This is a genomic window from Salipaludibacillus sp. CF4.18 (assembly GCF_051262595.1).
Classification (GTDB): domain Bacteria; phylum Bacillota; class Bacilli; order Bacillales; family Salisediminibacteriaceae; genus Salipaludibacillus; species Salipaludibacillus neizhouensis.
Genome location: NZ_JBIMEV010000007.1, coordinates 1 through 57,671 on the forward strand (window position 1 = coordinate 1; position 57,671 = coordinate 57,671).

Annotated in this window: 54 protein-coding genes and 3 pseudogenes (1 of these 57 running past the window's edge); 24 read left to right on the top strand and 33 right to left on the bottom strand. The window is 38.9% G+C overall.

Translation table 11 applies throughout. From position 1 onward, the window contains the following. Window positions 1-189 precede the first annotated feature (189 nt). Complete coding sequence (gene metA / locus ACHABW_RS06725) at window positions 190-1,104, top strand: homoserine O-acetyltransferase MetA (RefSeq protein WP_435754613.1); 915 nt, start codon at window positions 190-192, stop codon at window positions 1,102-1,104. Window positions 1,105-1,516: 412 nt separating this feature from the next. Continuing rightward, complete coding sequence (locus ACHABW_RS06730; RefSeq protein WP_435754614.1) at window positions 1,517-3,550, top strand: methyl-accepting chemotaxis protein; 2,034 nt, start codon at window positions 1,517-1,519, stop codon at window positions 3,548-3,550. Between the two features lie 76 nt (window positions 3,551-3,626). On the opposite strand, the gene ACHABW_RS06735 is transcribed toward ACHABW_RS06730, so the two are convergent. The 14 genes and pseudogenes from ACHABW_RS06735 to adh form a co-directional block, all read right to left on the bottom strand. Then, window positions 3,627-5,000 (bottom strand): aspartate kinase, encoded by a 1,374-nt coding sequence (locus tag ACHABW_RS06735; protein ID WP_110938240.1) that lies wholly within the window; start codon window positions 4,998-5,000, stop codon window positions 3,627-3,629. Window positions 5,001-5,184: 184 nt separating this feature from the next. Continuing rightward, a pseudogene (locus tag ACHABW_RS06740) lies at window positions 5,185-6,154 on the bottom strand (sugar phosphate isomerase/epimerase family protein). Between the two features lie 16 nt (window positions 6,155-6,170). Beyond that, entirely contained in the window at window positions 6,171-7,211 is a 1,041-nt protein-coding gene (locus ACHABW_RS06745; protein WP_435754615.1) for a Gfo/Idh/MocA family protein, read from the bottom strand. A gap of 12 nt (window positions 7,212-7,223) precedes the next feature. Next, window positions 7,224-8,249, bottom strand: coding sequence for a Gfo/Idh/MocA family protein (locus ACHABW_RS06750; RefSeq protein ID WP_435754616.1), 1,026 nt, complete (start codon window positions 8,247-8,249; stop codon window positions 7,224-7,226). Between the two features lie 21 nt (window positions 8,250-8,270). Next, window positions 8,271-8,996: a ThuA domain-containing protein gene (locus ACHABW_RS06755; protein ID WP_435754617.1), complete on the bottom strand. Its 726-nt coding sequence runs from the start codon at window positions 8,994-8,996 to the stop codon at window positions 8,271-8,273. A gap of 65 nt (window positions 8,997-9,061) precedes the next feature. Continuing rightward, window positions 9,062-10,732, bottom strand: coding sequence for a glycoside hydrolase family 13 protein (locus ACHABW_RS06760; RefSeq protein WP_435754618.1), 1,671 nt, complete (start codon window positions 10,730-10,732; stop codon window positions 9,062-9,064). Window positions 10,733-10,783: 51 nt separating this feature from the next. Next, window positions 10,784-11,455 (bottom strand): YesL family protein, encoded by a 672-nt coding sequence (locus ACHABW_RS06765; protein WP_435754619.1) that lies wholly within the window; start codon window positions 11,453-11,455, stop codon window positions 10,784-10,786. A gap of 79 nt (window positions 11,456-11,534) precedes the next feature. Beyond that, the gene (locus ACHABW_RS06770) at window positions 11,535-12,353 is read right to left on the bottom strand and encodes a carbohydrate ABC transporter permease (RefSeq protein ID WP_435754620.1); all 819 of its coding nucleotides are present in this window, start codon (window positions 12,351-12,353) and stop codon (window positions 11,535-11,537) included. Further along, window positions 12,353-13,213 carry a carbohydrate ABC transporter permease gene (locus tag ACHABW_RS06775; RefSeq protein WP_435754621.1) on the bottom strand — a complete coding sequence of 287 codons (861 nt, stop codon included), beginning with the start codon at window positions 13,211-13,213 and terminating at the stop codon, window positions 12,353-12,355. Before ACHABW_RS06775 ends, ACHABW_RS06770 begins: the two co-directional genes overlap by 1 nt. 85 nt (window positions 13,214-13,298) lie before the next feature. After that, window positions 13,299-14,591, bottom strand: coding sequence for an ABC transporter substrate-binding protein (locus ACHABW_RS06780; protein ID WP_435754622.1), 1,293 nt, complete (start codon window positions 14,589-14,591; stop codon window positions 13,299-13,301). A 342-nt stretch (window positions 14,592-14,933) separates the two neighbouring features. Next, entirely contained in the window at window positions 14,934-15,929 is a 996-nt protein-coding gene (locus tag ACHABW_RS06785) for a LacI family DNA-binding transcriptional regulator (protein ID WP_435754623.1), read from the bottom strand. Window positions 15,930-16,025: 96 nt separating this feature from the next. Further along, window positions 16,026-16,640, bottom strand: coding sequence for an FMN-dependent NADH-azoreductase (locus tag ACHABW_RS06790; protein ID WP_435754624.1), 615 nt, complete (start codon window positions 16,638-16,640; stop codon window positions 16,026-16,028). Window positions 16,641-17,075: 435 nt separating this feature from the next. Next, on the bottom strand, window positions 17,076-17,441 hold the full coding sequence (locus ACHABW_RS06795; protein WP_110938232.1) for a DUF779 domain-containing protein: 366 nt from the start codon (window positions 17,439-17,441) through the stop codon (window positions 17,076-17,078). Window positions 17,442-17,443: 2 nt separating this feature from the next. Continuing rightward, a complete protein-coding gene (gene adh / locus ACHABW_RS06800; RefSeq protein ID WP_435754625.1) occupies window positions 17,444-18,964 on the bottom strand; it encodes an aldehyde dehydrogenase in 1,521 nt (506 codons plus the stop codon). A 443-nt stretch (window positions 18,965-19,407) separates the two neighbouring features. Between adh and ACHABW_RS06805 the strand changes: the two genes are divergently transcribed. Further along, the gene (locus ACHABW_RS06805; RefSeq protein WP_110938230.1) at window positions 19,408-20,484 is read left to right on the top strand and encodes an ABC transporter substrate-binding protein; all 1,077 of its coding nucleotides are present in this window, start codon (window positions 19,408-19,410) and stop codon (window positions 20,482-20,484) included. Window positions 20,485-20,489: 5 nt separating this feature from the next. Continuing rightward, window positions 20,490-22,511 (top strand): iron ABC transporter permease, encoded by a 2,022-nt coding sequence (locus tag ACHABW_RS06810; RefSeq protein WP_435754626.1) that lies wholly within the window; start codon window positions 20,490-20,492, stop codon window positions 22,509-22,511. Window positions 22,512-22,695: 184 nt separating this feature from the next. Here the strand turns inward: ACHABW_RS06810 and ACHABW_RS06815 are convergent, their stop codons facing one another. The 3 genes from ACHABW_RS06815 to ACHABW_RS06825 form a co-directional block, all read right to left on the bottom strand. Continuing rightward, the gene (locus ACHABW_RS06815) at window positions 22,696-23,481 is read right to left on the bottom strand and encodes a (2Fe-2S)-binding protein (protein ID WP_435754627.1); all 786 of its coding nucleotides are present in this window, start codon (window positions 23,479-23,481) and stop codon (window positions 22,696-22,698) included. Window positions 23,482-23,484: 3 nt separating this feature from the next. Then, the gene (locus ACHABW_RS06820; protein ID WP_110938227.1) at window positions 23,485-24,315 is read right to left on the bottom strand and encodes an ABC transporter ATP-binding protein; all 831 of its coding nucleotides are present in this window, start codon (window positions 24,313-24,315) and stop codon (window positions 23,485-23,487) included. Window positions 24,316-24,517: 202 nt separating this feature from the next. Beyond that, complete coding sequence (locus ACHABW_RS06825) at window positions 24,518-24,859, bottom strand: CHY zinc finger protein (protein WP_435754628.1); 342 nt, start codon at window positions 24,857-24,859, stop codon at window positions 24,518-24,520. A 169-nt stretch (window positions 24,860-25,028) separates the two neighbouring features. On the opposite strand from ACHABW_RS06825, the gene ACHABW_RS06830 reads away from it, so the two are divergent. Then, window positions 25,029-25,547, top strand: coding sequence for an acyl-CoA thioesterase (locus ACHABW_RS06830; RefSeq protein ID WP_110938225.1), 519 nt, complete (start codon window positions 25,029-25,031; stop codon window positions 25,545-25,547). 21 nt (window positions 25,548-25,568) lie between these two features. On the opposite strand, the gene rbsK is transcribed toward ACHABW_RS06830, so the two are convergent. The 9 genes and pseudogenes from rbsK to ACHABW_RS06875 all read right to left on the bottom strand — a co-directional run bounded on the left by rbsK (window position 25,569) and on the right by ACHABW_RS06875 (window position 33,337). Continuing rightward, on the bottom strand, window positions 25,569-26,453 hold the full coding sequence (gene rbsK / locus ACHABW_RS06835; protein ID WP_435754629.1) for a ribokinase: 885 nt from the start codon (window positions 26,451-26,453) through the stop codon (window positions 25,569-25,571). 218 nt (window positions 26,454-26,671) lie between these two features. After that, window positions 26,672-26,899 carry a hypothetical protein gene (locus ACHABW_RS06840; protein ID WP_435754630.1) on the bottom strand — a complete coding sequence of 76 codons (228 nt, stop codon included), beginning with the start codon at window positions 26,897-26,899 and terminating at the stop codon, window positions 26,672-26,674. 161 nt (window positions 26,900-27,060) lie between these two features. Further along, the gene (locus tag ACHABW_RS06845; RefSeq protein WP_435754631.1) at window positions 27,061-28,779 is read right to left on the bottom strand and encodes a transglutaminase domain-containing protein; all 1,719 of its coding nucleotides are present in this window, start codon (window positions 28,777-28,779) and stop codon (window positions 27,061-27,063) included. A 154-nt stretch (window positions 28,780-28,933) separates the two neighbouring features. Beyond that, window positions 28,934-29,428, bottom strand: coding sequence for a DoxX family protein (locus ACHABW_RS06850; RefSeq protein WP_435754632.1), 495 nt, complete (start codon window positions 29,426-29,428; stop codon window positions 28,934-28,936). A 313-nt stretch (window positions 29,429-29,741) separates the two neighbouring features. Continuing rightward, window positions 29,742-30,392, bottom strand: coding sequence for an ATP-binding protein (locus ACHABW_RS06855; RefSeq protein ID WP_435754633.1), 651 nt, complete (start codon window positions 30,390-30,392; stop codon window positions 29,742-29,744). A 33-nt stretch (window positions 30,393-30,425) separates the two neighbouring features. Continuing rightward, the gene (locus ACHABW_RS06860; RefSeq protein ID WP_435754634.1) at window positions 30,426-31,118 is read right to left on the bottom strand and encodes a PAS domain-containing protein; all 693 of its coding nucleotides are present in this window, start codon (window positions 31,116-31,118) and stop codon (window positions 30,426-30,428) included. A 121-nt stretch (window positions 31,119-31,239) separates the two neighbouring features. After that, a pseudogene (locus ACHABW_RS06865) lies at window positions 31,240-31,629 on the bottom strand (AhpC/TSA family protein); the annotation flags it as partial. A 353-nt stretch (window positions 31,630-31,982) separates the two neighbouring features. Beyond that, window positions 31,983-32,354, bottom strand: a complete 372-nt coding sequence (locus tag ACHABW_RS06870) for a YisL family protein (protein ID WP_435754635.1) — start codon at window positions 32,352-32,354, stop codon at window positions 31,983-31,985. 92 nt (window positions 32,355-32,446) lie between these two features. Next, window positions 32,447-33,337: a DMT family transporter gene (locus tag ACHABW_RS06875; RefSeq protein ID WP_435754636.1), complete on the bottom strand. Its 891-nt coding sequence runs from the start codon at window positions 33,335-33,337 to the stop codon at window positions 32,447-32,449. A gap of 217 nt (window positions 33,338-33,554) precedes the next feature. Between ACHABW_RS06875 and ACHABW_RS06880 the strand changes: the two genes are divergently transcribed. Both ACHABW_RS06880 and ACHABW_RS06885 read left to right on the top strand, forming a co-directional pair. Beyond that, window positions 33,555-34,037: a glutathione peroxidase gene (locus ACHABW_RS06880; RefSeq protein ID WP_435754637.1), complete on the top strand. Its 483-nt coding sequence runs from the start codon at window positions 33,555-33,557 to the stop codon at window positions 34,035-34,037. Window positions 34,038-34,439: 402 nt separating this feature from the next. Then, window positions 34,440-35,162 (top strand): DUF421 domain-containing protein, encoded by a 723-nt coding sequence (locus tag ACHABW_RS06885; protein WP_435754717.1) that lies wholly within the window; start codon window positions 34,440-34,442, stop codon window positions 35,160-35,162. 136 nt (window positions 35,163-35,298) lie between these two features. Here the strand turns inward: ACHABW_RS06885 and ACHABW_RS06890 are convergent, their stop codons facing one another. Continuing rightward, on the bottom strand, window positions 35,299-36,216 hold the full coding sequence (locus ACHABW_RS06890) for an aldo/keto reductase (protein WP_435754638.1): 918 nt from the start codon (window positions 36,214-36,216) through the stop codon (window positions 35,299-35,301). A gap of 178 nt (window positions 36,217-36,394) precedes the next feature. Here ACHABW_RS06890 and rnz point away from each other — a divergent pair, with 178 nt between their 5' ends. Together rnz and ACHABW_RS06900 are read left to right on the top strand one after the other, a co-directional pair. Next, entirely contained in the window at window positions 36,395-37,318 is a 924-nt protein-coding gene (gene rnz / locus ACHABW_RS06895; protein ID WP_435754639.1) for a ribonuclease Z, read from the top strand. 212 nt (window positions 37,319-37,530) lie between these two features. Continuing rightward, complete coding sequence (locus ACHABW_RS06900) at window positions 37,531-37,806, top strand: hypothetical protein (RefSeq protein WP_435754640.1); 276 nt, start codon at window positions 37,531-37,533, stop codon at window positions 37,804-37,806. A 133-nt stretch (window positions 37,807-37,939) separates the two neighbouring features. On the opposite strand, the gene ACHABW_RS06905 is transcribed toward ACHABW_RS06900, so the two are convergent. After that, window positions 37,940-38,365, bottom strand: a complete 426-nt coding sequence (locus tag ACHABW_RS06905) for a hypothetical protein (protein ID WP_435754641.1) — start codon at window positions 38,363-38,365, stop codon at window positions 37,940-37,942. A gap of 284 nt (window positions 38,366-38,649) precedes the next feature. Here ACHABW_RS06905 and ACHABW_RS06910 point away from each other — a divergent pair, with 284 nt between their 5' ends. From ACHABW_RS06910 to ACHABW_RS06920, 3 genes are read left to right on the top strand one after another with little or no spacing between them, the layout of a single operon-like run. After that, window positions 38,650-40,305: a spore germination protein gene (locus ACHABW_RS06910; RefSeq protein WP_435754718.1), complete on the top strand. Its 1,656-nt coding sequence runs from the start codon at window positions 38,650-38,652 to the stop codon at window positions 40,303-40,305. Next, window positions 40,305-41,504, top strand: a complete 1,200-nt coding sequence (locus tag ACHABW_RS06915; protein ID WP_435754642.1) for a Ger(x)C family spore germination protein — start codon at window positions 40,305-40,307, stop codon at window positions 41,502-41,504. Before ACHABW_RS06910 ends, ACHABW_RS06915 begins: the two co-directional genes overlap by 1 nt. 24 nt (window positions 41,505-41,528) lie before the next feature. Continuing rightward, window positions 41,529-42,647 (top strand): GerAB/ArcD/ProY family transporter, encoded by a 1,119-nt coding sequence (locus tag ACHABW_RS06920; protein WP_435754643.1) that lies wholly within the window; start codon window positions 41,529-41,531, stop codon window positions 42,645-42,647. 15 nt (window positions 42,648-42,662) lie between these two features. Here the strand turns inward: ACHABW_RS06920 and ACHABW_RS06925 are convergent, their stop codons facing one another. Beyond that, window positions 42,663-42,911: a hypothetical protein gene (locus ACHABW_RS06925; protein WP_435754644.1), complete on the bottom strand. Its 249-nt coding sequence runs from the start codon at window positions 42,909-42,911 to the stop codon at window positions 42,663-42,665. Between the two features lie 92 nt (window positions 42,912-43,003). Further along, entirely contained in the window at window positions 43,004-43,729 is a 726-nt protein-coding gene (locus ACHABW_RS06930; RefSeq protein WP_435754645.1) for a Crp/Fnr family transcriptional regulator, read from the bottom strand. A gap of 201 nt (window positions 43,730-43,930) precedes the next feature. Between ACHABW_RS06930 and ACHABW_RS06935 the strand changes: the two genes are divergently transcribed. From ACHABW_RS06935 to ACHABW_RS06980, 10 genes are all read left to right on the top strand, one after another. Beyond that, window positions 43,931-45,016 (top strand): TIGR04053 family radical SAM/SPASM domain-containing protein, encoded by a 1,086-nt coding sequence (locus ACHABW_RS06935; RefSeq protein WP_435754646.1) that lies wholly within the window; start codon window positions 43,931-43,933, stop codon window positions 45,014-45,016. A gap of 171 nt (window positions 45,017-45,187) precedes the next feature. Next, entirely contained in the window at window positions 45,188-46,255 is a 1,068-nt protein-coding gene (locus tag ACHABW_RS06940) for an MFS transporter (RefSeq protein ID WP_435754647.1), read from the top strand. Next, entirely contained in the window at window positions 46,248-48,383 is a 2,136-nt protein-coding gene (fdhF, locus tag ACHABW_RS06945; protein WP_435754648.1) for a formate dehydrogenase subunit alpha, read from the top strand. The genes ACHABW_RS06940 and fdhF overlap by 8 nt, the downstream gene beginning before the upstream one ends. Before the next feature lie 165 nt (window positions 48,384-48,548). Further along, window positions 48,549-49,091: a 4Fe-4S dicluster domain-containing protein gene (locus ACHABW_RS06950; RefSeq protein ID WP_435754649.1), complete on the top strand. Its 543-nt coding sequence runs from the start codon at window positions 48,549-48,551 to the stop codon at window positions 49,089-49,091. A gap of 17 nt (window positions 49,092-49,108) precedes the next feature. Next, on the top strand, window positions 49,109-49,645 hold the full coding sequence (locus ACHABW_RS06955; protein ID WP_435754650.1) for a Rieske 2Fe-2S domain-containing protein: 537 nt from the start codon (window positions 49,109-49,111) through the stop codon (window positions 49,643-49,645). Beyond that, window positions 49,638-49,832 (top strand): hypothetical protein, encoded by a 195-nt coding sequence (locus tag ACHABW_RS06960; RefSeq protein ID WP_435754651.1) that lies wholly within the window; start codon window positions 49,638-49,640, stop codon window positions 49,830-49,832. The genes ACHABW_RS06955 and ACHABW_RS06960 overlap by 8 nt, the downstream gene beginning before the upstream one ends. 28 nt (window positions 49,833-49,860) lie before the next feature. Continuing rightward, window positions 49,861-51,045: an MFS transporter gene (locus ACHABW_RS06965; RefSeq protein ID WP_435754719.1), complete on the top strand. Its 1,185-nt coding sequence runs from the start codon at window positions 49,861-49,863 to the stop codon at window positions 51,043-51,045. Between the two features lie 234 nt (window positions 51,046-51,279). Continuing rightward, on the top strand, window positions 51,280-52,413 hold the full coding sequence (locus ACHABW_RS06970; protein ID WP_435754720.1) for an MFS transporter: 1,134 nt from the start codon (window positions 51,280-51,282) through the stop codon (window positions 52,411-52,413). Between the two features lie 147 nt (window positions 52,414-52,560). After that, the gene (locus ACHABW_RS06975; protein WP_435754652.1) at window positions 52,561-52,896 is read left to right on the top strand and encodes a Crp/Fnr family transcriptional regulator; all 336 of its coding nucleotides are present in this window, start codon (window positions 52,561-52,563) and stop codon (window positions 52,894-52,896) included. A gap of 172 nt (window positions 52,897-53,068) precedes the next feature. After that, window positions 53,069-53,266 (top strand): Crp/Fnr family transcriptional regulator, encoded by a 198-nt coding sequence (locus tag ACHABW_RS06980; RefSeq protein WP_435754721.1) that lies wholly within the window; start codon window positions 53,069-53,071, stop codon window positions 53,264-53,266. Between the two features lie 97 nt (window positions 53,267-53,363). Here the strand turns inward: ACHABW_RS06980 and ACHABW_RS06985 are convergent, their stop codons facing one another. Continuing rightward, on the bottom strand, window positions 53,364-53,657 hold the full coding sequence (locus ACHABW_RS06985) for a putative quinol monooxygenase (protein WP_435754653.1): 294 nt from the start codon (window positions 53,655-53,657) through the stop codon (window positions 53,364-53,366). A 78-nt stretch (window positions 53,658-53,735) separates the two neighbouring features. Beyond that, the gene (locus ACHABW_RS06990) at window positions 53,736-54,284 is read right to left on the bottom strand and encodes a hypothetical protein (protein WP_435754654.1); all 549 of its coding nucleotides are present in this window, start codon (window positions 54,282-54,284) and stop codon (window positions 53,736-53,738) included. 215 nt (window positions 54,285-54,499) lie between these two features. Between ACHABW_RS06990 and ACHABW_RS06995 the strand changes: the two are divergent. Next, window positions 54,500-55,182: pseudogene (locus ACHABW_RS06995) on the top strand (YwiC-like family protein). 121 nt (window positions 55,183-55,303) lie between these two features. Here ACHABW_RS06995 and ACHABW_RS07000 read toward each other — a convergent pair. Beyond that, the gene (locus ACHABW_RS07000) at window positions 55,304-56,428 is read right to left on the bottom strand and encodes an NAD(P)/FAD-dependent oxidoreductase (protein WP_435754655.1); all 1,125 of its coding nucleotides are present in this window, start codon (window positions 56,426-56,428) and stop codon (window positions 55,304-55,306) included. A 268-nt stretch (window positions 56,429-56,696) separates the two neighbouring features. On the opposite strand from ACHABW_RS07000, the gene ACHABW_RS07005 reads away from it, so the two are divergent. Further along, window positions 56,697-57,671, top strand: partial view of a glycerophosphodiester phosphodiesterase gene (locus ACHABW_RS07005; RefSeq protein ID WP_435754656.1) — the 5' portion only. It continues 48 nt past the right edge of the window; 975 of the gene's 1,023 nt are visible here — the first part of the coding sequence; it begins with the start codon at window positions 56,697-56,699; the stop codon falls past the right edge of the window.

A 57,671-nucleotide genomic window follows, 5' to 3' on the forward strand; every position in this document is an offset into this window, starting at 1 on the left:
TTCATCCTGTACTATTTGTTCGCGAAATTAATAAATTATATGTAAAAACTTTGTAGATTTCCTTGCACCTGTTATAATATTGATTATTGAAAATTCTTTCGTATGCTAATTGTAAGTATATTTTAAATACGAGTAGCTGATAGACAGAAATAGAGATTACATACCAATCTAACCAGGAGGTGGATTCCCTTGCCGATTAAAATACCAGCACGCCTGCCAGCAAGAGAAATACTAGAAAAAGAGAATATTTTCATGATGGATAATGAACAGGCGAGCTTGCAAGAGATTCGTCCTCTTAATATCGTTATATTAAATCTCATGCCAGAAAAACAAAAAACAGAAGGTCACTTACTTAGACTTCTAGGAAATTCGCCGTTGCAAGTAGATATTACATTTCTCAAGACAGTCACATATGAACCGAAAAATGAGAGTAAATCCCATATGGAGGATTTTTATACGTCGTTTTCTGAAATAAAACACCGCAAATTTGATGGAATGATTATTACAGGTGCCCCTATTGAACACTTCCAATTTGAAGAAGTTCAATATTGGAAAGAAATGACCGAAATTATGGACTGGGCAAAAGATCATGTGACATCCAGCCTGCACATTTGCTGGGGTGCACAGGCAGCCCTTTACCACCACTACGGTATTGATAAGCTCCCGCTGGAAGAGAAATGCTCTGGAATTTTCGAACATCAAATTTTTAACGGTCATGGAGATATTAAATTGTTGCGTGGTTTTGATGATGAATTTATTGCTCCGCACTCCAGACATACAAATGTTTCGATAGATGAGATAAAGGCTGCTCCTGATCTTGAAGTTTTAGCTACTTCCAAGGAAGCCGGTCCTTTCCTGATGATGTCCAAGGATGGGAAACACATCATGGCTACAGGACACTTGGAATATGATACGGTAACTCTCAAGGAAGAGTATGAGCGTGATTTAGAACGAGGATTGAGTGTAAAATTACCAGTTCATTATTTTCCCAATAATAACCCTCATGAGAAACCGCTGAACCGCTGGCGCTCTCACGCCCATTTGTTATTTTCTAATTGGCTCAACTATTATGTGTATCAGGAAACACCTTACGAGTGGAAATGAGATTCTAATAAGTTGGCGAATTTATCACTTTAAAGGATCAATCATGGCCTTATGTGGAGAACCTTACATTCTCTTCATAAGGCCTTTATTATGTTTTTATTGGCGCCCCAAATAGGATCAAAGCCTTCAGAGATCAAACGGCCACGCCTCTCATTAACACCAAAAAAGTAAGCGCTTTAAACTTTTGTCATTATTTTTCAAATATAATAGACTGATTACTTTGTTTTCGCTAAGATAAAAAGGACTATATACTTAGATCTATCGTCATTAATCAATTTGATAACGTTAACAATTGGAAATCCGTGAGATGAAAGGACTATTTTAAGCTCTATTGAGGTGGGGGGGATGGAACGTACAATAGTATTTTTACATGGGACTGAAAGTAAAACTCTATTTAAAGGGAGAGAGACGATTGGATTTTAAAAAACTTAAACCCAGAGTACCAAAATTAAGGATCCCTAAAAAAAAGAATGAAAAGGTATTTAAAAGATCCAAGAAGGTTAGACCAAAAAAACAAATATCACTGAAGTATAAGCTGTTGCTCTCATTTATTTTACTGAGTATTATTCCTAGTATTGTTATAGCTACTTTGGTTTTTAATGTTTCGAAAAATACATTAGAAGACAAAGTTTCAGCAATGAGTGGTGATATAGGGTTTCAAATTTCAGAAAACGTTAATGATACGATAGAACAAATGGAGGAATTAACAACAAGACCGATTACCGATCCAGATATTTATTCCCAATTAGCTATAAACTTTAATGACCTTGATGATAGAGAAGCATTCTCTCTGAGAAGAGATATGTCCGATTACTTTTCTAACATTCTCAACAATACCTCTCATCTTTCTGAATTCTTTTTCGTTAGAAATGATGGTGAACTCCTTGGGAAACCGACTCAATTAGAAATTGATGAATTTATTCAACAAGATGCTAACGGACAGTTTGATGGTGAAAATGTTGTATGGTTACCTTTAGAAAATGCTGAAAATACTGTCAGTGATTTGGTGGTTCTAAGAGCTTCGAGGGATGGCATTATTGTTTCAAGCTTTGCTCCCAGCATTTTTGATGACGTATTTAGTTCTGAAGTAGAAGAGGTTGAAAACGAAAAACAGCTGTTAATTATCGATGAAGAAAACCGCATTATATCAAATAGTCAGTCAGATGATGTCAGTAGTCATTATGTGGTAGACGAAGGTAATGAAGATGCAATATCATCCACCCACCTCTTATCTAATGGATGGCAAGTGGTTGTATCTACTCCTAGGGCCGCATTAATGCAAGAAATGAATGATGTGATTCCATATGTTATTATCTTTGTTATTATTTTCGCCATCATTGCCAGCCTAATTGGTGTATTTCTTACTTTTTCTATCACAAAACCTATTGACCGTATCGTCCGCTTAATGAAAAAAGCAGAACAAGGTGATCTAACTGTTCGCACAGATGAAGTCGGAAAGCATGAAATAGGCCAGTTAGGTGCCAGCTTTAATCACATGGTAGCAAATATAAAAGACATTATATTAGAAAATAAAAAAATGTCTGCTTACGCTGTAGAAAGTGCAGAAAAACTAAAAATAATTTCAAATCAATCATCTAATACTGCTGATCAAATCGCGTCATCCATCGAAGAAGTGGCAAATGGGGCAATGGAGCAAGTAGATTACTCTGAAAAAACAAACCGAGAAATGAAAGGGTTGTCGGAAGAAGTTCAAGGTGTCTCCAAAAATGTTCATGAAGTATCACAAGCAGCTACAAACACAAAAAAATCAAGTCAAGGTTCGATTAATCATATGAATGATCTTACGAAAAAAAATCAAAGTGTAGGAACTAATATTACAGAAATAAAGGATACGATTGAAAAACTAAATATTGAAGTTAACGGAATTCAAGATGTAGTATCTATGATTAATGGCATCAGTGATCAGACCAACCTACTTGCTTTAAACGCAAGTATCGAGGCGGCACGCGCCGGAGAATCCGGAAAAGGGTTTGCTGTGGTTGCGGATGAAGTAAGAAAGTTAGCTGAGCAATCGAAACAATCCACGAAAAAGATTGAGGAGATTATTCAAAGTATATTAGGACAAACGAATAACTCCGTTAGATTAGTTCAAACTTCAGTTGCCTTATTTGATGAGCAAACAGTGTCGGTTGAAGGAACGAAACATTCATTTGACCAAATACTACGTGATACTGATGAAATATTCTTAGCAACACAATCGATGGAAACCTCGATCAGTAAAATGGATATCACTAAGGCAAGAGTAGAAAAGGCGATTGCTGATATGGTTGGAATTACTGAAGTTACATCGGCAGCCACAGAGGAAGTCAGTGCAACTACGGAAGAACAATTTGCTGCAGCTGAGGAACTTGGAAGCCTCTCAGAAAACCTGGAGACGACAATGAAAGATTTAGAGAAAGTTATTAATCGTTTTAAAGTGGAATAATACAAACCGATAACTTAATAAAAAATAGCCCTGAAGAATTAAACTTCTTCAGGGCTCTCTATTTATCACATTCTCATTATGCTTTTGTTGGCTCTTCTACCGCAGTAAAATATGCATGATACAAACTTTTAACCGCCAAATCTACGTCCTTTTCATCAACACCAAACATCATGCTGACTTCCGATGAGCCTTGGTTGATCATTTTAATGTTCACACCAGCTTCAGATAATGCTACGGTAGCTTTTGAGGCAACACCTAGTGTTTTGAACATTCCCTCTCCAACAACCATTACCATCGCTAAATTCCGTTCAACTTGCACATCCTCTACCGATAGTTCTGTTTTGATTCTGTGAAGAACGCGCTCTTCTTTGCCATTCTCAAAGTGGTGGGACTTGATAATAACTGACATATTGTCAATACCAGATGGTGTATGCTCGAATGATATCCCTTCATCTTCCAAGATTTCGAGCAAATGTCGTCCAAAGCCAACTTCCGTATTCATCAAGTATTTCGTTATGTTAATGCTACAAAAATCCTTATCACTTGCGATCCCCACAACTGGTTGCCCGTTTGGTGATCGTCTAGAAACGATTCTTGTTCCTGGGGCTTCAGGATGATTTGTATTTTTTACTGTGACTGGAATTTTCTTAATAACGACCGGTTGAAGAGCTTCGTCATGAAAAACAGAGAAACCAGAATACGCCAACTCTCTCATTTCCTGATAAGAGATCTCCTTCATTTCATGAGGATTTTCAACCAAGTTAGGATTAACACTGTACACAGAATCGACATCTGTGAAGTTTTCATATTCTTCAGCTTCTACCCCTGCTGCTATAATAGAACCCGAAATATCCGATCCTCCTCTTGGGAAAGTGACGATATTGCCAAGTTTTGAATATCCGAAAAAACCTGGAATAACAAGGATACCGGATCGATTACGTAATTTCTGTATTTCACCATAAGCCTCAGGGAGAATCCTTGCGTTTCCTGGTTGATCGGTCACGATCATTCCAGCCTCTTTCGGAGAAACATAATGAGCTTCCTCTCCTAGGTTAGACAAAAATGCTGCCATAATCTTCGCATTTTGATTCTCACCGCTTGCTTTCAGTGCATCTAATAAACGAGCTTCATCATTACGATAGAAGTCAATTAATTCGTTTAAGTGATTTTCTATGGATGTTAGCAAGTTATCATTTAACTCTAATTCACGGATGATTACTGCGAATCTCTCTAAAACGCCGTTTAAAGCTAGTGATTCATTACCACCATTGGTAATTGAGTCCGCCAAATTAATGAGAAGATCGGTTGTTTTAATGTCATTCTCGTGCCGTTTACCCGGCGCAGAAACAACTACAATCCGCCTCTCCTTATCAGCTAAAATAATATTTGCAACTTTTCTAAATTGAGTTCCGTTTGCTAAGGAACTTCCTCCGAACTTTACAACTTTCATTCCGACAAAACTCCTTTTTTTCTTTTGTCTCTTCTATAAACACAAATGTATTCCTGATAAAGAAAATGTTATCGTTATTATACTAGAGTCGAGCATCTTCGGCAATAGAAGAAATTGGAGATAACATAGAAAAAACCCCGCTTGGCTATGCACAACTAAGCAAGGGTTACTATTTTTCCTTATGTTATACCCACCACATATCAGAAGGTTGTTCTTCAATTAAAATAGATTGAAGATTTTTCACAGCTCGGTTAAAACCTTCATCAATGGACATAATTGGATCCTCATGCTCGATGCTAATCACATAATCATACCCGTAAGTGCGTAAAGCGCTCATCATATTAGACCATTCTTGCATATTGTGACCACAGCCAACTGAGCGAAACGTCCATGCTCTTGACTGAACTTCCCCATATGGTTGCATATCAATAAGTCCATACATATTCACATTATCCTGATCGATATATGTATCTTTTGCATGGAAATGGTGGATGGCATTCTCTTTTCCGAGAATTTTAATTGCTGCGACTGGGTCAATTCCTTGCCACCATAAATGACTTGGATCAAGATTAGCACCTATGGCATCACAAGTTGCTTCTCTTAGTTTCAGCATCGTTATAAGGCGTGTGAACAAGAAAGCCGCCGTGAAGCTCTAGACCTATTTTAACATGATGCTTTTCAGCAAATTCCCCCACTCGTTTCCAATATGGAATCAGTTTTTCGTCCCATTGCCACGTATAGATGTCCGAGTATTCATTAGGCCATGGTGTTACCGGCCAATTTGGCTTTTTAGCTCCTTCATGATCACCAGCAGTACCGGAGAAACAATTGACGACAGTTACCCCCATCTTGCTTGCCAACTCTATCGTCTTCATTAACGCCTCATCTGATTCCTTTGCAAAATTCTCTTCAGGAGAAATCGGATTTCCATGGCAACTAAATGCACTGATTTCTAACCCTCTTGATGAAATTTTTTCTAAATATTCCGCTCGAAGCTCTTCACTCTTCAACAAACGATCTATATCACAATGAGCATTTCCCGGGTACCCTCCTGTTCCAATTTCGACTGCTTTAAGACCGGAATCTCTGACATGATCTAGCATTTCTTCAAGGTTTTTTTCTGCAAACAAGACGGTAAATACACCTAATTTCATCCAATCGCCTCCGTTGTTATGATAATGTCACACTTTGACCTGTTTCACTGCTTTTATAGATGGCATCTATGATCTTGGTAACTTGCAAGGCTTCTTCTGGTTTGACAATTAGTTCTTCATTACCAAGACACGCTCCGACAAAGTTTTTCAACAGAAAGAGTCCAGGGTTTTCTTCCCCTGGCATCCACTGGGCTTCGCTGTTCATTAACATCCCATGCTTGGCCTGGTTCAATTGAAAAGGAAAGACATCTAATCCCCCTCGTTGACCTGATATGCTAACATTTTCATAATCTTCTTTGATATTTGCTGACCAAGAAGTTTCAAAGAGCAGTGATGCACCGCCTTCAAATGTAATATAAGCTGTAACATGATCATCTACATCAAACGTGGCAGCATCAAAATTTCCCCATTCATTAACCTGTTCGGTCATTTTACTTAAATGGTTATACGTTCTTCCGCTCACTTCGATGGGTTTTGGATGATCTAGTAACCACAGTGATAGATCTAGAAAGTGACAACCATAATCAATCAGGCTGCCCCCTCCTTGTAAATCTTTATTTGTAAAAACACCCCAACCCGGTACTTTCCGTCGTCGTAATGCCTGAGATCGTGCAACAATCGGTAAACCGATTTCATTCTCACTTACCATTTTTTTAGCCGCTTGTGAATTCTTCATAAAACGATAATGATAGCCTATAGATAACAAAGTACCTGACTCTTCTGCTGCAAGAATCATAGCTTCACATTCTTTTGTATTTAAGGCCATTGGCTTTTCACACAACACGTGTAGCCCTGCATTCAAAGCATCAATTGTGATCTGTGCATGAAATTTATTCGGCGTACAGATCGTAACAGCATCTATCTCTGAGAACATCTCTTTGTAATCAGTATACACGAGCGGAATTTCAAACTGCTCAGCAGCTTGTCTTGCTGTTTCATAGTTGATATCACACACTGCCTCTACTTGAACTTTATCTGTCAACTGTTTATACGCAGGGAGATGACGACCTTGGGCAATCCCCCCGACACCAATGAGCCCCATTTTCAATTTTTTCATAGTGAACTCCTTTTAAATGGCTGTAAACTGCTTCGTTTCACTTGATTCTAGAGCTGCAAGGACAACTTGAAGAGACTTCAACCCTTCGGCTCCTGAAACGGCTGGCGTCTTCTCTTCTAAAATTGAAGTAATAAACTCATCAATGACATGAGTAGTCGTTTGACCATCTCCATCATTCGATTGAATGCCACCTAATTCATATTTTACAATTTCTCCATTTTTATATTGAATAATCAACGAGTTAACTGGGTCATCTTCTAATCGAAGAATAGCATTTTCCCCATAAATGACTGTTGAGTTATCTTCTCCTGACACGTATGACCAACTAGCTGCAAGTGTCCCAATCACACCACTTTCTGTTTTCAATACACAAACGGCAGTATCATCTACAGTTGCTTTTTCTTTGGCGCTTGTTTCGACAAATGCACCTACTTCTTTGAATTCCTCGCCTAAAATAAATCGTAGTAAATCTGTTTTATGAACTCCTAGATCACCCATCGCTCCAATGAATGCATCTTCCTTTTTAAAGAACCAGCTATCTTCTCCATCTGCACTCCACTGCTCTGGTCCACCGTGTCCAAATGCAGAACGGAAACTGTAAATCTTACCTATCTCTCCACTTTCAATCAGTTTTTTTGCCTTTTTATGAGAAGGTACAAACCGTTGATTATGACCAATCATCAAGTTTTTCCCGGCAGACGCTGCTGCTTCATTCATGGCCTCTGCTTCTTCTGTTGAGATTGCCATCGGCTTTTCACATAAAACATGCTTGCCAGCGTTTAATGCTGCAATAGAGATTGGTGCATGTAAATAGTTTGGTGTACATACACTGACCGCGTCGATGTCGCTTTGTGCTAGCAGTTCCTCGTAACGTGTATACGCTTGTGCATCATAATCATTTGCAATTTCATTAACCCGGTCTTCGACAATGTCACATACAGCAACAATATCTACAAGTTGATTCCCTAAGTATTCTGGTAAATGACGGTATTTAGCGATGCTTCCGCACCCGATGACTCCTACACGAATTTTATTCATTCCTCTTCCCCTCCAACACTATTAGTCTTTTGGTTTGATGTCTTCTAAAGGCTTGGCGTTACCACGGATTGGTATGTTGCGAGTGGTAGGTTGCGCCCACTTCACTGCATTTGAAATAACTCGTTGTATCTGTTTGTTGTGATACGTAGGATAAGTCTCATGTCCCGGTCTGAAATAAAAGATCTTCCCTGATCCTCGTTTGAATGTACATCCGCTTCGGAAGACTTCTCCTCCTTCAAACCAACTCATCAAAACGACTTCATCTGGGGCAGGAATATCAAAGTGTTCTCCGTACATTTCTTCTTTTTCAAGCTCAATATTTTCGCCAATACCTTCGACAATTGGATGACTCGGTTCGACAACCCACAAGCGTTCTTTCTCATCTGCCTCACGCCATTTTAAATCACATCCAGTACCCATTAACGTTTGGAAAATCTTTGAGAAGTGACCAGAGTGAAGGACGATTAATCCCATGCCATCCAGTACTCGTTGATGTATTTTTTTAACAACCGTATCGCTTACTTCATCATGTGCAAGGTGCCCCCACCATAAAAGGACATCCGTCTCATTTAATACATCGTCTGTTAATCCGTGTTCTGGCTCGTCTAAAGTCGCTGTTCTTACTTCAAACGATTCTTCTTCTAAAAAAGAAGCAATCGCTCCATGAATTCCTTCTGGATAAATCTCTCTCACTTTAGGATTTTTTTGTTCATGCCTGTTCTCATTCCATACAGTAACTCGTTGCATTGTAATTCCTCCCCATTATTTGGAAGAGGCCCTCAAACACAAGAACCTCTTAGTATTTATTTTCATTATGTTTGAATATCGTAGACAACACTCTCATAAGGACGTAGTTGTAACTCTTTAAGGTCTATAGAAGCATTATCATAGTTTCCAATAATCATTAGTTTCACTTTTTCTTCTAAAACTATATCGATTTCTTCGTTTGTAAAGTTAGCTATTACAAGAATTGTTTGTTCTCGTAATTGTCTTGTATAAGCGAAAACGTGTGAATGATTCTCTAACTTCTCCTCGTATTCCCCGTACTTAATAACTTCTTTGTAGTCACTGTTTTTTCTTAACTCAATTAACTCTTTGTAAAAATAAAATAAAGAGTTTTTGTCATTTAACGCATTCTCTACATTTACAGAAGTATAATTTTGGTTGACCTTTAGCCACGGTTTTCCGTTGGTGAATCCACTATTTCCCCCTTCACTCCATTGCATCGGTGTTCTTGCGTTATCTCTACTACGATTGTGAATAAATGATAACGCCTCATCTTCTGAATAGCCGTCAGTGATAGCAGAATGATATTGATCAATCGAAGCTATGTCATCATAATCAGTAATAGATGGGTAAAGGACGTTAGTCATACCTATTTCTTGTCCCTGATAAATATAAGGCGTCCCCTTTAGGAGAAAATACACCATTGCAAGCATTTTTCCCGAAATGTCGCTAATATCCTCATTAGGAACAAATTTGTTTAGTGAACGAGGTTGATCGTGATTTTCAAGATACAGTGCCGTCCAGCCTTCCTCCTGAATAACTCGTTGACTATTTGTAATAGCTTTTTTAAAATCCTTCAGCACCCAATCGTTTAAGGGATACCATTTCCCATCCTCACCTATATCCACGTCCACATGATCAAATTCTATCAGCATACTAAAATATCCTTGGTCTCCTACAAACTTTGGTAATTCGTCAGGTGTAACTCCTGGAGCCTCAGCTACAGTTAATATATCGTAAGCTGAAAAGGTCTCTATCGCTAATTCAGATAAAAATACATTAACTCCTTGTTCATTCGGTTTGACGGTACTTAAACCATCCGTCGAAGAAGTTGGAAAATCGTTGAATTCTTCTGGTTTTTTAATAAATGTAATTGCATCAACTCTGAATCCTCCAATACCTCTGTCTAACCACCACTTGATCATGGTAAACAATTCTTTTCGAACTTCTGGGTTTTCCCAATTAAGGTCAGGTTGTTTTTTTGAAAAAGCATGAAAATAATATTGATCTGTGGTTTTGTCATACTCCCAACAAGAACCACCAAAAATGGAACGTAAGTTATTTGGCGCAGACCCATCCTTTTTTCCGTCACGCCAAATATACCAATCTCTTTTCGGGTTACTTTTGTCACTTCTGGATTGGATAAACCATGAATGTTCATCTGATGTATGATTAATAACCAAGTCCATGATTATTTTTATATTTTTTTCCGCTGCTTTTTCAATTAACAAATCTATTTCTTCCATTGTGCCAAACTCTTTTGCGATGTTTTGATAATCTGAGATATCATATCCATTATCATCCATAGGTGATGTGTATACAGGACTTAACCAAATCACATCAATACCTAAGTATTCTAAGTAGTTTAATTTTTCGATAACTCCTTTAATATCCCCTATCCCATCATCATTAGAGTCGTTAAAGCTTCTAGGGTAAATTTGATATACAACTGAATCATGCCACCACTTTTTGTCCATTAGAGCCCGCCTCACTTCGCTTCTTTCTTGTCATCACGTTCCTGCCTGTTATTATTCTGGTTTTGAAATGGAAAATTTCTCATAAACTTTATAAAAAGTTGAAAAACAAATAAAAGTAATTAGTGAACCACTAAAGAAAGGGATTAAAAATCTTAAACTGTTCGCACTTACATAAATCACAATAGCACTACTAATTACAATGATTACACTTAGTAAAGGACTGCCTACTGTAAATAAAAATGCTCTTTTCAGTAAGTTGGTTATCTTCAAATCATAATGAGCCATCACACAAAAAATATTTATTGTATACACAAATAACAAAACACCCAAGGCGATAAACGTAAACATTAAAATAGTGCTTTCTTGATGGAAATAATAAATATCGCCAATTAATATCGCCCATGCCACTGTTAAAATTATCCCCATAAACATACTTCTTTTGTAGTTTTCTTTAAAATAGTACCAATATGACCTCCAAAGGCTCTGATTATCATTTTTTAAAATCCAGTCTCTCACAGAAGAGAACATCGCTGCCGTTGATGGAAAAAGCAAGAAAGGTGATAAAGCTGCAATCAAAAGACTTGATATGAGTAATAAGCCCTGAAATTTGACAACATACAGATTCATCATAATTAATATGATCGGTGCGTTGCAGACTAACCACAGCATATTAACCACTGCAAATTTCGTCACCCATTCACTTACTTGATAAAAACCTCTCATAACTTTAACCACCTTAATTTCTCTTCTAGATGTATAAATATTGACTAGGATTCTTAGTCAAAGGTAGTTCTTGCTTAAATTATTTCACTGCACCTTCGGAAACACCTTGAATAATTTGTTTTTGAGCAATGAAATAAAATATAATTACTGGAATTACTGCAATGGTTAACCCAGCTAAGGCAAGGTGCCACTGCCTAGTGTATTCTCCAAAGAAATAGAACATTCTCAGTGGAATTGTCGCTTCGGATTCTCCTAATATGAGAGAAGGTAATAAGTAGTCATTCCAAATCCAAATTACATTTAATATAGCAACAGTCACTGAAATAGGTTTTAATAGAGGGAATATAATGTACCAAAATGTCTGAAATTTACTAGCTCCATCAATGATTGCCGCTTCATCCAATGATTTAGATATACCAGTCATTGCACCATGATAAAGGAAGATAGCTAAACTGGAACCAAATCCTAAATACATGAAAATAAGCCCGAAACGATTAAGCATGTCAACTTGCCCAAAAATTGAAATTAACGTAATCATAACTGCCTGAAAGGGAATAAGCATTGCCGCAACAAAAATCATTAAAATGAACCCGCTCAGTTTACTTTTATTCCGCGCTAAAGCATACCCAGCCATGGAAGAAAAGAACACAATGATAATAATACTTACAACTGTAATTAACAATGAATTAAAAAGTGATTGCATAAATCTTAAGTCTATAAATGCCTGAACAAAATTTTCTGTCGTAGCATCCGGCGGGAGGCCTATAACATCTGAAAAGATATCTCTGTTTGTTTTAAAAGCATTAACGACCATTAGATAGAATGGTGATAACCAAATTAATGCTAGCAAAACTCCGAAAATTTCTAATAAATATGAATTTCGCTTTTTGCCTACCATTACAGATCGACCTCCCGTTTTTTATTATAATAAACTTGGGTAACTGCAATCATTGCAACAAAAATGAAGAAGATAACAGCTTTTGCTTGACCATAAGCCATTTCATTACTACTAAAAGCTGTATAAACGATATTCATAGCCACCATTTCTGTTGAATTGAATGGCCCACCGTTTGTTAACGATAAGTTTTGATCATAAATCTTAAAAGAAGTGGATAAAGTCAGAAACATACTCACTGTAAATGCTGGAGCAATGAGAGGAAATGTAATATTTCTAAACCTTTGATAAGCGTTCGCCCCATCTACTTTTGCTGCTTCCACCAATTCTCCCGGGATATTTTGCAAATAAGCGATATAAATAATCATAATATAACCGGCTAATTGCCAACTTGTTAATATAACAAGACCCCAGAATCCGGTTGTTGTTGTCGATAACCATCCATCTAAACCAGGAATTCCTAACATATCTCCGAGGTCAGAAAAAACACCGATAAAAATAAATTGCCAAATGAAACCTAAAATAAGTCCGCCTATTAAGTTTGGCATAAAAAATATTGTTCTCAAATAATTACTCGATTTAAGGCTTTGTGTAACTAGCAAAGCTAAACCTAAACCTAATACATTTAAGATAACTACAGTGACAATTGAAAATCTAATCGTAAACCATAACGAACTTAAAAACCGATTATCTTGAAACAGTCGTGTGTAATGATCGAGGCCAATATAATTATTAAAGGATAGCCCGTTCCAATCTGTAAAGGAGTAAAAAACACCTAAAAGAAGAGGAATAACAACAACTATACCTAAACTAAGTATTACGGGAGTTAAAAATATCCAAAAAGCCAAGTCTTTATTTTTCATAAATTTCCCTCCACTTTATAGCGATTAATTTAATTGGAAGATGCAGCAAGCAAAACTATGCTGACTGATCTTCCAAAGTTGTTTGCTATTGTCTCGCAGCTTCCCATTCACTTGCCGCATCCTCAAGGGTGTCTTCCCATGATTTTTGATCAGCCATGTACTCTTGCATATGAGCGCCTAAGTCATCGCCCCATGCTGTTGGATAGCCAAGAAATACCCATCCAATTGTATTTTCCTCTAACGAATACTCATAAATATCTCGAGATAAGGAAGAAGAGATGTTTTCTGGCTCAAATCCTTCGTGAGCTGGAATAAAGTTCAACAGTTCTTGTACAGTTGCAATACCTTCTTCAGATGCGTACATCCAATCGAAGAAATCTTTAGCTGCTTCGATCACTTCTTCATCACTGTTTTTATTAATCGCCCAATAGTTTGGTACACCGACCGCCACTTTACCTTCATTACCTTCTAACGGCATTGGGATAATTCCTACGTTCTCTTCTGCAAATTCAGGATCCATTTGTACCAAAGTTGGGTGAATCCAATCCCCTTGCTGAATAATTGCCGCACTGCCTAGTGAAAAGTATTGTTCTACCTGCTGAGAATAATCCATATTCAAGGTTGGCTGTATCGAATACTCGACTTGTAAATCTAACATTCGTTTCATTTCATCACTTCGTTCAAAAGAAACACTTTCACTGTTGTATGCTTCCATGACGTCATTATTAAACTCTGGTGCTAAGTATGTGTTTGCTAAATGGTTTCCCATAACCCATGCTTCCGCACCTGGAAGGGCAAAAACACCTTCAATACCCAATTCTTCTTTTTGACTGTCTAATGTTTGAACTGCCTCTTCTAGATCTTCATAGCTCAAAATGCTTTCTGCATCTATACCTGCTTCTTCGAAAATTGCTTTATTATAAATAAATCCATACCCTTCTTGGTTAAAAGGGATACCATACACTGTTCCATCTTGAGTAATTCCATCTAACGTTCCTTCCAAAGCAGTTTCTGTTGCTTTTAAATCCGAAACATCAGTCACAGAATCTTGAAAGTCTGCTAATTCAGACGGGCCAGCTAAACTAAATACATCTGGCTCATCTCCTGATGAAAATCGGGATCGTAAAGCTGTTAAATAATCCGATCCGCCGCCGATAGCACTGAAATTAATCTCTACGTTTGGATTTTCTTCTTGATATGTTTCTGCTAGTTCGATAAATTGATCTCGAAATTCAACTTTCCCTTGAAAAAGGTCTATTGTAATTTGATCACTTGTATCTCCACCAGAACCTTCTTCATTATTGCCACCACAACCTGCCAGTACCCCAGTAAATACTAAACCTGATATTGCTGTTGTGACTAATTTATTCTTTTTCATACCATTCCACTCCTTGTTTTTTAATGTAGTATCAGAATAGGTAACATTTTTACTCTATTTTTTTCTCACCCTGTAATTGGTATCGGTTTCATAGAAGGTTAAAAAAATATATACTTTTAAAAGATTTTCTTTAACACTGAGTTGGTATCGGTTCCAAATCCCCTAAAAAAAATATACCCTCATTTAAAATATTGAGTAATAAATGCGTTTTATATCCTTGTAAAATGCGATTCATCTTTCTTACAAACTTATTATAAACTCAAATGGTATCGGTTTCAATGTTTTTTAACAGTTTTTTTATAAATAATTTTATTAATTAAGTAGAGTATCTAGTATCGCCTGTCAAGTAGATTGACGTATGACTAATTCAGTTGGTAATTCATGATCCTTACTTTTTTGATCTGCATGATTTAGCATCCCAATGATTAACTCTACTGCCTTTTCACCCATCTGATTTACAGGTTGACGAATGGTCGTTAATTTTGGTTCCATTATTTCTGCGATCGGTTGATCATCAAAACCCATAATGGCAATGTCCTCTGGTACACGTAACCCCAGTCTTTTTATCTCTATTAATATACCAGCAGCTACTTCATCACCTCCAGCAAAAACTGCTGTTGGTCGGTCAGACATAGAAATCAACTCTTTTGCCACTTCCTTGCCATCATCTATCGTAATTTGATTGATAAAAACCCATTTAGGATTCATAGGAATTTGAGCTTCTTTTAGCGCTTTCTGAAAACCAATACTACGATCGTTATTCTTGCCATCCATCTCAAACAAGCTGCCTCCCGTACAGTAGGCAATCTTTTGATGACCTCTATCTATTAAATGCCTGATACCTGTGTAAACACTGTCTACTTGATCGATTCTTACTATTGGAAGATTCGAATCTGAGATATATTCATTACAAAAAACGATTGGCCCAAAATTCGTATATTCTTTTAGATCGTCCCACTCATTGACCACAGCCGTCATGATGATACCATCAACCTGCTTTGTTTTTAACAGATTAAGGTAAGCAAGTTCCTTTTCGGGATCGTTGTTACTTTGAAAGACCAATACTTGATAGCCATTTTCATAAGCCAACTCTTCGATCGCGTTTACAAGATAAGAAAAAAATGGATTAACTATTCTATGAACAATTACTCCTATAGAAGTCGTTATTTGCCCTCTCATTCTTCTAGCAGAAGGGCTTGGAATATAGGACAGTTCCTCCATTGCTTTTTGTACCAGAAGGCGTTTTTCCTTTGTTACATGAGGATAATCATTTAACACTCTAGATACCGTTGTTTTTGATAAACCGGATAGCTTTGCAACATCTGATATCGTTGCCATTTGACACCTCCCCCTTTTATTGAAATCGGTTTCATAAATAGTTTAACGTATTATTTAATAAAATTCAAGAAGAATTATTATCGGCAGTACTTACATTTATACCTCCCCTTCAGTAAATTCAATTGCCAACTGTTTTGCCCGTTCCTTTGCTGCTTGAAGACGTGCTCTAGCTTCATCCGGGTATGTGCTTGTCCCTTCAATAAAAAGATGCGTGTAATCTTTCATACCAATCAATCCAAAGATGGTTCTCAAATAACGGTCTGAGTTTTCAAACTCCTGGAGCTTTCCTTTTGAATACACTCCACCTCTTGATTGGATGTGCATGATCTTTTTCGCTTGCATCAGTCCTTTTATTCCAGCGTCTGTAAATCGAAAAGTTTTTCCAGGTATAATAAGATGATCAACATACGCTTTTACTTGAGGTGGAAAACTCATGTTCCATAATGGCGTGACGATCACGATTCGATCGGCTTCAAGGAATTGCTCGACAAATGGATTCGTTACTTCTTTTTGTTCCGCATTGCCATGACGTTCCCACATATTAATAGCGTCTGTATCTAATGGAGGTAACGTCACTTTAAATAAATCCAGCCTATCTATTTTTTCTTCTGGTTTTTCTTGTTGATAGGCCTTTAAAAAAGCTTCTCCAAGCTGTAAACCAAAAGAATCTGCTGTCTTCTTAGGATTCGCCGTTACATATAATAAAGTCATCGCTGTTGCCCCCTTCTGTCTTGGTTCTAATCTTAGTATATAAGAAAAGTAGAGCGATCTCCAAGGTTGTTTGGAAGAATTACCGCTCCCTTTCCGTGGATGATCCGCGAGCCTCCTCGAGCAAACGAACGCTCTGCGGGGTCTCGCTTGGATCATTCTTCCACAGGAGTCTCGCGGATTCTTCCAAACAACTGTTTTTTAGAAAGATAGTTTACATGAACTTTTCTTCGACAAAAATTACTCGAAGAAGCGAAGGTGGCGACTCCAGCGGAATTAGCAACGACTAAAGACCCCACAGGACGGTCTTTGTCCGAGGAGGCTGAAGGCGTTGCCCGCGGAAAGCGTCCACCTAAAGCGGATTCGAGTACCTTCTGATCTAAAAAGAAACAATCATTAAAAAAAGACCGTACTGGAAGCTACTTGATCTTTTCATACTTATAACGGATTTTCCAAAAGTTCCTTGATATCTTCTTCGGAAAAGGCACTTGCTCTCGATAAAAAGCGTTTGCCCTCTTTTCCTTCCAACGAAAACATCCCTCCTCGGCCATCGACGACGTCTATAATAATTTGAGTATGTTTCCAGTAGTCATACTGCTTTTTATTCATATAAAAACCTACCCCGCCAATTTCACCAAGCTTTACATCCTGGCTTCCTAACATTAGTTCTCCATCGGGATAACACATAGGAGAACTTCCATCGCAGCAACCGCCGGATTGATGGAACATGAGGGGACCATGCTCTTCTTTTAAGCGTGCAATCAAAGTCAGTGCTTTCTCTGTCGCTTTAACACGTTCCACCATGTCTAAAAGAATCCTAATTTTTGAGGACTATAGCTCACAAGCATATTTTTCGTTTGCTGGTAGTGGTCAAGCATCATTTTGTGATTCTCTCTTCCGATTCCTGACATTTTATATCCTCCAAATGCGGAGTGTGCTGGGTACTGGTGATAGCAATTTGTCCAAACACGCCCCGCTTGAATACCTCGTCCGAATCGGTAAGCTGTATTCACATTCCGAGTCCATATTCCTGAACCTAAGCCGTATAATGTATCGTTAGCAATTGCAAGAGCTTCTTCATCCGTTTTAAACGTAGTCACAGACAGTACTGGACCAAAAATTTCTTCTTGGAATATCCGCATTTTGTTATGTCCTTTGAAAATCGTTGGCTGAATATAGTAACCATCCGCATTTTCACCTTCTTGTTTATTTATATCTCCACCAATGAGCAACTCGGCCCCTTCTTCTTTTCCAATCTTTAAGTAGGATTCAATTTTTTCCATTTGTTCCGTGGATGCTTGTGCACCCATCATTGAATTAGGATCAAGTGGATTCCCTGTTTTGATGGCTTTCACCCGCTCAATTACTCTTTCCATGAAAGGCTCAAAAATATCTTCATGGATAATTGCTCGCGATGGACATGTACATACTTCCCCTTGGTTAAGTGCGAACATAAGTAGACCTTCTACTGCTTTGTCAAGAAAGTCATCATCTTCATCCATTATGTCTTTAAAGAAAATATTTGGAGACTTACCGCCAAGTTCCAAGGTTACAGGGATCAAGTTTTGCGATGCGTATTGCATGATCAGACGTCCTGTCGTTGTTTCTCCTGTGAAGGCGATCTTAGCGATACGTTCACTAGATGCCAACGGTTTTCCAGCCTCCAGCCCAAAGCCATTCACGATATTTAAAACACCAGGCGGCAACAAGTCTCCTACCAAATCAGCCAATAACAATATAGATGCTGGCGTTTGTTCGGCTGGCTTAAGTACAACGCAGTTTCCCGCTGCTAATGCAGGTGCCAATTTCCAAACAGCCATAAGGATTGGAAAATTCCAAGGAATAATTTGTCCGACTACACCTAAAGGTTCATGGAAATGGTACGCTACCGTGTCTTGATCAATTTCTCCCAGTGATCCTTCTTGGGCACGAATAACCCCGGCAAAATATCGAAAATGGTCGATCGCCAAAGGAATATCTGCATTTAAAGTTTCACGCACAGCCTTCCCGTTTTCCCACGTTTCCGCGATACCTAACATTTCTAGGTTTTCTTCCATGCGGTTTGCAATTTTATTTAGGATAATCGAGCGTTCCGTGACGGATGTTTTACCCCATGCCTCTTTCGCATTATGTGCAGCGTCAAGGGCAAGTTCAATATCTACTTCCGTTGACCTGGCTACTTGGCAAAAAGGCTTTCCATTCACTGGTGATGGATTATCAAAGTATTCACCATTTACTGGCGCTATCCATTCTCCACCTATATAGTTATCATATTTTTCTTTGAATTGTACAACAGAATCTTTCGTATTCGGATTAGCATATGTCATAAACTATTCCCCCATTTACTAGAAATCATTTGTTCACCTTACGTGTTGAAGACTTCCTATTAAACGTCACCTCCCACCACTTTGTAAACGCTTTCAGTTTGTGTCATAAAAATAGGCCACGCAGGCTATTTAAAGTTTATACAACATTCTATTTTTTGTCAATTATCAGACTTATTATTTGTGTATATTTCTTACTGTTTATATTTTTTCTTCAAACGGAATTGCTCGAATACCCTACTTGCAGATGTTATCACTTCTTCGATCGTTTTATTAATAACATTGACTATGAGCATACTTAGTAAATTTAAGAGTCATTCTATAGTAGAAAGATACTCTAATCTCTATTTTCTATAAATATCCATTGACCTATGATAATTATTTTATTATGATAGACAATGATAATGAGAATCTTTATCAACTACATAATAGGAGGTCTATATTATATGAAACATTTATTGTTATCCTTAACGCTCCTTTCAGTGATGCTTTTATCCGCTTGCGGCGCTACGAATGAAGAAAATAACTCAGAAGCAGAAAATGAAGGTCAGGTAAACGATCCTACTGAAAATACTGACTCAAATGCTGAAAGTGAGAATTCAGAAAATGAAGCCACCGAGACTGATACTTCAGACTCCGAGGCTGCTTATCCAGTTACGATTGAACACGCACTAGGTGAGACAACTTTAGAGGAAAAACCGGAACGGATCGTTGTCCTTGAATGGGTATACGGAGAGAATCTGTTAGCTTTAGGTTTGGAGCCTGTTGGAATGGCTGATATCGAAGGCTACAATGCATGGGTGAATGTTGAACCAGAGCTATCTGCTGATGTAGTCGATGTCGGCACTCGTCAAGAACCGAGTCTTGAAGAAATCGCTCGATTAGAACCTGATTTAATTATTTCGGCTTCTTTCCGACATGAGGCAATTCAGAGTGAGTTGGAAAACATCGCACCTACTGTTATGTTCAACCCTTATCCTGAAGAAGGAGAACAAGATCAGTACGAAGAAATGGTTACAACTTTTGAAACAATGGCAACTGCATTAGGAGAAGAAGAAAAAGCAGCAGAAGTACTTGGTAACTTAGAATCCACGTATGAAGAAGTTGCTGCTGGAATAGAAGAAAGTGAAAACGCAGGTAATGGTTTTGTTCTCTCGCAAGCATTCAGCGCTAATGAAACAGCAACTCTACGCTTATTTACCGACAATGCGATGGCTGTACAAATACTGGAAAATGTAGGGATGTCCAATGCATTTGACGGCAGTGATTTTGAATTATACGGCTATAGTGAAACATCCGTGGAAAGCTTACAGCCTTATCAGGATGCCAACTTTATTTACATTGTACAGGATGAAGACAATGTTTTTGAAAATCAGCTAGCTGGTAATTCTGTTTGGGAAGGGTTATCATTTGTAGAAGAGGAAAGAACATATGCTTTACCAGGGGATACTTGGGTATTTGGTGGTCCTCTAGCTGCAGAAGTTTTTGCTGAAGAAATTCTTCAACTATTTAGTGAGGAGTAATCCCATTGCATTTATTTTATAAAGCTGTTCTCATATTCGGAGGGGGAACAGCTCTCTTATTTTTATTTTCTTTTATACATATTCAACAAGGATCCGTCGACATTACCCTTTCGATTATTATGGAGGCTATTTTCGGCAATGGAGAAGAACTTGAACATGAAATCATACGGACGCTGCGTTTACCTAGAATTGTCGTTGGCATCATGGCTGGTGCGGCTTTAGCTTCTGCGGGCGTATTATTTCAGACTTTGACGAAGAATCCATTAGCATCCCCTGCTACGTTAGGTGTTAACGCAGGGGCTTATTTACTTGTTATTCTAGGTGCCGTTTTTCTACCGGCTAGTCTTCCGGTAAATGGATTCGTACTCGCTTTTGCCGGAGGCGCTATTGCGGCTGTTCTTGTATTTCTCATATCTGGCGGCAGCCAAGCTACCCCAGTCCGAATGGCACTTGCTGGTATGGTTTTAACGTTAACCTTCTCCGCCTTTACTTCTGCCATCCAAATTTTCTTTGAATATGAGACGGCAGGGTTATTTTTATGGGGAAACGGAACTCTTGTTCAAAATGATTGGTCCGGGGCTCAATTCATGGTTCCTGCTACTTTAACTCTTTTAGCAATCCTACTGCTCTTTTCGAAAAAATTCGATGTGCTTTTTATCGGCGAAGAACATGCAAAAGGTCTTGGCGAAAACGTAACGTTTATCCGGGTAAGTATGTTTCTTGGTGCGGTCACTTTAACCGCAATTAGCGTAAGTGTTGTTGGTCCAATAGGATTTATTGGCCTCATTGCTCCGCATATTATTCGACTGATGGGATTGTACTTGCACGGTTGGTTGTTAAGTGCATCCATGTTATGGGGAGCTGTTATCGTGATTGGGGCCGATATGGCCGGCAGATGGCTCGATCCGTCGTTAAATGAACTGCCAGTCGGTTCTGTAACCGCTCTTATTGGAGCGCCCTGGCTTATTTGGCTTATCTGGAAGCATCGCGGCACCTTCTTTCGTCTTTCTCGAAAAGAAGGCTTAAGTGGCAGTGGTTCCGGAAAGAAAGTCTCTTATTCCATTGTTATGATCGGTGCTATTATTTTTACCGTGACTGCTGTAGTCTTTGGTATTTCCGTTGGTAGTCAAGGTCTAGAGCTGCAAAACACTTGGCTCGCTTTAATTAACTCCGAAGAGACAGCTCTGCGGTCTTTCATTATCGATTTACGGTTAAGCAGAGTTCTGGTTGCTTTGGTTACTGGAATGCTCCTTGCTATCAGTGGACTCTTGTTCCAAGGTGTACTTCGTAATCCCCTGGCAGATCCTTCGGTTATTGGGGTCACTTCGGGTGCTGGAGTAGGCGCTATGCTGATTCTTTATGTTTTCCCTGCTTTATCTGCTGCTTGGATACCATTAGGTGCAATCATTGGTTCCTTCATTGCCGTAGTAATCGTATTATTATTATCAAAGAAAATGCACTTCCAACCCGCTGTCATGGCTTTAATGGGCATCGGTATCTCCGCAGTAGGTTCTGCTATTATCCAAATTTTGATCGTACGTTTTAACCTTAATGCTGCATCGGCCTTAACGTGGCTCTCCGGCAGCACTTACGCTCGAGGGTTCGATGAACTGCAATGGTTTTTAATTGGCCCATTACTCGTCATTGTGCCGATTGCATTTTACTTCATGAAGCAGATAGACTTGTTAGCCTTGGGAGAAGAAACATCTATCGGTGTAGGAATGAATGTTACTCTCTTGCGCTGGTCCATGTCCATTTTAGCTACAGTTATCGCCGCATGCTCCGTAGCAGCTGCAGGAACAATCGGATTCGTTGGACTCGTAGCTCCGCACATAGCTAGAATGATCGTCGGCCATGACAATCGGAAGATCTTTCCCTTAAGTATGCTTATTGGTGGCGGCTTCCTTGTTTGGGCGGATGCATTGGGACGTTTAGTGTTAGCACCCAAAGAGATCCCTTCAGGTATCGTGGTAGCAATGATTGGTGCGCCTTTCCTGTTATGGTTAATGCGTAAAAGGAAGGTCTAGCATGATTCACTTACCAAATAAAAGTTAAAGAGAGTGACCCCGGAGTCACTCTCTTTTCTATCACGAAAGTCGTTTGGAAGAATTACCACTCGCTTTCCGTAGATGATCCGCGAAAAACGTCCGCCTAGAGCGGATTCGAGCACCTTTATTCGATAGAAAATAAGAATCTTTAAAAAATGGTGTATCATTTATTTTTCAGCTTTAATTTCTCATACCTCTCCTGCCGTTCTGCAGGTTTCATTCTTGGACAACTGTAGCAATAGTTACCACTTAGTTTAAAGTACAAGCAACAAGATGATTTTGTATGCATTGGTTCATTTTTATTTTTAGGGTTGGGTATTTCCAAGCTGCGGTATGGAAAGGGATTCTTTCTCTCTGCAAACACCTCTGCAGGAGCATTATTCTTCATATGATCCCAATCCGTCATAAGATTTGCTGCGAACTCATCACTCTCATGCCCGGAAACTTGCTTTAAAAAGAACGGAATCGTGTGTACAAGTTGGCCCCACAGCATCGAAGAACGCAGTTCACACGCATTAGCAACTTCATGAACCATCGGACTTAGATAATACTGATAAAAGTCATGTAACTGAGCTACTTTGTCCCCATCGTGAACAACTTCCATCATTGAATCTCCAACCATATAATGTATGGAAGGTTCCTTCCCTTTTTCATTATTCACGTAAGAGATGTCAATGTCCCAATCATGCTCAAACTTCACTCCTCGTGCAATACACCAGTGAATCAAGGCAACATATCTTCCCATGCGGCTTGCCCAAAAAGTGCCTACGACATCATACGAAGGAGCATTCACTTCTTCGGCATACCACTTTAAATAAGAAGAGACACCTTCATGCGTCCGAAATGATGCTGTATTTATGCTAAAAAGTAATCCTTCCTTTATTTCTCCCGAATGAACCCCTAATAGTTTCTGTTGCTCCGCTTCTGCTACTTCATCTAAAAATATCATCTACTAAACTTCCTGCAATAAACCTGCGTCTTTTTTAATAGACACATCTTCAGGCAATAAGTTATAAGTAATGCAGACCGGCTTCCCCGTACGAGGATCTTTACCAATATAGGCATCGATATGAAAGATTTCCTTTAGCACAGGCGGACAGATAATATGATAGGGATCACCATTAAAAAGAAGTTTTCCGTCTTTTAAAGCAATCAAATGGTCAGAAAACCGAGCCGCATGATTAATATCATGAATAACCATCACGATTGTACGGCCCTCTTCACGGTTGAGACGCTCAAGAAGTTCGAGGACTTCCATTTGATGCGCCATATCTAAATAAGTCGTCGGTTCATCCAGAAACAGTAACTCTGTTTCCTGTGCAAGGGCCATAGCAATCCAGGCACGTTGGCGCTGACCACCAGACAATGCATCCACCGGACGATCACGAAATTCCATTAAATTTGTATTTTTCAGAGCTGCAACAATAGCTTCTTTATCTTTCGAGCTCAGACGCTGTAATCCGTTCTGATGCGGAAACCGTCCATAAGAGACAAGTTGTTCAACAGTAAGTCCTCCTGGTAATTCAGGTGCCTGAGATAAGATTGCCAGTTTTTTAGCAACATCTTTTGTTTTCATTTTATGAATATCTTCCCCTTGAAGATAAGCAATACCGTTATGCGGCTTCTTAATTCTTGAAATAGCTTTGAGAAGTGTTGATTTACCACATCCATTTGGTCCGATAATAGATGTTATTTTCCCCTCAGGAATCTCAACATTCATTTCTTTTACAATCACATGATTATCGTAAGCAACGGACAACCCCTGCGCTGATACATAGGACATGGAAAATACCCCTTCCACTTTTCTACTAGACTAATAATGATAATCGTTATCAGTTAAATTATAACGGTCTCTCTCTTAAATTGCAATGAGAATTCCGAACCGATTCTTATACTCTGTTAACTTCACACAACTGCAACGAATCCTATAGGCATTACTCCATTTTTGCACAGAAAAAAAGTCACAATTAAACAGTCCCCCCCATTTATTTCCTTTTATTTACCGAAAAATAAAGGTGATGATGTCGCTCGCAACCAGGATTAAACGCAGCCTGACAGGTCGGACAGCTCGCCCCTCCATCGATATAATCATGAATGGTTAATTCCGCCCCGCACGCACCGCACAGCACTGCCTTTTCATCAAACTCCTCTAACGGCCACCTCGACACCGGGTGATCTGTTGATTCTATATGACAGTGAATACAAGAATAATACATATTACAGCAATAGAATTTCATCGCCACCCTATCCAATTCGGAATGGTAATGCACACACCTCGTCTCCTTATCTTTCACTTTCCCCATCACTTCTACGCCATGAATCCACATTCAAACTCCTCCTAATATCTGGGGGGACAGACCCGCAAAAATTTTCCAGTTCTCTCCGCTTTTTTGTTAGTTTTACGATTAAGCATTTTACCAGCTGGTTTCTTAGAACAAACTCATATATAATTACAAACCATAGAAACAATTGAATTTAAGGAGCGTGCAGCGAACAATGACTAAGACATGTAAACAATCGAGGGTTGTTAAAACAGGAAGAGTTTTCCCTCAGGATACGAACAATCACAATACACTTTTTGGCGGGAAATTAATCCGGGACATCGATGACCTAGCATCTATCTCCGCCGCTCGTCACTGCCGGAAAGAATGCGTCACGGCTTCGATCGATTCCGTCGACTTTCTTCATCCCATTCGTCAAACAGATTCCGTCTGTCTCGAATCACACGTCTCGTGGACCGGCAGGAGTTCCATGGAAATATTCGTCAAAGTCGTTGCAGAAGATTTGCTTACCGCAGATCGCAGAGTGGCCGCAACAAGCTTCCTTACCTTTGTTGCTTTAGACGAAGAAGGAAAGCCTACAGATGTTCCTCCCATCAAACCGGAATCAGAAGAGGAAATCTATTTGCACGATACAGCACCAGAACGAGCCCGTCTTCGCAAAGTAGGGCGTCAACAAAGTAAAAAGCTCGCCAGCATTCTCACCGACCTAGGACCGGGCCAAGAAGAAGAATAGTCGGAGCTTCCTTACGTGTTATCAACTACCTTCTATAAATGCAATAACCTGCTCCCGATTCGGCATGCCGCCCTGCGCTCCAAATGATTGGACAGACAGGGCCGCAGCTGCATTCGCAAAACGTACGGCTTCCTCGATCGACCGTCCCTCCGCAACAGCTACAGCCAACGCCCCATTGAACGTATCCCCCGCACCCGTTGTATCCACAGGATTGACTTGGTAACCTGAGACAAGTACTTCCAAACGATTAGCATAAAAGGAAGCACCTCGTGCCCCCCGAGTAACAATTACTTTCTCTTTCCAACTTTGCTCTTGCAGGCTCAACTCTCCAAAAGCCTCCCATTCCGACTCATTAGGGGTTAAGAAGGTTACCTTTTTTAATTTATCGACAGCAATATTTTGAACCGGGGCAGGATTTAAAATGACTTGGACACCATGGTCAAAACATAGATCCAGAACATAGTTCACTGTTTCAAGAGGAATCTCCAGCTGAAGTAACACCACGTCACTGCTTACTATCTCTTGATTAAATTGCTCGACATATTCCTTCGTCACATGTTCATTTGCTCCCGGTGTTACAATGATCCGGTTGTCTCGGTCCGACAAGATAATCGTTGCAACGCCAGAACTGCAATTCTCAACAACGTTAACACTGTCAGTAGTAACTCCATTCTCCGTCAAGCCTTGTTTAAGCATAGAACCAAATGGATCCGAACCTACTCTGCCAATTATCCGCACATCGGCACCCAATCTCGCTGCTGCAACTGCCTGGTTCGCCCCTTTTCCACCATAAGCAGTAGTAAAACTTTCTCCCAGAACCGTTTCTCCTTTTGAAGGAACAACCTCCGTAGTTGTTACCATGTCCATGTTAATACTTCCAACAACTGTTAATGATCTTCGCTTCATTTCCCTTCCTCCATCCACCTGATTTTTACAAGTTGATATGTAATCACTTACACAAATACTATTACGATTTCCCCCTCCTGTAAACTCGGTACCTTTTGGGGGTCAGACCCCTAAGAAAATGGATTTATCGGTCGAATGCTAGAATCCTATTGATAATAACTAAAAAGGAGTGCAGTCCCAAAGACCGCACTCCTTTTTACATTCTAGAGTAAAATTGACTAGCCACTAATAGGCTTATCGGCATCACTACTAATCGACGTATCAAGCGCATTATACATCATCGTGCCACTGCCTTCACCGCCAGGAATCATTGGAAGGAGATAATTAGCAATAAAGAATAACACTATAAGGAGAATGACAGTTATAAAAGCGTATTTAATGAATGTCGCTCCGACTAGCCCAGGCTTTTTCTCTACTTTTTCTTCTTTTCTATATTCATCGCTCACGTTACCACTCCTAAACAGTTTTATATTATACGCTTTTCCCCTCTAGTAATATCTTAAACTTTGTTCGTTTAGGTAGCTTAATGCAGTGAATTCGAATACCTCCCGTTTGGAAATGAAGAAACATTTATAGAAAACAACCTAATCCTTAATCCCGTATCCACTTAGTACATGATCCCCTCGCGACGATGGGTTTTATCTAAGAACGATTGATCCGGATCAAAATAATCTTCATTATATTGAAAAACAAATTTTCTGTTTTGAACATAACCCGCTCCCCAAGTAGGATCCATCTCAATCCATTTCCCATCAACCTTGACTTCCACCCAAGCGTGACGTTCTCCAGTATAACCTTCAACATAATGAGATTCGATTCCAATTGCCCGTAACAGAGCCGTCGCAAGAAAGGCATAATCCTGACAAACACCACTACCGGAATCCAGCGTCGACAACGCACTATCATCAAGGTTAAACAAATCCTGTTCGGCTTTTTCAACGTCGTACGCCACGTGCTTTGCTACAAACTGATAGACCGCTTTCGCTTTCTCCCGATCGCTTTCTAAACCAGCCGTAACCTCTTTCGCTTTATCGATGATCTTCGGGTGATCCGATTCTATTCCTCGTGATGGGAGTAAATCCCGTTTATCTTCAATATTCATTACTTCATGTTCTGTCCTCATAACCCCTTGATAATAAAATACGGATTGATTTCGTTGATCTAAATCAGGGACATTAATTACTACCTCATACCTTCCTGGTCCAAAACGAAAATATACATCGTCATCAAATATATAGTCCTCAACTGGAACAAAATAATTCGCTACCGCTTTGTCTTCGTCGAGGTTATTCACTGTCACGATCATGTGTGAAATGTCATCTGCTCCAGCTACTTCCGGATCAATTTTCCCCCTCACCCTGTATTTCAGTTTCTCTTGCAAGGCCGGTTCGCTCCAAGACGGTTCGTAAACTGTTACTCCTCGATTTATATATTGATTAAACTTCTCCATTTTTGCCATTTCCGTTGTAGACTGATTATCCGCATAAAACGTTGCAGAGTCATAGTAATACTCTTCACCATCAGCAATGGTTTGTACCCGTATTTGGTGAATACCCTTTCCGAAATAAAGCGGGACATCGCCTGCAAACCTATCTCCATGTATCGCAAAAACCAGTTGGCGCTTCTCTTCATCTTTTTCCACCTGAACTAGTACCATCTTTCCATGATGATCCTCTGGTACAGTGCCTTCTATATATACACTCTCTTCCCTGTCCTTTAGTCCTAACTTCGGACTAATCAGGGATATCCCATGTTGCTTCCCAAATTGTGTGTATTCGATTTCTCTTTGAATCTTATCATCTCGATTAACAACATCAAAGACTGCTACGTCATAATATCGATCTTCTTCACCTGACTTATTACTAGGTGCTCTCACTCGCACTTCGTATTCACCTTTTCCGTGAAAGAGAGAAAGTGTTTGCTTAAACTTTCCTCCTTCTAATGGTAAATAATAATTAAAGTCATCTGTTTCAAGATCACGCACACCATTATTTCGTGTCAGGGTGATCCAAATATCATCACTAACTAACTTCTTTATTTCCTCAATACTCCCTTGAACTTCAAACGTAGTATGGACTTCAAACTTTTCTTTTTTAGGTGAATCCAGCATAAAACCAATTTCATCTGCATAGTCACTAAGCTCCATACTTTCAGGAACTGGCTCTTCTATCACATCGTCCTCGAATTTTTTTGTTTCTTCTTGATTCTCGGTTTCTTCCCCGGTGTCCACGGTAACGGATGTTTCTTCTTCTGGTTCTGAACACCCTGCCATTAGAAGAAAAGTGAATGTACAAATAAAAACGACTAATTTCCGAGTCTGAGTCATCTAATCCCTCTCCCATCCATCGGTCCAATCTAGGTATCTATAATTTTAGCATAGATATCCATTTATGATGATGACAAAAAACACCCGGTTCCTCGTTTAAAGGATCCAGGTGTGGATGAGTAACTATCAGGTTAAGAAGCTGTTACAGTACCATTTACAACTTTCCTTTTTTGTTTCGCTTGTTTAAGAATTGTTGGCGAATGAAAGGAATAACCCAGTGGTCGCCTCCGAAACGTCCTGCGTTATAACCAGCCGCTAGAATGAAGATCGTGAAAAGAACCATCCAAGGGTTAGTAGAGAGCGTGCCAGCAAACATAAACGCAAAGTTCATCATAATTCCGAAAAACGCAGCTGTCGTAGTTAATACACCGAAAATCAATCCAAGTCCAACAAGAAGTTCTCCCCATGCTACCATGACGCTGAACATTTCAGCATTTGGGATAGCAAAGTTTTCTAAAAACGCATGAAACGTTGGATAATATTCTATCACGGTTTCATTATTTATAGCACCCATCAAAAATCCTGCTGCATTAAATTCTCCAGTTACTTTCCCCCACCCTGCAGTGAGCCAAGACCAGCCAATATACACTCTAATTAGTGTTAAAATCCCTGCTGCATAACGGTTTTCTCTCAAAAAGTTCATAAACATTTTATATTCCTCCCTAGTATAATAATATATTGTGAATTAATTCACATGAAACGGTAAATTTTTTGTTGAACCCTTGTTCAACGATTCACATATGAAGATAAAATAAGAGCTAACTATTTAATTGTTAAGGAAGTGATCACTATTTCCTTTCACCAATAGTATACCGCAGAATGGATTGTAATAAATGCCCTAAAAGTGGACAGTTTGTGAACTTGTAAACAAAGTTTCAAACCGACCCCAACGCCTTACGAAGATACTGGAACCCCCCCTTATAGATTACCTTTGCAGGTGAGCTATAATGGGGTTATCATATTCACTGTTTTAGGAAAGACAATGTCAGAATTGTTCCTTTGCCCTCTTCACTCTCGATCTTATAGGATCCATCGTGGTTTTCTATAATCTTAAAGGTCATCATTAATCCTAAACCAGTTCCATTTTTTTTTAGAGAATAGAAAGGCTCTCCTAATCTCTTTATTTCCTCAGAGGACAAACTGACTCCTTGATCCGCGATAGTTATATAAACTCTTTCCTCTTTTATCGAAACAGATATACGAATAACTCCACCTTCAGGCATAGCTTCAATACCATTTTTAAAAATGTTCAAGAAAACTTGCTTCATTTGATTTTCTTCGCAATTAATAAAGATTTGTTTCTCTTCATTGGACATTTGAAAGTGCACATTTTTTAAATTTGATTCTGAATGTAAAAGTTTTACTACGTATTGAAGTATAGCAATAACGTCATTCGATTGATATTTTACCTGGTCAGGCTTTGCTAACATCATAAACTCATTTACGATTAAGTTTATCCGTTCAATTTCATCCAACATGATCTGTTTGTTAGGCTCCGGAAGGGTACTTATCTGAGTAAAACCTTTAATACTAGTTAATGGGTTTCTAATTTCATGGGCAACCCCTGCCGCTAACTCCCCTAACACCGACAGTTTTTCAGATCGACGAAGCATCACTTCCGCCTCTTTCTTATAGGTGATGTCCTGCTAAATTGCAACGAATTGATAAGGTTTTCTTCCGCTCATAAATGGAACAATCGTTTTATCCACCCAATATACCGATCCAACTTTGGCCTTTTGGCAAAGTTCACCCCGCCAGCTCTCGCCCTTTTCAATTGTCTCATTAATCTCTTGATAAAAACTGTCCGAATAACCTTCCACATGTAAATACTTGAAATTTTTGCCGATTAAATCTTCTTTTTTATACTTAGAAAGCTCACAGAATTTATCGTTCACATAGGTAATTTCACCTTTATCATTTACATACGTCAAAATAGTCGATTTATCCAAGGCATCATTAATAACTGTTAGTCCCTTTTCGTAAACGGTGACATCTTTCCAGGTAAGTACGTATCCTTCTATTTGATCTCTAATAATAAATGGATTGATGACGATACTTGCGGTGTAACGATCAAACAAGATTATTTTTGATTCGTAAGGGAAAGAACCTTCTGTAAGAATTCTCCTTTGAGATTCTCCATTATTCTTATAAAACACACTCATATTTTTGCCAATGAGATCTTCTTTCGACTCTACTGGTATATACTCACTTAACTTTTCAATTAACTCATTCGCATAATCATTGATCCATACAATATCAAAATCGGTATTAGTAATAAATATATTTTCACCAATCGAGTTTAATAGCGATACCGTCTCTTCATGCTTAAAATGCTTCATTAAATCGACCCTCCGGTTGGAAGTGACGTACTTCACTTTCACTCTTTTACCATATAAACTAATAAATCCCTTATCTATTCCTTTGAATGATAAGGGATTTATGAATATTTCTAGACTTAAACTAGTTTAATTGCCTCAGTATATCATCAATCTTTGCGTGGTCATCAGGGGACTTATATATCCAAGTTCCACCTTGAATGTATACGTCCGCGTTTTTCATCGACTTCATAACCACATTTTTCTTTGATTTTTCTTTAGGAATAAAGTTTTTAACTTTTCCAGTGATAACACCTAGTCCCGCAGCTAACAATAATTTCGCTTTAGGCATTGTTTGATGACCTAATCCACTATAGGCTTTGCGCTTTGGATCACCTACTATTTCAAAAGGAAATGAACCGTAAGCATCTAAGAACTGCTTAATAAATCTTGCATTGGAAGGTGCAACTACAATAATTCTAAAACCGTATTCTTCCACTTTTTCATTGGACTCCCGCAACTGCGTGAGATATTCTCGACAATATGGTCAACCAAGGTGTCTTGCAAATACGAGCACACAATTTTGGGATTCTACGATTGACGAAAGTGTTCTCTCACCATCATTTTGGGTTTCCACAGGATAATTTAAGTGCATACAAACTTCCCCCTTTTCATGTCTCCTACCCCTTTTATTATGCACTTTAACATCTATATTTTATAGTCACATGACTTAAGTTATAAAACCTTCAAATGCATTAAATTACGTAAATTTCCATGACATTTGATTTGCCATTGCATTTAAAAATGCCAGCTTGAGAGAAAAAACTCCCAACTGGCATTCTAGATTTGTGTCTATTCTAGTTACTTACTCCTCTAGTAATAATCTTATTATCCAAAGAAATTAAAACCGATCGGCAATCTGAGCCCTAAGTAAAGAGTAATCAATAACGAAACAATTAAACCTATGACCACTCCAGTAATACCTTTGCTTTTTTTCATACGAACCAATACCATCTCTGAAAATCCAATAACTAATAAGCCAACTAGGAATTTCACTCCATAGAGTGCTGCATTGTTCGCAGAGAATTCGATAAATAATATCACACCTGTAATAATAATCAGTACATAGAACAATCGTAATGACATATGAACTATTTTTGACGCTTTCGCGTTGCCCGCTTTAAAAAGATATACCGCAACGAGAAATAAAATTAACGCTACTACCCAAGTAAAAATGTGGGTGTGTGTTGTGTAAAACATTCATTTTCCTCCTTTAAAGTTTTCTGCTTTCATTCATTTTACTACCATACTCTATTGTAAAACGAAATTATCTCATTAGAAAGCATATTCCCTTAGTAATTTTCTTTTAGAGTCTTTCGAGTTTGTCTTTTCCCCATTTGCGTCGTTATCGTAACACCAGCGATAACAATAATAGCACCCAGTATTTGCATCAAACTAATATTTTCACCTAACCAAAAATAAGCCCCTATCATGGTCACAACTGGAAGGAAATTTAAAAACATAGACGCTTGAGATGCCCCCAACATAGCTACTGCCCTATTAAAAAGGATTAAAGCTATTAAAGACGGAAAAATCCCCAAATACAAGAGACCGAGTACCAGGTTCGGTTGGTCGAAGGATGGAATTCCAGTTATCAACCATTCCACCAATACAATTGGTAACAATACGATGACAGAAATCCCCGTCATCACAAGAAGAGCCGCAAATGGCGGGAAAAGATGCATATACTTTTTTACCATAATAGAATATACGGACCATGTTATGATTGCACCGATCATAATTGCATCCCCAGGGTTCCAATCCATGGAAAACAAAGAAAAGATTCTACCATCCATCACTACCCAAACTGCACCAAGAAGTGATAAACAGACTCCAAACCACTGGATACTCATAAGTTTTTCTTTAAGTATAAGTGCACTCAATACCACTGTCAGAGCAGGAATCACTGTTTCCAGAATAGCTACATTAGAAGAGGTAGTAAACTGCAATGCCCCATAGATAAACGTATTAAAAAAGGTTACACCTGCCAGTGTCATCAATAAGAAGGGCTTTTTATACTCGAGAAAGATAGCCCTGTTTTCCCACGCCCGGCGCCATCCCAATGGGAAGACGATTAAAAAAGCAATGAGTAACCGAAAAAAAGCAATGGTAAACGGAGGCAAGTCATTTATTGCCTTGCCTATAAGAATATTTCCGGCGAAAATAATAACGACAAAAATCATTAGAATGTAAGAATAAAAAATATCTCTCTCTCCTTTACTGGTTGATCTAATATGTCGTGAAAAACCTCTTACAAGATTGGATGGAGTATGCCTCTAAAAGCCTAGTTCATCTTACCATAAATTCTACTTGGATTTTGTTAGGAACTTGGAGTCACATTCTTTGCGGTAACCTTCTGTTTTTCTTAAACTTAACTTACTACTAAGAGGAGGATTGAATATGACCAAGATCCATGATCTATCTGTTCAAAAACCAAATGGAGATGAAATCTCTTTAGAGGCTTATAAAGGAAACGTTCTAGTCATCGTTAATACGGCAACAAAATGCGGGTTGGCTCCTCAGTTTAAAGAATTGGAGGCACTGCATCAAAAGTATAAAGATCAGGGGGTTTCTGTACTAGGATTTCCATCGAACCAATTTATGAATCAAGAGCCTGTGGAAGATGATAAGATGGAAGAAGCATGCGAGATAAATTTCGGGGTAACTTTTCCTTTGTTTAAGAAAATAAATGTAAACGGTAAAGATGCTCATCCTTTATACAAACATTTAAAGGCGGAACAAAAAGGCATGTTAAGTTCAGAAATTAAGTGGAACTTCACTAAATTTCTTGTTGACCAGCAAGGGAATGTTGTTAAACGTTATTCTCCTCAAACTTCACCTATTAAAATTGAAACGGACATAGATGAATTGCTAGGCTTATAAAAATTGGATAAGACTATTTTTAAGAGATGGTTTCTTTATTTGGGTCAGAGGTATTCGAATCCGCTCTCGGCTATTGTTTTCCGCGGTCAACATTAGCCGAGCCAACTCGAAGATTACTCGTGAAGTAATGCTCGTACCTGCTGGGTCTTCAGCCATTGATTTGGGCACTGTAAAAGTCGGTTTTTACTTTTTAAGGTGTCCTTTTGATTTTCCTACTGAAGTCACCGCTATCGCTTCTTCGGGAGTTTCTAGAGAATGTTCCTGTTTCTTTTCCCCTATACCTCTTCCATCCCCATTAAACAAGTAACAATTTTAATAATATTTATTTGTATGCAACCCATTTATTTGGTGAAAATGATAATAACTATTCATTCTGTAATTTTATGAAATGAGGCCTTATTAATAGTGGACATTCTAATGGAGATTCTTATCGTTTTGGGAAGAATTATCACTATATTACCGTTATTACTGATCGTCATTATATTTGTAGGAAAACGTGCCATTGGAGAAATCCCGGTTTTTGATTTTCTTATTATTATTACACTTGGCTCCGTGGTCGGAGCTGATATCGCAGATCCAAGCGTCAATCATTTGCCAACAGCAGTTGCTATCGTAGCAATTGGAGGGATACAGAAATTAGTTGATAAGTGGGAAATTTTACATCGGAAATTCGGGAAATTAATAACGTTTCAACCGACTGTCGTTGTACAAGATGGGAAGCTCATTCCAGACAATTTAAAAAGGGTAAGCTATTCCATCGATAATATCCTGCAAATGCTTCGGGAGAAAGGTATTTTTGATATTAGTGAAGTAGAAACAGCGTTAATTGAATCCTCGGGTTCGCTGAGTGTGTTGAAAAAAGCAGAAAAGAACACCGTCACATTGGAGGACATGGGAATAACTAAGCTTTCTTCCTTTACTATTCCTGTAATTATCGAAGGTTCCGTCTACGCAGATGTGTTAAAGTTTCTGAATTTAAATGAAATATGGTTACACAAACAGTTAACTTCCCAGGGCATTGACTTAAGGGATGTGTTCTTTGGTTCGATTAATCAGCAGAAAGAACTCCAGCTTTCTATGAAAGTTGAACACGAAGAAGTGATCGTAGCACCCATTAAAAACTAGGCTACTATCGCAAAAAAGTAGTAGAATATTTCGCGGAAAGGAGCCGCCAAAGCGGATTTTCGAGCCACTCTGTTGATAATTAAAATATCTAAAAAACCGCTAGAGTAATCTCATAGCGGTCTGGTATGATAGAGTTTTATGGGAGCTTATTTCCTGCTGCAAGATAGAGTTCATACCATTCTCTCTTTGTTAATTCCACATCAGAAGCTTTGGATATGTCCTTTAATCGCTCAGGATTCATTGTGCCCACAACTGGCTGAATCTTTGCTGGGTGCCGAAGTATCCACGCAATTGCAATCGCAGAATCAGTAACTCCCTTTTTCTCAGCAAGTTCCTGAAGCTTTACGTTCACTTCCGGAAAATCTTTATTGCCAACAAATACGCCTTTTATCATTCCGTACTGAAACGGAGACCAGGCTTGGACGGTCATATCATTTATGCGACTGTATTCAAGTATGGCACTGTCTCTATTTATAGAAGCATCATTTTGCATATTCACATTTAATCCTGCATCAATCATCGGAGTATGCATAAGACTAAACTGTAACTGGTTTGCTATTAAATCTTCATTCACATATTTTTTCAACAATTCAACTTGCATCGGGTTTTGGTTACTCACACCGAAATTTCGTACTTTACCCTTTTTTTTCAAGACCGTAAAAGCTTCGGCAACTTCTTCCGGCTCCATTAAGGCATCAGGACGATGAAGTAGTAAAACATCGATATAATCTGTCTTCAAACGTTTTAAACTACCGTCCACGGATTCCAAAATATGTTCCTTGGAAAAATCAAATAATCCATCACGTATCCCGGCTTTTGTCTGTAAAATCATTTTTTCTCGAACTGATGAATTCATTCCGATTGCATCAGCAAAAACTTCTTCCGATTTCCCGCCACCATAAATATCCGCATGATCAAAAAGATTCACACCAAGCTCCATCGCATTTTCGATAACTCTCTCCGCATCAGTTTTTGAAAGCTGGTCCATCCTCATGCAACCTAAAGAAATTTCTCCTACTTCTAAGCTACTATTACCTAATCTAATATTTTTCATAAGGACACCTCTTTTCTTAGTTTCCTTTCTATCACTTCTATTTATCCAAAACATATTGAAAACTCACTTTATGTAATCACTTACACGAGCTCCCCTCTTTGTTTACCCCCTATATTGATAATTAACACGTATATGCTTAAAATAATCATATAAGCTTTAACTGAATCGGAGGACCATCATGAAAATGACTTTTTTAGGAACCGGAGCTGGAGTTCCTGCGAAGCATCGAAATGTTTCGTCATTAGCTTTGCACCTTATGAATAAACAGGGCTCCATTTGGTTGTTTGATTGTGGGGAAGCAACCCAACATCAAATTTTACACACGCCAATAAAAACAAGAAAAATAGAGAAAATTTTTATCACTCATTGCCATGGAGACCATATTTACGGCTTACCAGGATTATTAGCGAGCAGGTCCTTTCAAGGAGCTGAAAGTCCTCTTATGATATATGGACCAGTGGGTATCAAAGAATTCATAGAGGTATCGTTGAATAGTAGTCAAACATATTTACTTTATGAACTTGAAGTGATAGAAATCTTCGGAGATGGGAGATTGTTCAGGGACGAAAACTGGGAGGTTACAACTGCAAAGTTGGATCACGGTGTTCCTTCTTTCGGATACAGGATCCAAAAAAAGGATTTGCCAGGGCCATTACTCATGTCTAAAGTAATAAAGGCGAATATCCCTAAAGGGGCAATTTTACAGCAATTAAAAGACGGTCAAAATATTGAACTCTCCGACGGTCGTAAATTCGATGGGAAAGACTTTACGGGATCACCTAAAAAAGGGAAAACCGTCACTATTTTAGGTGATACGCGGTTATCGGAAAATGCTGCGATGTTAGCCAAGGGTGCAAACACATTAGTTCACGAAGCAACGTTTGCAGCTGATAAGGAATTACTAGCCAAGGAATACTTTCACTCAACGACAATTCAAGCTGCTAACGTAGCAAAAGAGGCAAGAGTAACACAATTAATTCTCAACCACTTAAGTTCTCGATATCAAGCGGAAGATATCCAAGGTTTACTTGCAGAAGCACAGGCTGTTTTCACTAACACAGTGATTGCAGAAGACTTTGCCACATTTCATGTTCCTGATTAAATTTTTTAAGCAGCACCTACGTTGGCATGTAGGAACTTCCTCGGTATCCGGTCGAAACAGCTCTTTATTAAGCGCTAAGCGAATTGGATGAAAAGTACTATCCATTTCTTCGATGTTATCCTCAGTGAATTCCTTATAGTCTTAGAAGTAACTGTCGTAATCCCCGGCAACCTCTATACGAACTGACTCTTTGTTTTCATGCCTTAGATAAAATGAATATTAACAGTAAGATGGTCACAGATAACTTAGGTAAAACTGATCAAGTTAATGATTCTTTTACTAGGCTTACAAATTATTTACGTTCGTTACAAGATCGTTTTTCGAGTTTCGAGAGTTTGGCGGAATCAGTCAAAGATAATTCCTCTCAAGTTGAAGAATCAACAAATGAGCTAGCTACGATTATTCAAGAGGCTTCGGCAAGCTTAGAAGAAGTTAGTGCTGCCATTGAGAATTTAAATGTTCAAAATCAGAAGATTGGCGTTACGTGAAAGAGACAGAATCACTCGCTAAAAGCCTGGTTTAGATTTATCAAATCGGGCATAGCGGCTTTAAAAACACACTTCCTTAGTATCTCAAATCTAAGTGAGGTGTGTTTTTCATATTGTGGTGCCCAAATAGACGTTATTCAATCGATTCAAACCCAATCCGTTCTCGCTTTTCATCATCTTCTTCCATCCATTCGATATCAATCATTATTTCAAATCCTTGGTCGTAAACATACCAAAACCCATAGTTACCGTAAGTATTAGTAATATTTACCTCCGAAGATAATTCACCAATCCTTCTTTCTAAGGCCCCCCTTTCCTGCCAGTTCGTGTACGTCGTCAGCTTTATAGTATGAACGTCATCAGAGCGATCACCTAGATAAGTTAGTGTTGCTTCAGCTCTTTCATTTAGATGTTCCTCAGAAGACATCTGCTCTACATACAATTCTCCTTGCCAATTATTAGAATCTCCTTGAAGAGTTACGGTGTTGTCTTTTTGCTCCTCAGAACACCCTGTTATTGTTAATACAACTGAAGTAAAAAACAGCATGCAGTATTTCATGAAAACCTCCTCCTGACCACGTCATTTTGGGATGATTTTTCTGTTTTTTCTTCCCTTCACTTCTAAACCGTTCACTCCATTATTTTGTTATAGCAATCAATTGTAAAACCGCATTGCTTTTTAATAGCGTCATACATTTATTGTGTTAACCGCATAAAAAGTTTCCTTTGTGCCTTGGTCATACTCCCTATGTATTTTCACTTCCCTGTATAATATTGTGCGAAACAGAGAAAAATATTTTTTGTAGCTATCTTTGTAATAAAAGATTTTGGCACTTGTTAAAAATGGCACAAGGCATAGGTGATTTCATGCGACTGAAAAATAGCAAAAAGACACAACAAATACCGAGTCCTTCAGAACAAAATGGCAAAAAAAAACCCGCTCAATTGCTTTTAAAAGAAGGACTGGAACCCGGAAGTAATTATTTCAATAAAAGTCTGAACCAGAACAAGAGAATAATAAAAGACATAATCGGAGATACGAGTGATTTAATTGAACATGAATTAGTACTCAGTAATGACCCATTGATCAAAGGTGTCGTTTATTTTATTAATGGTTTAGTCGATAAAAAACAAGTTAGTCAATTCATCCTAAAGACATTACTTGATGATAAATTGAAAGAACAGCTAGTATCCTCTGAGTCGTCGTTGTTGCAGGAAATTGAAAAACAAGTCCTAACAGTGAATGAAGTCACCTTAGAAACGGAATCAGATAAAACGATTCATGCTCTTTTATCGGGTAATTCTATTTTATTTATTGATGGCATTGATCAAGCATTTATATGTGCCACAATCGGTGGAGAATGGCGTTCCATAGAAGAACCAACCGCTGAAATAGCTGTTCGAGGACCAAAAGATGGCTTCGTCGAGTCTCTGTCCACAAATATATCGTTAATTCGAAGAAGAAATAAAAGTCCTAAAATGAAGTTTGAGATATTTCAATTAGGAAAAATCAGTCAAACGAACGTTGCCCTCACTTACATGAAGGGAATCGCCAATGCAAAGGTAGTTCAGGAAGTTAGAGACAGACTGAATAAAATAGATGTTGATGAAATATTAAGTTCAGCTAGTGTGGAAGAGTTGATACAGGACAATACATTCACCCCTTTTCCAACTATGCTCTCTACAGAACGCCCGGATGTCGCGGCAAACTCTCTCGCAGAAGGAAGAATAACAGTTATTGTCGATGGGACACCATTTGTACTTATTGCGCCAGTCACATTTTCACAATTCTTCAAATCAGCTGAGGATTATTATCAAAGACCAGAGATATCTTCACTTATACGTGTTTTAAGATATACAGCCTTTACCTTGGCTTTACTGGGTCCATCGTTATTTATAGCTCTGCTTACGTTTCACCAAGATCTAATCCCAACGACATTAGTTGTTAGCTTAGCGGCTCAAAGAGAAGGAATTCCTTTTCCTGCATTCATTGAAGCTTTTATTATGGAAGTTACGTTTGAAATATTAAGAGAAGCAGGAGTTCGAATGCCGCGTGCTATTGGACAGGCAGTATCCATTGTTGGGGCACTGGTAATCGGTCAATCTGCCGTTGAAGCAGGTATTGTGTCTGCAGCAATGGTCATCGTTGTCGCAGGCACGGCCATTGCTAGTTTTACAACCCCTGCTTATAATCTTGCAGTAGCAGCAAGAATTCTTAGATTTGGAATGATGATTTTAGCTGCAACAATGGGATTATACGGTGTTACGTTAGGTCTTATCGTTCTTATTGCTCATTTAGCAAGCTTACGATCATTTGGCACTCCTTATTTAGCTCCTTTTGCACCTTTTATCCCAGAGGATCAACAAGACGGGTTATTTCGTTTTCCAATCTGGAGTAGAAAAAAGAAAAAACCTATCCTCCCCAACGAAAATAATCCCCTTGACACAGAAAAAGGGTTGAATGCACCACCACCAAGTGAAACGGGGGATGCAAAATAATGCCTAAATGGATAGCAATTGTTTTTTCGTTTTCCATATTACTTATTTTACCGGGGTGTTGGAGTGCCACGGAACTCAAAGACCTGTCACTTATATCGGCAATGGGAATAGATAAGTTGGATAACGGCGATATAAATGTATCTTTTCAAGTGGTTAATGCTAGCGAAGTAGCTGGCCAACAAGGCGCTTCGAGAGATGCATCACCAACGTCCGTCTTTTCATCTACCGGCAAAACAATATTTGAAGCAGCTAGAAAGGCGACCCAAAACTTGCCTAATCCCGTCTACTCTCCTCATTTGAATTTAGTTGTCCTAAATGAGAAATTTGCAGAAGAGGGCGGTCTTTTTATAATGCTTGATGTATTTGAACGAGATAATGAACTGCGATCGAATGCACAAGTGATGATTTCAAAGGGTACCGATGCTAAAAGCATTTTAATGGTTCAATCTCCAGTTGAAAGAGTAAATGCAGAAAAGGTTACGAGTAAATTGGAAAACCTAGAGAAATTTTCGGGAGAAAACATTGTGATGGACATTGATGATGTGGCAAGTGCCTTAACTAGTAAAGGGAAAGAATTAATCTTGAGCGGTATTCAAATAAGTGGTGATAAAGAAGCCGGTCAAAAAAAAGAAAATATCCAACAATCAAAGCCTAATGCGGTTTTGGAAATAAATGGTACGGCAATGTTTAAAGATGAAAAGTTAATCGATTGGCTAAATGAGGATGAATCTAAAGGAGTGACTTGGGTGTTGGGTCGAATCAGAAGTACGATTGATAACGTGGAATGTGAGGGGGATCCTAATGCCATTGCGATTGAGACCTTGAAATCAAATGCGAACATTCAATCAATCATTAAAAATGACAAGCCTTCCATTCAGATTACGATTCAACAAGAAGGAAGTCTGGGAGAAGTGAACTGTGGAAAGGATTTCTCAGATCCCCAAGCAATCCTTGACACAGAGAAGCTTCTTGCAGATGAAATAAAAAAAACGATAGAAAGTGCAATAAGTACTGCTCAGGAAAAACAAGTCGATATTTTTGGGTTTGGGGATGTCATCTACCGTCAACATCCAGACTCCTGGAAAGAATATGAGAGTAATTGGCCTGAAATGTTCGCTGATCTCGATATTACTGTTCGTGTTCAAGCTCACATTCGCTTAACCGGTATGCGGATAAATTCATTTCAACATCAAAAATAGTAATTACAAGAAGGAGCTGTCTAAGTGGAAAAAATAAAAATAACTCCTTTTCAGTTTTTTACTTTGATTGTTCTTCTTCAATTAGGAAGCGCGATAGTTATTAGTCCTGGAGTTGAAGCAAAGCAAGATGCATGGCTTGCGATCTTGTTTGGTTTAAGTGGAAGCATAGTCTTGTTCCTTATCTACAGCTATCTTTATCACCAATTTCCTAAATTGTCATTAACGGAATACCTTCCAAAAATATTAGGCAAGTATTTAGGGTGGTTTATTGGGTTTCTGTATAGTCTCTATTTCCTGTACATCGGCACAAGAATATTGAGGGATTTTGGAGATCTTTTAGTAACAGCAATTTTTCCTGAAACACCTTTGTTTATCATCAGTTTGTTAATGGTTCTGACAATTGTCTATGTTATCTCCCTAGGTTTTGAAGTATTATCACGAACCGGGGAATTTTACCTTCTTTTATTAATGTTTATTGGTTTTATTGTAAATTTCTTGTTTATAATGTCAGGCGAGGTTGAACTAGAAAACTTCCTCCCTGTACTAGGAGAAGGCTGGATGCCCGTAGTCAGTGCAGCTTTCCCAAGCTTACTCACCTTTCCTTTTGGGGAAATGATTGTATTTACAATGATACTACCCTACTTAAATAATAGAAAAGCTGTTCTAAAAGTAGGCCTTATCGGCTTAGTGTTTAGTGGGGCATTAATTATATTTGCGACGATGATGAATATTGCTGTCTTAGGTGTTGATATCGTCGATCGTGCGACTTTTCCACTACTTTCTGCAATTAGCAAGATTCGAATCGGTGAATTTTTGGAAAGACTAGATGCTTTGGCTGTAATTTCGTTAATAGTGGGAATGTTCTTTAAAATTACGATATTTATTTATGCAGGGGTTCTTGGTACTTCGATTTTATTTAAAGTCGATAAATTCCAAAAATTACTTATGCCAATTTGTATCATTGTCTTAATTAGTTCCGTGTCAATTGCCGAAAACATTACAGAACATTTACGAGAAGGCCTGGAAATCGTTCCAAAGTATATTCATATGCCCTTTCAAGTCTATATTCCGTTGCTATTATTAGTAATCACTGTTATCAAAAATAAAGTCTCCGGTAACCAACAAGATAAAAGCAAGAACTAACGGTTAACACCGTTTTCAATTCTTATTTGTCTCATCTCTGCCTTTTTTCATAAAAGCTACATAGTAGTGTTTGATAGGTACTGCCACTGCTATAATTACCAATACGATAAGGATAACTAATTCCCCTGGTGCCGTCACTTCAAAAGGGGTCAACACTGTATCAACACTTACATTCAGTGGCATACCTACCACTAAATCTAAGCAAACGAGTAAAGAAGACATCGCCGCAAAATAGAGAAGAAAAATTAAAAGTATTTTCGTCATATAGTGTTCTCTCTCCTTAGCTGACTCAATTGAGGTTCCCTTTATTTTGCCTCATAACTTGTGAAATATTAATACTTTAGTTATTCTTTTGCTTACATACGACAGACCCCTATCGGACATTCTTCACAATCGCATGCAAGTTTCAGGTAATCTAGGTCATGGATTTTCAAATAACCACCATCTTGTGAAATCACTCTATCCTTTTTAAGCTCACCTAACATACGATTAACACTTTCTCGAAAAGCACCAATGTAGTTACCTAATTCCCCGTTCTTTATTTTTTTCGTAATCAAAATAGAAGAATCTTCTTTTTCCCCATAGGAATTTGCTAACCGTATTAAAGTTGAACATATCGCCCCCTTTTTCCCATGATGAGTAAGATCTCGTAGTTTGGCATTCGTTGTCCGCTCCATGAGTGAACTCCATCTCAAAAATTCCATGGCAAGAACAGCATCTTGGTGTAAAAGATGCTTTAACTTTTTATGATTTATAATACCGATTTCACAATCGGTTAGAGCCTTCGCGTTAGCGGTATAATTATTTGAAGTAAAGCTGCTGACCTCCCCAAACATATCTCCGGAACTCAATATAGTTAGTACGAATTCTTTCCCCTCTTTCGTCACTTTATATAGTTTCACTTCTCCACTTTTAATAAAAAACAGACTCTCTACTAAATCCTCTTTTGTAAATATCATTTGAGTAGCTTTTGCAAATACCTGACGCATGGCCGCTTCGATTGTCCTTAAACTGCTTTCTGTGAAAAAGTAAGTATTGTAATTAAATGTTCCGTTTTTAGTTAACATCACTCGTTTTTCCATAAATAATCCCTCCGCGCATTTAAGTTATCTTCATTTCATTATACATAGAGGAAATTTAATCACTGTGATAAAAATCACCGTAAGTGTGACAAAACTAACAGCTAGTCACTATTGTAAGGAGTATGGTTATAGAAAAGGTAGGTACGGAGTCTTTTCAATCCCCTCCCTCCCCACCTTGTATTTTCAAGAGGAGGACTAATTATGAAAAATATCAACCAACCCGCTCCTAATTACAATGAAAATCCATTTATTGTTATTTGGGAGGTTACAAGAGCCTGTGCACTGAAATGCCTGCATTGCCGTGCCGAAGCTCAATACCGTGCAGACCCAAATCAGCTAACTTTTGACGAAGGAAAAAAACTTATCGACCAAATCGCTGAAATGGATAATCCACTATTTGTTTTCACTGGCGGGGATCCTTTAATGCGACCTGATCTTTTTCAGCTTGCTGATTACGCAATAAATGAAAAAAACTTATCTGTTTCCATGACGCCAAGTGCAACTCCTAAAGTGACTCGGCAAGCAATAGAAAAGGCAAAAGACGTCGGTTTATCAAGATGGGCGTTTAGCCTGGATGGATCTAATTCCGAAATACATGATTTCTTTAGAGGAACAAAGGGATCTTTCGATTTAACGATGAAAGGTATCAAACACTTACAACAATTAGAGATCCCCATCCAAATAAACACAACAGTCTCGACTAGCAACTTAGATGATTTAAAAGCAATCGCAAAAAAAGTCGAGGAGATCGGCGCTGTTCTTTGGAGTTTATTTTTCTTAATCCCAACAGGAAGAGCAAACAGCAATCAGATGATCACACCAAAAGAGCATGAAGAAGTGATGGAATGGGCTGCAGACCTTCAATCCCATGTACCATTCGGAATTAAATCTACCGAAGCACCCCATTACAGAAGAGTTGTTGCACAAAAAAAGAACAAAGGAAATGAAAAAGCTTCGTTATATGTCGATAAAATCGGACGTGCACCTAAAGGAGTAAATGACGGGGACGGTTTTTTATTCATTAGTCATACAGGCGACGTCTTTCCTAGTGGATTCCTCCCTGTAAAGTGTGGCAACGTCCGCGAAGAGCCACTAGCTGATGTCTACCGTCACTCTAAAGTAATGAAGGAATTACGTAATAAAAGTTTATTGAAAGGAAAGTGCGGGCGTTGTGAATTCAAGGAGATATGTGGTGGCTCAAGAGCAAGAGCATTCGCCGTCACAGGAGATTACCTGGAAAGTGATCCCTCATGTATATATGAACCTGGTTCCTTGCAAGTACGATAATGTTGAAGCCGGAATGGATGTATCCATTTCGGTTTTTTCCGCTCCAGTTAGCTGATTTCCGCGGCATTTTTTCTGTTTGTTCACTAATTGTTCACGAGTGGTGTGATAAATCTCACAGTTATTCTTTTGTATCCGTTTTACAATGCTTATAGATGAAGAGAGAGTGAGAGGATGCAGAAGCTTGAAAGATCCTTTTATTCAAAAGCAAGTATGTATTCGTTTTTCGTAGTAATGATATTAATTCTTTCAATGTGGTTAGGGACAGGACAATTTGTCCATGTAGATATGATGTTATTTGGATACTTGATTGGTTCCTTGGTATTTGCGATTGGAATCACACTAAGAATGGTTTCCTGGTCATTAAGACCCGCTACACACCAAATGTTAAAAAGAAGTTTTTCCAATCTTAGAAATAGAGAACGCAAAAAACGAAACATTAGATCCATTCTTAAAACAGCCATTGATAATATCATTCTTCAAAAGTTTATTTTTAAACGAGGTATTTATCGAGGTGTCACGCATTGGTTAATCGCTTGGGGCTGCATTGGATCGTTTGCGATTACCTTTGGTTTAACGTTTGGATGGATGCACTTCAGCCTTATTGACCCGGAAACCTATCAAATAATCGTGATGGGCGTTCCAACTATTACGATGGCTGCACACGGATTGTTTGCAGAAATGGTTTATAACGGTTTGAACATTACTGCCATGATGGTATTAATCGGCGTTCTCATGGCTCTCATTCGCAGAACAACAAGTCCGGATGTGAAAGTGACGCAACGAGCTGAGTTTGATTTAGTTCCACTTTATATCTTACTAACAGTAACGGTGACCGGTTTAGTACTCACGTTGTCCTATGCTGTTTTAGACGGTTGGATGCATAATTACTTGAGCCTCATCCACCAAATTACCGTTGTACTGTTTTTAGTTTACTTTCCATTCGGCAAACTGTTTCACTTACCAATTCGACCAATGACCACAGCTGTGCCGATGAACTATCAAGAGCATTTGCAAGTCGATACGAGAGCATGTAAAAGATGCGAAACTCTATATAGTAACGATGACCAGATTGCAGATGTCAAAGAAATTCTAGGAGCACAAAGCTTTGATTTACAGTTAAGTGACGGCACGTATCTTTCTGATTATTGTCCTGCCTGTAGACGACGTATGCGCGTGATGAAACAAATGAATTTAGAGTCACACCATGAGAAAGACAAAGGAGACAAAGATCATGAGTGAATATATTGTAAAACCGGGAGTTATAAATCTTCAACGTGAAGGAGAAAAACTAATCACTACTCACTGCAGCTACTGTGGCATGCAATGTGGAATGCATATAAGAGTTTCTGAAAGAACCGGGGAAATCAAAGGGGTTGAACCAAGATATGATTGGCCTGTTACACTAGGAAAACTTTGTCCTAAAGGAGTTACAGCATATCAGCAAATTGATCACCCTGACAGAATTAAACGCCCTCTTATTAAAAAGAATGGAGAATTTGTTGAAAGCAGTTGGGATGAAGCTCTTTCCCTTATTGAAAGAAAATTTACTGAACTGCAAGAAAAACACGGTAAAGATTCTCTATCTGTTTTCGGTGGTGTATCGATGACCAATGAAAAATGTTATTTAGTCGGAAAGTATGCTCGAGTCGCTCTAGGTACACGTTTCATTGACTATAACGGTCGTTTTTGTATGAGTTCTGCTGCAGGTGGATTTAACCAAACGTTTGGTTTAGATCGTGGTTCAACGCTTCCATGGACAGAGCTTGAGCATAGTGATTGCTTTTTAATAGCTGGCTCCAATACTGCCGAGTGTCACCCTACCAGCATCCAAATGTTTTGGAAAGCACGAGACAAAGGGGCAAAGATGATTGTCGTAGATCCGCGTGAAACACCAACTGCACGAATTGCTGATGTTCACCTTGACCTCAAACCTGGAACTGACTCGGCATTAGCAAACGGACTGCTTCATCTTATTATTAAAGAGGGATATGTTGATCAAAAATATGTGGATGAAAGATGTAATAACTACGAGGAACTAAAAGCTTCTGTTGAAGCCTTCACACCAGAATACACCGCTTCTTTAACAGGCGTAGATAAAGAAAAAATTATTAAAGCCGCTCACATATTTGGGCAATCACCTCGATCAGTCGTCATGTTCGCACGCGGTGTCGAGCAGCAATCCAAAGGAGTGGACAATGTCACCCTTTATTCTTCTTTGGCCCTTCTACGAGGACAAATCGGAAAATTTGCTTCTGGAGTCGCAACATTTACCGGTCAAGGGAATGGTCAAGGCGGCCGGGAACATGGTCAAAAATCAGACCTCCTTCCAGGATACCGAAAATTAACCGATCCTGAAGCTGTAAAATATATATCGAAAGTTTGGGGGATCAAACCTGAAGACATGCCAAAACCTGGTGTATCTGCCTATGAAATGTTTGACGAGATTCATAACGGCACGATCAAAGCAATGCACGTCATTTGCAGTAATCCAGCTGTCTCCTCTCCTAATGTGGAATACGCGTGGGAAGCATTTAAAAGACTTGATTTTCTTGTTGTAAATGATTTTTTCCTTTCCGAAACAGCGGAATTCGCTGACGTGGTGCTACCAACAACCACTTGGGCAGAAGATGAAGGAACTACTACGAATTTAGAAGGTCGCGTTATCCACATCCGTAAGGCCATCGAACCTCTTCATGAATCAAAAACAGACTGGGAAATCTTTGGTGAGATTGCCAAACGTTTAGGGAAAGGAAAACACTTTGATTATAAAAATCCGCGGGAAATCTTTGAGGAATTCAGAATTGCTACTAAAGGAGGAAAAGCTGACTACTCAGGCATCACGTATGAAAGAATCGATAAAGAAGACGGTGTTTTCTGGCCCTGTCCATCAGAGGATCATCCTGGAACACCAACGATTTTCAAAGATAAGTTTAGTACCCCTGACGGAAAAGCAAACCTGCCGGCCGTTGCCTGGAAAGAACCTGGAGAAATTCCAACAAAGGAATTTCCACTTAGACTGACTACAGGTCGAGTTGTCTATCACTATTTATCTGGTAATCAAACGAGAAGAATTGATTTTCTAATGGAACAGTGTCCCGTCCCTTATGCAGAAATGCACCCGGAACTTGCAAGTCAATACAACATGAGAGATGGAGAAATGATTAAACTTTCAACGCCTCGAAGTTCCATGGAGCTCGAAGTGAAGCTAACAAAAGCAACCCGAAACGATATCGTCTTTGTTCCTTATCACTGGGGAAAAGAACTTTCTGTTAATAAATTAACCAACCCAAGCTTAGATCCGATTTCAAGAATGCCGGAATTCAAAGTTTGTTCCGCTAAAATCGAGAAACTTAAGAAAAACGCGTAGCGTCTTTTATTAAATACATCGTTATCTTTCGCCACCCCGAGTAGCACCTACGAAGTGCGTGTAGGTGCTACTCGAAAGGACGTGGGTTTCCCTTGACACGCGTGGCGTAAAGATAGCTGTCAATTTTATAAATTCTTATCTCTAAAAATATAAGGAGGTCGTCCTATGAATAAGATTATGTACCTTGAATTTGAAAGATGTATCGGCTGTAGAGCCTGCCAAGCTGCCTGTCGTGAATGCGGTGACCACGATGCAAAAGAACGAAACTTTGTGGAGCATGTCGACTTTATGGAAAGCAGACAAACGTTTCCGATGATGTGTATGCAATGCAAAGACCCTGCATGTGCCAGAGTTTGCCCTGCTAATGCGATTCAAATTACCGAAGAAGGGGTTGTCCTATCAGCATCAGATGAAAAATGTATTGGCTGTCGTAACTGTACATTTGGTTGTCCATTCGGTATTCCTAAGTTCGATTTTGAACAAAACAAAATGTATAAATGCGACATGTGTTATGACAGATCAAAACACGATATAGCACCTATGTGTGCTTCTGTTTGCCCTAGTGATGCCATTCGTTTCATTGATTTTGACGAAATGCAGTCTTTGCGAAGAAGACGTACACAAATGAACTTAGTCGAAGGGAAAAAACCTACAGAACAGGATAAGTGGAAATATGTTCCTGAATTCTTCGGGGTGTATTCTGACTAAAGATTGGAGCGAGCCTGATGAAAGATAAAAATCATAAATCTAAAAGGAATCATACAGACAGTAATGATGAATTGGTCAATCTTGTAAATAACGTTAACAGAAAAGAAGATTTAGATTTAAACCGTCGCGCCTTTTTAAAAGCAACTGCGGGTGCGTCGGTCGCACTTGGCTTAGCAACCATTCCTTTTTCCGTACATGCGATGATTGGTGACTTTGAAGATAAAGAAAACAGAGTGGAGATCGTGAAACTTTCCGAGCTTCCTAAAGGGTCATCTGTAACTTTCAACTATCCAACTGACCACGACCCTGCCCTTCTAGTTCATACAAAATCCGGAGAACTAAAAGCATATAACAGTGCATGTACACACTTGATGTGTCCCGTGTTTTATGAAAAAGAAGAGGAGGTTCTTCTCTGCCCTTGTCATAAAGGGTATTTCGATCTTGATAATGGACATCCGCTAGCTGGCCCGCCGCAGCGCGAATTGCCCTTAATTGAAACGGAAGTTACCAATGGTATTGTGTATGCAGTCGACAGGAGGTACCGCCATGGGTAAAAAAATATGCTGGGCAATTATTTTTTTGACCGTCGCGTTAAATGTCGTCATGTTGCAATGGGCGATTGAATCTTATTTAGGACATGATTTTGAGAAAATTTATCAGTTTTCGATCGTTGCACTCTTGTCCTCATCCATTGCACTCATCGCTTTTTTAAAATGGCGAAGGCTTGAGTACAGTCAATAAAATTACTTAGATGAGGTGGTAAAAAATGATGCACGACGAAAAAGCTAGCAGACGTATTTTAATATTATCAACCTTTGGGATGGCTTTGGCATTTACAGTGTGGGCTTCCCTCTCACCTTTAGCCAATCAATTTCAGACATTATATGATCTTACAGCTACACAGAAAAGTGTTCTTGTCGCTGTTCCTGTTCTTCTCGGATCCATTATGAGAGTCCCGATAGGAATTCTGGCCGATCGTTTTGGTGGACGTAAAGTCTTTACCCTTTTATTACTTTTCACCATTATACCTCTTATAGGTGTAGGTCTATCCAGCTCTTATGGTTCCTTGTTATTCTGGGCATTTTTCCTTGGAGTAGCAGGGGCGTCGTTTGCGGTATCTATTACATTTGTCTCAAAATGGACACCGAGCGACAAGCAAGGTACAGCTCTCGGTATTAATGGTTTAGGCAACTTCGGAACAGCATTAGCAGGATTCACACTTCCTTCCATCGCGATCTACTTTGGCCTACAGTGGGCATTCTTTGGACTTATTATACCAGTTATCGTGATGGCTGCCTTAATTTGGTTCTGGACACCTGAAACACCAAAGTCGGGAGAAAAGAAAACCATGCTTGGGGCGTTATCGGTGTTGAAGTTTAAAAACAGTTGGGTATTATCTTTATTTTACTTTGTTACATTTGGTGCTTTTGTAGCGTTCGGTATTTATTTACCTATCTTACTAATGGACCTCTACTCTTTATCTGCCGTAGATGCTGGGATGAGAGCAGCTGGATTTGTCGTTATTGCGACCATCGCCCGTCCCTTGGGAGGCTATTTAGGTGATAAAGTCGGCGCCGGAAAAGTTCTCACGTTCGTTTTCAGCGGGATTGTACTGGGTGCTTTGGTCATAAGCTTTGGTATGGCTAGTATCATTGTAATGACGATCGCATGTTTAGTAGTTGCTGCTGTGACTGGTATTGGTAATGGTGCTGTTTTCAAACTGGTACCCGATTTATTCCCTAAAGCAACCGGTGCCGTTACAGGGATTGTTGGTGCTGCAGGTGGTCTTGGCGGATTCTTCCCGCCTATCCTTCTCGGTTCGATCAAGGATGTTACTGGTACTTACATGATTGGGTTCCTAGGCCTGGCTCTATTATCTGTTGTATGTTTTATTATAAATAAAAGACAATTTGATCATTCTAAGAAAACTACATTTGTGGAAGCAAGATTATAGTTTGTCAGATATCCTCACGTATTACACGTGGGGTTTTTTTATTGATGATATACTACATTGATTGAAAGAACTATTTGGATTTTTCAGTATTCTCTCATTGTTTCTTTTCCTCGTTCATTCTTTTCGTAGTTGCTTTCTTTAGAACAATGAGAATCAGTTTAAAAGGATGGGATAAACTTGTTACAGCAAGATAAAAAAACTAGCAGACGTATTTTAATTTTAACGACAGTTGCTATGGCTTTAACGTTTACTGTTTGGGCTTCTTTATCGCCATTAGCCAATCACTTTGAAACGCTATATGGACTTTCAGCTACACAAACAAGTGTTTTAGTGGCAATTCCAGTTTTGCTCGGCTCAATTATGCGTGTTCCAGTAGGCATATTAACTGATCGTCACGGCGGTCGTAAAGTTTTTACGATACTTTTATTGCTTATAGTCATACCGCTGATAGGAGTAGGCTTCGCTAATACATACACGTCATTATTATTTTGGGCGTTTTTTCTTGGTATAGCTGGTTCTTCTTTCGCGGCCTCCATTACATTCGTTTCAAAATGGACCCCTAAAGAAAAACAAGGAACAGCATTGGGTTTAAACGGCATGGGAAATATCGGGACGGCCTTGGCTGGTTTTTTACTTCCAACCATTGCTATCTATTTCGGACTTCAATGGGCATTTTGGAGCTTAGTCATTCCAGTAATCGCGATGGCAGCGATGGTTTGGTTCTGGACTCCTGAAACACCAAAGCCTGATGAAAAGAAAACAATGCTTGGGGCATTATCTGTTTTAAGGTTTAAAGATAGTTGGACATTATCTTTATTTTATTTTGTTACGTTTGGCGCGTTTGTGGCCTTTAGTATTTATTTGCCGATCTTATTAGTGGACCTTTATAATTTGTCCTCGGTTGATGCAGGAATGAGGGCCGCGGGGTTTGTTGTCATCGCTACCTTGATAAGACCTTTAGGAGGCTATCTTGGGGACAAAGTCGGCGCAGAAAAAGTTTTAACATTCGTTTTTACAGGGATTGTAATAGGTTCTTTAGCGATTAGCTTCGGAATGGAAAGTCTGATCGTAATGACCTTCGCTTGCTTATTTATCGCTGCAGTATGCGGCATTGGTAACGGTGCTGTATTTAAACTTGTACCACAATTATTTCCTAAAGCAACCGGTACTGTTACTGGGATTGTTGGTGCTGCAGGCGGTCTTGGCGGCTTTTTCCCACCTATATTTCTCGGGTCTATTAAAGACATGACCGGTGATTATGTACTGGGATTTCTCGCTCTCGCCTTTTTATCTCTCGTTTGTTTATTCATAAATAAAAAACAATTTGACCAAAGTAAAGTTTCATCTTTTGAGACCGTTAAATCATAAAAACGTATAAAAACTCATGTTATCACTTTCTGCATGGGTTTTTTATTATTCCCTCTTTACTTGGCATGTTTAACAAACTATGCTTATGTTAGGTATCCTCTCATCTGTCTGTAAATTGTATTGCGATATCGAGAAAGAGGTGATTCCATGCTCAAAAAAGAACTTAAGTTAAAGCGTTTCTTTGATCAATTATCTGAAGAGAACAAAGAACTTCTTTTGCAAAAAGGTACTAAGAAGAAGGTAAGCGCAAACACAATTCTTTTCAGTGAAGGTGATCAGCCTGATTACATTTATCTCGTGCAATCCGGTATGGTACGTCTCAGTAAAATGACGATTGACGGAAAGGAATTCTCTCTTCATCTGAAGCAAAGTGGAGAGTTAGTAGGAGAAGTCGGGCTTTTTAATATGATGGCCATTAGTGTCACAGCCACCGTCGAAAAGGATGCTGAACTTGTTCGGTTTGATCGAGTAACCCTTGAATAACTTTTTGAAGAAAATGGTCAGATTGCTGTGGCTTTTATGAAGTGGTTTGCTACGCATACCCAATCCACCCAGTCCAAATTTCGTGACTTGATGTGGAAAAAAAGGCGGACTATACTCTACATTAATTCGATTTACTAATTCCTATGGCGAAGAGCATTCTCAAGGAATTCTAATAAAAGTACAATTAACTAACCAGGACATTGCCCAATATATCGGTACAACACGGGAAGGTGTCAATCGGCTGATGAATGAGCTCAAAAAAGAAAATATTATCTCTTATGATGGGAATTACATTGTAATCCGGGATATTAAATTTCTAAAAGACTTTTTACAATGTGGGGATTGTCCGGTTGAAGTATGTACGATTTAATTTAATCTAATAGACGTCGTGTGAAGTCAATTGCAAAAGGGATGTCCTCAAATTGACCGAGACATCCCCTCTCCTGAATTTAATACTATTTCTTAAATTATTGTCTGGAAGCAGTATACTTCACTACTTCTGGCGCTTCTTCTAATATCCCTTGAGATGCTTCACCAAAAGCCTTGAAATGAGCTGTCTCAAAATGAAATTCGACAGCATCTTCATCTTCCCACTCTTCTACCATCACAAAAACATTTGATTTCTCGGTGTCCTCATATAACTTGTAGCTAATGTTTCCTTCTTCTGCTTGAGAATTCTTAACTAGATCCTCAGTGAGCCTTAAAAAGTCCGATCGCGCTTCCTTTTTAACATGAATATGTGCATGAATGATTATCATCATTACTACCTCCTCGATCTTCCAGTCTATCTCTAATAATCTTTTCATATCCTTTAGCCTCTGTCCAATTTAAAGCACCTTTTAGAGAAAATCTCCAGTCGGAGTGAGATGCAGATCTTCTCCTTGAACTCGGATCTCTCCAGAAGTGCCAAGAATGGTACATTCCGTTACGAAGAACTCATCATTCACTGTTTTATCGGTATAACCCAACAAGATCCCCTGCCACTTATCTGTTCCTTTCGTCACTTCGATCTTCTGCCCTTCCATAGACCGATGTTTTGCTTTCAACAAATAAGCTTTCCACTTTTTCCAATGATAATAGAGACAAGCTTTTTCACCATTCTCCAAGTATCCCATAAAGGCTTGATCATCATCTATTTCTGCCTCAAGTTCTGTCGCAAGTATTTTCACAGCATCATGAATGATTTGATAATCTTCAAACGTCAAATCCCCAGAAAAGATTAATTGATAAAAAGACGAATCGGCTTTATGTTCCGCTAGTACCGACTCCCTCTTTTTACTCAATGCTTTATCTAGAAAATAACCTTCTCTCGCCTTGGAAAACCCAGCTTTCTGAAAGGCGCCTTCACTATTTCGGTTCTCTTTATAGTAGAGTTTCACTTTAAGCATAAATTATCTCTCCTCAATCTCATCCTTCTTTAGATTAAAGATACCAAATCCCCGAGAATGAAACTGTGCTTTTTATCACACTAGTAAAAACTAAATGTGATTTATGTCATAGCAAAACCAATGAAAAACCTAGTATATTTAGTGTGACATCAATACTATTAAAAGGAGAATGCATCATGAAGTGGTATCTTCCAAAAGAACATGGCGCCTGGGCCATGCTTATTGTTCCATACATATTGGGGGTATTAGGCACATCGTTTTCCATGTGGCAAGTCTTATTCTTTCTGGGGGTTTTTAGTTTCTATTGCTCTAGCGGCCTTTTCTGGCTTATATTCGTCAGCCTAAATTAGGGGCGAAAGTGTTGCCTCCGATTTTGATTTGTGGTTTTATTGGTGCCGTTTGTGTGCTACCGGTTTTAATTAAGTATCCGTTTCTTTTATTAATCATAGTGCTTGCGACTCCTTTTTTCACTTTAAATATTTACTTCGCTAAAAAAAAGAAAGAGCGTCTTTTCCTTAATGGCCTCAGTGCTATTATCGGACTTTCTACACTTACTCTCATGGCTTATTATATCGGTGAGCAATCGGTTAACCTTACAGCATGGATGCTTTTCATACTTTCCGTTCTATTTTTTACGGCAAGTGTTTTCCATGTGAAATCACTAATTAGAGAACGTAAAAATAGGTATTTTCAAATGTTTAATTATAGTTATCATAGTTTATTACTTATCATACCTCTTCTATTTGGTTTTGCTGGTCTCTCTCTATTATTTGTCGGTTCATTACTTAGAACTGTTTTTTTTCCGCGCAAAACGATGCTAAAGCCAATGAAGATTGGAATGGTAGAAATCATTACTAGTATATTATTTGTTGTTCTAACCGGAGTCGTATTTTATTGATTTAAAACTAAGTACATTTAACAAGTAATCGCAAAAAAATCAGATAAGTGGTAACTATTAAGTCACCTCCTATCTGAATATGTTAGGCAATCCCGACATAATGGATCATAGAGCACAAGGTCTATTCCATCACTTGAATTGCTTTTGACAAGGCGTAATCACCTAAATTCACTTCCAGTTCCTTTTCTAGTGCTAAATTGGCTAGCTGGCTTCCAAGATAGGGACCAGCTGTGAGACCAGATGCTCCAAGTCCGTTTGCAATGAGCAAGCCTTCATAAGGTGGCCACTCGCCCATTACAGGTACAGAATCCGGGGTAATTGGGCGAAAGCCTACTCGCGTTTCTACGAACGTACTATCACTTAAACCCGGTGCCGTCTCAAGCAGTTTTTCCAAAATGTCGTTCACTCCTCCTACTGTCACCCGGGGATCAAAACCAGCGTGATCTTCGTGGGTTGCACCTGCGACCAAGCGCCCACCACCAAACGAAAGTAAATAATGATTTCCTGGAGGGATAACTACCGGCCAATTACCAGACTCCGCTCCTGGTAGATCAAGATGAATAATTTGTGCCTTTTGAGGTCTTAAATTGAATTCTAGATGGAGGGGCTTTAATAATTCTTTCGCCCAGGCGCCACCTGTCACAATGACTTTGTCCCCGTACCACTTTTCTCCCTTAATAGTCACACCTTTAATCCTCTGACCTTCTTCAATTAAGTTTACATTTCCATGGATGACTTTTGCCCCGTGCACTTTCGCAGCTTGAATTAAAGAGCTGCATAATACACTTCCGTTAACACGTGCACCACCACTGATATGAATCGATCCGTATTCAGGATGAAGTGGAGGAAATAATGCTTTTGTTTCTGCTGGAGAAAGCTTTCTGACTTCTCCCATTTCTGGAGCATCTACTTTTCTTTTTAATGCGATTTCAAGCACTTGATCTAGTTTCTTTTCGTCTTTATGCAGTCGGATAGCACCTACATTTGCATAGCCTGTTTCGGTCTCGCCTAGTGCTTTTAGCTCCTCGATTAGTTTTGGGTAAAATGCAGCACCTTTTTTCACGAGCTGATACCATGCTTTATTGCGACGTCTTGTCATCCAAGGACAAATAATTCCTGCAGCCGCCCCTGTAGCTTGTCCCGGTTCCTCGCGGTCAACAATCGTTACACTAGCCCCAGTCTTTGCCAAATGATACGCGGTTGAAGCTCCTAGAATACCTGCACCGACCACTATATATGATTTCAATTGCAACACCTTTTTCATTTTCGTTAGTTTAGTTTACACCTTATTTTAACAGTAATGACTTATCGATGCAGAATGAGAGAATAGTGAATGAAATTTCCCCTTACCATCCTCTTATGCAATGCATTTATAAACCGCTGCTTGAGCCCCTCATGCTTAGTTTGTCCAGAACAAAACTTTGGTTAACCTCTTCTATAAAAGTGCTTTTTTAGGGAACAACTAACAAAATAAACTTTTCTTATTCCTTAAAAAAATAATATGGAGGGTGCTTATGACAGTAAAGTGGATAAGGTTGTTCAGCTCAGTTGCAATCGCTTTAGTACTAGTTGGATGCGGTGGTGATGACGAAAAGAAAGATGAAAGTTCTAATAATGATGCGAAAGCACAATCAGAAGAAAAGGAGAATAAGATAGACAACACTGGAGCCTCAAAAGGAAAGGGCGCCAAAGCTGCAGCCACGGCAGACGAAGAATTTCTAAATATTGCACATGGAGGGGCAAGTGGTTATGCTCCTGAACATACAAAACCTGCTTATGATAAAGCAATTGAGATGAATGCTGATTATTTAGAAATGGACATTCAAATGACAGCGGATGGCGTACCGGTGGCCTTTCATGACATGGAAGTAGACCGCCTCACCGATGGGCAAGGAAGAATCAATGATCTTACCCTTGAGGAAGTAAAAGAACTTGATGCGGGGTCGTGGTTCAATAAAGAATATCCTGATAAAGCGGATAAATCATTCGAAGGTGCAAAAATAATGACACTTGAAGAGATTATTGCTGAATACGGAATGGGCGTAAACTATTATATCGAGACAAAGTCGCCTACTCTTAACGACGGCATCGAGGAAGAAGTGGTCGAGATTGCAAAAGGACACGGACTTGTTGAAAAAGGGAATCTGTTCATTAAATCATTCCACAAAGATAGTCTGCAAAAAATTCATGCTATCAACGAAGGAATTCCTTTAATACAACTGCTTTGGTGGGAAATTAATGGAGAAGAAGGAAATGAACTAAAAGAGTGGTTAAATACAACCCCTTCCCCCGAAGATATGACTGATGAGGACTTCGCTGAAATCCGTGAATATGCAGTCGGAATTGGTCCACACCTTGGACTTCACGATGGTTCAGAAGTTATTGACGAAGACTTTGTCCAAAGAGCACGAGATAATGATCTTCTTGTGCATCTCTACACTATTAATATTAGAGGGGAAATGAAGCGACTAATCGATTGGGGTGTCACC

Excerpts from the sequence above, each read along its gene's own strand:
- ACHABW_RS06735 (WP_110938240.1), bottom strand. The coding sequence starts at position 5,000 with ATGAAAGTTGTAAAGTTCGGAGGAAGTTCCTTAGCAAACGGAACTCAA.
- ACHABW_RS06745 (WP_435754615.1), bottom strand. The coding sequence starts at position 7,211 with ATGAAAAAATTGAAAATGGGGCTCATTGGTGTCGGGGGGATTGCCCAA.
- ACHABW_RS06750 (WP_435754616.1), bottom strand. The coding sequence starts at position 8,249 with ATGAATAAAATTCGTGTAGGAGTCATCGGGTGCGGAAGCATCGCTAAA.
- ACHABW_RS06755 (WP_435754617.1), bottom strand. The coding sequence starts at position 8,996 with ATGCAACGAGTTACTGTATGGAATGAGAACAGGCATGAACAAAAAAAT.
- ACHABW_RS06760 (WP_435754618.1), bottom strand. The coding sequence starts at position 10,732 with ATGGACAAAAAGTGGTGGCATGATTCAGTTGTATATCAAATTTACCCT.
- ACHABW_RS06765 (WP_435754619.1), bottom strand. The coding sequence starts at position 11,455 with ATGAGAGGTTTTTATCAAGTAAGTGAATGGGTGACGAAATTTGCAGTG.
- ACHABW_RS06770 (WP_435754620.1), bottom strand. The coding sequence starts at position 12,353 with ATGGTAGGCAAAAAGCGAAATTCATATTTATTAGAAATTTTCGGAGTT.
- ACHABW_RS06775 (WP_435754621.1), bottom strand. The coding sequence starts at position 13,213 with ATGAAAAATAAAGACTTGGCTTTTTGGATATTTTTAACTCCCGTAATA.
- ACHABW_RS06780 (WP_435754622.1), bottom strand. The coding sequence starts at position 14,591 with ATGAAAAAGAATAAATTAGTCACAACAGCAATATCAGGTTTAGTATTT.
- ACHABW_RS06785 (WP_435754623.1), bottom strand. The coding sequence starts at position 15,929 with ATGGCAACGATATCAGATGTTGCAAAGCTATCCGGTTTATCAAAAACA.
- ACHABW_RS06790 (WP_435754624.1), bottom strand. The coding sequence starts at position 16,640 with ATGACTTTATTATATGTAACGGCGAATCCTAAGAAGACAGCAGATTCT.
- ACHABW_RS06795 (WP_110938232.1), bottom strand. The coding sequence starts at position 17,441 with ATGGTGGAACGTGTTAAAGCGACAGAGAAAGCACTGACTTTGATTGCA.
- adh (WP_435754625.1), bottom strand. The coding sequence starts at position 18,964 with ATGACATATGCTAATCCGAATACGAAAGATTCTGTTGTACAATTCAAA.
- ACHABW_RS06805 (WP_110938230.1), top strand. The coding sequence starts at position 19,408 with ATGAAACATTTATTGTTATCCTTAACGCTCCTTTCAGTGATGCTTTTA.
- ACHABW_RS06815 (WP_435754627.1), bottom strand. The coding sequence starts at position 23,481 with ATGATATTTTTAGATGAAGTAGCAGAAGCGGAGCAACAGAAACTATTA.
- ACHABW_RS06820 (WP_110938227.1), bottom strand. The coding sequence starts at position 24,315 with ATGTCCTATGTATCAGCGCAGGGGTTGTCCGTTGCTTACGATAATCAT.
- ACHABW_RS06825 (WP_435754628.1), bottom strand. The coding sequence starts at position 24,859 with ATGTGGATTCATGGCGTAGAAGTGATGGGGAAAGTGAAAGATAAGGAG.
- ACHABW_RS06830 (WP_110938225.1), top strand. The coding sequence starts at position 25,029 with ATGACTAAGACATGTAAACAATCGAGGGTTGTTAAAACAGGAAGAGTT.
- rbsK (WP_435754629.1), bottom strand. The coding sequence starts at position 26,453 with ATGAAGCGAAGATCATTAACAGTTGTTGGAAGTATTAACATGGACATG.
- ACHABW_RS06845 (WP_435754631.1), bottom strand. The coding sequence starts at position 28,779 with ATGACTCAGACTCGGAAATTAGTCGTTTTTATTTGTACATTCACTTTT.
- ACHABW_RS06850 (WP_435754632.1), bottom strand. The coding sequence starts at position 29,428 with ATGTTTATGAACTTTTTGAGAGAAAACCGTTATGCAGCAGGGATTTTA.
- ACHABW_RS06855 (WP_435754633.1), bottom strand. The coding sequence starts at position 30,392 with ATGCTTCGTCGATCTGAAAAACTGTCGGTGTTAGGGGAGTTAGCGGCA.
- ACHABW_RS06860 (WP_435754634.1), bottom strand. The coding sequence starts at position 31,118 with ATGAAGCATTTTAAGCATGAAGAGACGGTATCGCTATTAAACTCGATT.
- ACHABW_RS06870 (WP_435754635.1), bottom strand. The coding sequence starts at position 32,354 with ATGTTTTACACAACACACACCCACATTTTTACTTGGGTAGTAGCGTTA.
- ACHABW_RS06875 (WP_435754636.1), bottom strand. The coding sequence starts at position 33,337 with ATGATTTTTGTCGTTATTATTTTCGCCGGAAATATTCTTATAGGCAAG.
- ACHABW_RS06880 (WP_435754637.1), top strand. The coding sequence starts at position 33,555 with ATGACCAAGATCCATGATCTATCTGTTCAAAAACCAAATGGAGATGAA.
- ACHABW_RS06890 (WP_435754638.1), bottom strand. The coding sequence starts at position 36,216 with ATGAAAAATATTAGATTAGGTAATAGTAGCTTAGAAGTAGGAGAAATT.
- rnz (WP_435754639.1), top strand. The coding sequence starts at position 36,395 with ATGAAAATGACTTTTTTAGGAACCGGAGCTGGAGTTCCTGCGAAGCAT.
- ACHABW_RS06900 (WP_435754640.1), top strand. The coding sequence starts at position 37,531 with ATGAATATTAACAGTAAGATGGTCACAGATAACTTAGGTAAAACTGAT.
- ACHABW_RS06905 (WP_435754641.1), bottom strand. The coding sequence starts at position 38,365 with ATGAAATACTGCATGCTGTTTTTTACTTCAGTTGTATTAACAATAACA.
- ACHABW_RS06910 (WP_435754718.1), top strand. The coding sequence starts at position 38,650 with ATGGCACAAGGCATAGGTGATTTCATGCGACTGAAAAATAGCAAAAAG.
- ACHABW_RS06915 (WP_435754642.1), top strand. The coding sequence starts at position 40,305 with ATGCCTAAATGGATAGCAATTGTTTTTTCGTTTTCCATATTACTTATT.
- ACHABW_RS06925 (WP_435754644.1), bottom strand. The coding sequence starts at position 42,911 with ATGACGAAAATACTTTTAATTTTTCTTCTCTATTTTGCGGCGATGTCT.
- ACHABW_RS06930 (WP_435754645.1), bottom strand. The coding sequence starts at position 43,729 with ATGGAAAAACGAGTGATGTTAACTAAAAACGGAACATTTAATTACAAT.
- ACHABW_RS06935 (WP_435754646.1), top strand. The coding sequence starts at position 43,931 with ATGAAAAATATCAACCAACCCGCTCCTAATTACAATGAAAATCCATTT.
- ACHABW_RS06940 (WP_435754647.1), top strand. The coding sequence starts at position 45,188 with ATGCAGAAGCTTGAAAGATCCTTTTATTCAAAAGCAAGTATGTATTCG.
- fdhF (WP_435754648.1), top strand. The coding sequence starts at position 46,248 with ATGAGTGAATATATTGTAAAACCGGGAGTTATAAATCTTCAACGTGAA.
- ACHABW_RS06950 (WP_435754649.1), top strand. The coding sequence starts at position 48,549 with ATGAATAAGATTATGTACCTTGAATTTGAAAGATGTATCGGCTGTAGA.
- ACHABW_RS06955 (WP_435754650.1), top strand. The coding sequence starts at position 49,109 with ATGAAAGATAAAAATCATAAATCTAAAAGGAATCATACAGACAGTAAT.
- ACHABW_RS06960 (WP_435754651.1), top strand. The coding sequence starts at position 49,638 with ATGGGTAAAAAAATATGCTGGGCAATTATTTTTTTGACCGTCGCGTTA.
- ACHABW_RS06965 (WP_435754719.1), top strand. The coding sequence starts at position 49,861 with ATGCACGACGAAAAAGCTAGCAGACGTATTTTAATATTATCAACCTTT.
- ACHABW_RS06970 (WP_435754720.1), top strand. The coding sequence starts at position 51,280 with ATGGCTTTAACGTTTACTGTTTGGGCTTCTTTATCGCCATTAGCCAAT.
- ACHABW_RS06975 (WP_435754652.1), top strand. The coding sequence starts at position 52,561 with ATGCTCAAAAAAGAACTTAAGTTAAAGCGTTTCTTTGATCAATTATCT.
- ACHABW_RS06985 (WP_435754653.1), bottom strand. The coding sequence starts at position 53,657 with ATGATGATAATCATTCATGCACATATTCATGTTAAAAAGGAAGCGCGA.
- ACHABW_RS06990 (WP_435754654.1), bottom strand. The coding sequence starts at position 54,284 with ATGCTTAAAGTGAAACTCTACTATAAAGAGAACCGAAATAGTGAAGGC.